Origin of the sequence: Vibrio pectenicida, from assembly GCA_024347015.1 — a bacterium.
In the GTDB taxonomy this organism is placed as follows: domain Bacteria; phylum Pseudomonadota; class Gammaproteobacteria; order Enterobacterales; family Vibrionaceae; genus Vibrio; species Vibrio pectenicida.
In genome coordinates this window covers 2,076,174-2,133,844 of record AP024889.1, presented here as the reverse complement: position 1 = coordinate 2,133,844, position 57,671 = coordinate 2,076,174, and the positions used below count along the sequence as shown (strand labels likewise).

At 41.0% G+C, this 57,671-nt stretch carries 41 protein-coding genes (1 of these 41 only partly in view); 27 read left to right on the top strand and 14 right to left on the bottom strand.

The annotated features are described in order from the left end of the window. A protein-coding gene (locus tag OCV27_RS09810) for an ATP-binding cassette domain-containing protein (RefSeq protein ID WP_125322663.1) crosses the window boundary here: on the bottom strand, positions 1 to 498 show its 5' portion. The gene continues 1,101 nt to the left of window position 1, outside the view; the window shows 498 of its 1,599 coding nt (coding positions 1-498); its start codon is at positions 496 to 498; its stop codon lies beyond the left edge, outside the window. Between the two features lie 361 nt (positions 499 to 859). Between OCV27_RS09810 and OCV27_RS09805 the strand changes: the two genes are divergently transcribed. Next, complete coding sequence (locus OCV27_RS09805) at positions 860 to 3,070, top strand: EAL domain-containing protein (protein ID WP_125322664.1); 2,211 nt, start codon at positions 860 to 862, stop codon at positions 3,068 to 3,070. A gap of 20 nt (positions 3,071 to 3,090) precedes the next feature. After that, entirely contained in the window at positions 3,091 to 5,277 is a 2,187-nt protein-coding gene (locus tag OCV27_RS09800; protein WP_245986815.1) for a sensor histidine kinase, read from the top strand. 68 nt (positions 5,278 to 5,345) lie between these two features. Here the strand turns inward: OCV27_RS09800 and OCV27_RS09795 are convergent, their stop codons facing one another. Then, positions 5,346 to 6,986, bottom strand: a complete 1,641-nt coding sequence (locus tag OCV27_RS09795) for an alanine/glycine:cation symporter family protein (protein WP_125322665.1) — start codon at positions 6,984 to 6,986, stop codon at positions 5,346 to 5,348. Between the two features lie 148 nt (positions 6,987 to 7,134). Between OCV27_RS09795 and pdxR the strand changes: the two genes are divergently transcribed. After that, positions 7,135 to 8,610: a MocR-like pyridoxine biosynthesis transcription factor PdxR gene (pdxR, locus tag OCV27_RS09790; protein ID WP_221740621.1), complete on the top strand. Its 1,476-nt coding sequence runs from the start codon at positions 7,135 to 7,137 to the stop codon at positions 8,608 to 8,610. Here the strand turns inward: pdxR and OCV27_RS09785 are convergent. After that, positions 8,594 to 9,979, bottom strand: a complete 1,386-nt coding sequence (locus OCV27_RS09785) for an aminotransferase family protein (RefSeq protein ID WP_221740622.1) — start codon at positions 9,977 to 9,979, stop codon at positions 8,594 to 8,596. The two genes, pdxR and OCV27_RS09785, sit on opposite strands and share 17 nt — an antisense overlap. Before the next feature lie 259 nt (positions 9,980 to 10,238). Here OCV27_RS09785 and OCV27_RS09780 point away from each other — a divergent pair, with 259 nt between their 5' ends. The 4 genes from OCV27_RS09780 to OCV27_RS09765 all read left to right on the top strand — a co-directional run bounded on the left by OCV27_RS09780 (position 10,239) and on the right by OCV27_RS09765 (position 13,836). Beyond that, the gene (locus tag OCV27_RS09780) at positions 10,239 to 10,994 is read left to right on the top strand and encodes a sulfite exporter TauE/SafE family protein (RefSeq protein WP_125322667.1); all 756 of its coding nucleotides are present in this window, start codon (positions 10,239 to 10,241) and stop codon (positions 10,992 to 10,994) included. Positions 10,995 to 11,010: 16 nt separating this feature from the next. Beyond that, positions 11,011 to 12,381, top strand: coding sequence for a sulfoacetaldehyde dehydrogenase SafD (gene safD / locus OCV27_RS09775; RefSeq protein WP_125322668.1), 1,371 nt, complete (start codon positions 11,011 to 11,013; stop codon positions 12,379 to 12,381). A gap of 201 nt (positions 12,382 to 12,582) precedes the next feature. Beyond that, positions 12,583 to 12,732, top strand: coding sequence for a hypothetical protein (locus OCV27_RS09770; protein ID WP_185759877.1), 150 nt, complete (start codon positions 12,583 to 12,585; stop codon positions 12,730 to 12,732). 444 nt (positions 12,733 to 13,176) lie between these two features. Then, positions 13,177 to 13,836, top strand: a complete 660-nt coding sequence (locus OCV27_RS09765; protein WP_245986892.1) for a hypothetical protein — start codon at positions 13,177 to 13,179, stop codon at positions 13,834 to 13,836. A gap of 60 nt (positions 13,837 to 13,896) precedes the next feature. Here OCV27_RS09765 and OCV27_RS09760 read toward each other — a convergent pair whose 3' ends face one another. Further along, complete coding sequence (locus OCV27_RS09760) at positions 13,897 to 14,559, bottom strand: DUF4360 domain-containing protein (protein ID WP_245986894.1); 663 nt, start codon at positions 14,557 to 14,559, stop codon at positions 13,897 to 13,899. 232 nt (positions 14,560 to 14,791) lie between these two features. Beyond that, positions 14,792 to 16,090 (bottom strand): sphingomyelin phosphodiesterase, encoded by a 1,299-nt coding sequence (locus OCV27_RS09755; protein WP_337969051.1) that lies wholly within the window; start codon positions 16,088 to 16,090, stop codon positions 14,792 to 14,794. Between the two features lie 692 nt (positions 16,091 to 16,782). Here OCV27_RS09755 and OCV27_RS09750 point away from each other — a divergent pair. Beyond that, a complete protein-coding gene (locus tag OCV27_RS09750) occupies positions 16,783 to 18,597 on the top strand; it encodes a ricin-type beta-trefoil lectin domain protein (RefSeq protein WP_125323060.1) in 1,815 nt (604 codons plus the stop codon). A 53-nt stretch (positions 18,598 to 18,650) separates the two neighbouring features. Here OCV27_RS09750 and OCV27_RS09745 read toward each other — a convergent pair whose 3' ends face one another. Beyond that, a complete protein-coding gene (locus OCV27_RS09745) occupies positions 18,651 to 20,681 on the bottom strand; it encodes a M4 family metallopeptidase (RefSeq protein WP_125323059.1) in 2,031 nt (676 codons plus the stop codon). Between the two features lie 360 nt (positions 20,682 to 21,041). On the opposite strand from OCV27_RS09745, the gene OCV27_RS09740 reads away from it, so the two are divergent. From OCV27_RS09740 to OCV27_RS09720, 5 genes are read left to right on the top strand one after another with little or no spacing between them, the layout of a single operon-like run. Beyond that, complete coding sequence (locus OCV27_RS09740) at positions 21,042 to 22,175, top strand: efflux RND transporter periplasmic adaptor subunit (RefSeq protein ID WP_125323058.1); 1,134 nt, start codon at positions 21,042 to 21,044, stop codon at positions 22,173 to 22,175. Next, positions 22,168 to 23,439, top strand: a complete 1,272-nt coding sequence (locus tag OCV27_RS09735; RefSeq protein ID WP_125323057.1) for a TolC family protein — start codon at positions 22,168 to 22,170, stop codon at positions 23,437 to 23,439. The genes OCV27_RS09740 and OCV27_RS09735 overlap by 8 nt, the downstream gene beginning before the upstream one ends. Next, positions 23,436 to 24,650 (top strand): ABC transporter permease, encoded by a 1,215-nt coding sequence (locus OCV27_RS09730; RefSeq protein ID WP_125323056.1) that lies wholly within the window; start codon positions 23,436 to 23,438, stop codon positions 24,648 to 24,650. Before OCV27_RS09735 ends, OCV27_RS09730 begins: the two co-directional genes overlap by 4 nt. 3 nt (positions 24,651 to 24,653) lie before the next feature. Beyond that, entirely contained in the window at positions 24,654 to 25,937 is a 1,284-nt protein-coding gene (locus OCV27_RS09725; protein ID WP_125323055.1) for an ABC transporter permease, read from the top strand. A gap of 19 nt (positions 25,938 to 25,956) precedes the next feature. Then, entirely contained in the window at positions 25,957 to 26,676 is a 720-nt protein-coding gene (locus tag OCV27_RS09720) for an ABC transporter ATP-binding protein (RefSeq protein ID WP_125323061.1), read from the top strand. A gap of 1 nt (position 26,677) precedes the next feature. Here the strand turns inward: OCV27_RS09720 and OCV27_RS09715 are convergent, their stop codons facing one another. Continuing rightward, complete coding sequence (locus OCV27_RS09715; protein WP_125323054.1) at positions 26,678 to 27,718, bottom strand: lytic polysaccharide monooxygenase; 1,041 nt, start codon at positions 27,716 to 27,718, stop codon at positions 26,678 to 26,680. Positions 27,719 to 28,315: 597 nt separating this feature from the next. On the opposite strand from OCV27_RS09715, the gene OCV27_RS09710 reads away from it, so the two are divergent. The 10 genes from OCV27_RS09710 to OCV27_RS09665 all read left to right on the top strand — a co-directional run bounded on the left by OCV27_RS09710 (position 28,316) and on the right by OCV27_RS09665 (position 41,951). Next, the gene (locus OCV27_RS09710; RefSeq protein ID WP_125323271.1) at positions 28,316 to 29,764 is read left to right on the top strand and encodes a serine protease; all 1,449 of its coding nucleotides are present in this window, start codon (positions 28,316 to 28,318) and stop codon (positions 29,762 to 29,764) included. Positions 29,765 to 29,923: 159 nt separating this feature from the next. Then, a complete protein-coding gene (locus OCV27_RS09705) occupies positions 29,924 to 31,438 on the top strand; it encodes a M20/M25/M40 family metallo-hydrolase (protein ID WP_125323270.1) in 1,515 nt (504 codons plus the stop codon). Between the two features lie 304 nt (positions 31,439 to 31,742). Continuing rightward, on the top strand, positions 31,743 to 33,638 hold the full coding sequence (locus tag OCV27_RS09700; RefSeq protein WP_125323269.1) for a methyl-accepting chemotaxis protein: 1,896 nt from the start codon (positions 31,743 to 31,745) through the stop codon (positions 33,636 to 33,638). Between the two features lie 205 nt (positions 33,639 to 33,843). Beyond that, complete coding sequence (locus OCV27_RS09695) at positions 33,844 to 34,779, top strand: ABC transporter substrate-binding protein (RefSeq protein ID WP_125323268.1); 936 nt, start codon at positions 33,844 to 33,846, stop codon at positions 34,777 to 34,779. Positions 34,780 to 35,318: 539 nt separating this feature from the next. Then, on the top strand, positions 35,319 to 36,959 hold the full coding sequence (locus tag OCV27_RS09690) for an ABC transporter substrate-binding protein (RefSeq protein ID WP_125321118.1): 1,641 nt from the start codon (positions 35,319 to 35,321) through the stop codon (positions 36,957 to 36,959). Positions 36,960 to 37,032: 73 nt separating this feature from the next. Continuing rightward, on the top strand, positions 37,033 to 37,953 hold the full coding sequence (gene oppB, locus OCV27_RS09685) for an oligopeptide ABC transporter permease OppB (protein ID WP_125321120.1): 921 nt from the start codon (positions 37,033 to 37,035) through the stop codon (positions 37,951 to 37,953). A gap of 16 nt (positions 37,954 to 37,969) precedes the next feature. After that, the gene (gene oppC / locus OCV27_RS09680) at positions 37,970 to 38,872 is read left to right on the top strand and encodes an oligopeptide ABC transporter permease OppC (RefSeq protein ID WP_125321122.1); all 903 of its coding nucleotides are present in this window, start codon (positions 37,970 to 37,972) and stop codon (positions 38,870 to 38,872) included. Between the two features lie 47 nt (positions 38,873 to 38,919). Further along, positions 38,920 to 39,891 (top strand): ABC transporter ATP-binding protein, encoded by a 972-nt coding sequence (gene oppD, locus OCV27_RS09675; protein ID WP_185759780.1) that lies wholly within the window; start codon positions 38,920 to 38,922, stop codon positions 39,889 to 39,891. Beyond that, a complete protein-coding gene (gene oppF / locus OCV27_RS09670; RefSeq protein ID WP_125321169.1) occupies positions 39,870 to 40,880 on the top strand; it encodes a murein tripeptide/oligopeptide ABC transporter ATP binding protein OppF in 1,011 nt (336 codons plus the stop codon). Before oppD ends, oppF begins: the two co-directional genes overlap by 22 nt. A gap of 126 nt (positions 40,881 to 41,006) precedes the next feature. After that, positions 41,007 to 41,951: a glutathione S-transferase family protein gene (locus tag OCV27_RS09665; protein WP_125321125.1), complete on the top strand. Its 945-nt coding sequence runs from the start codon at positions 41,007 to 41,009 to the stop codon at positions 41,949 to 41,951. Here the strand turns inward: OCV27_RS09665 and OCV27_RS09660 are convergent. The 3 genes from OCV27_RS09660 to OCV27_RS09650 form a co-directional block, all read right to left on the bottom strand. Further along, complete coding sequence (locus OCV27_RS09660) at positions 41,948 to 42,961, bottom strand: GGDEF domain-containing protein (RefSeq protein WP_125321127.1); 1,014 nt, start codon at positions 42,959 to 42,961, stop codon at positions 41,948 to 41,950. The genes OCV27_RS09665 and OCV27_RS09660 overlap by 4 nt on opposite strands. A 90-nt stretch (positions 42,962 to 43,051) precedes the next feature. Then, complete coding sequence (gene pta, locus OCV27_RS09655; RefSeq protein ID WP_125321129.1) at positions 43,052 to 45,196, bottom strand: phosphate acetyltransferase; 2,145 nt, start codon at positions 45,194 to 45,196, stop codon at positions 43,052 to 43,054. Positions 45,197 to 45,313: 117 nt separating this feature from the next. After that, on the bottom strand, positions 45,314 to 46,510 hold the full coding sequence (locus OCV27_RS09650; RefSeq protein ID WP_125321131.1) for an acetate kinase: 1,197 nt from the start codon (positions 46,508 to 46,510) through the stop codon (positions 45,314 to 45,316). 346 nt (positions 46,511 to 46,856) lie between these two features. On the opposite strand from OCV27_RS09650, the gene yfbV reads away from it, so the two are divergent. Then, complete coding sequence (gene yfbV, locus OCV27_RS09645; RefSeq protein WP_125321132.1) at positions 46,857 to 47,309, top strand: terminus macrodomain insulation protein YfbV; 453 nt, start codon at positions 46,857 to 46,859, stop codon at positions 47,307 to 47,309. Positions 47,310 to 47,386: 77 nt separating this feature from the next. Here yfbV and ald read toward each other — a convergent pair whose 3' ends face one another. Beyond that, on the bottom strand, positions 47,387 to 48,511 hold the full coding sequence (gene ald, locus OCV27_RS09640) for an alanine dehydrogenase (RefSeq protein ID WP_125321133.1): 1,125 nt from the start codon (positions 48,509 to 48,511) through the stop codon (positions 47,387 to 47,389). Between the two features lie 174 nt (positions 48,512 to 48,685). On the opposite strand from ald, the gene lrp reads away from it, so the two are divergent. Both lrp and OCV27_RS09630 read left to right on the top strand, forming a co-directional pair. Further along, positions 48,686 to 49,180 (top strand): leucine-responsive transcriptional regulator Lrp, encoded by a 495-nt coding sequence (gene lrp / locus OCV27_RS09635; RefSeq protein ID WP_125321135.1) that lies wholly within the window; start codon positions 48,686 to 48,688, stop codon positions 49,178 to 49,180. A gap of 195 nt (positions 49,181 to 49,375) precedes the next feature. Continuing rightward, the gene (locus OCV27_RS09630; protein WP_125321136.1) at positions 49,376 to 52,201 is read left to right on the top strand and encodes a DNA translocase FtsK; all 2,826 of its coding nucleotides are present in this window, start codon (positions 49,376 to 49,378) and stop codon (positions 52,199 to 52,201) included. Positions 52,202 to 52,285: 84 nt separating this feature from the next. Here OCV27_RS09630 and dsbB read toward each other — a convergent pair whose 3' ends face one another. After that, the gene (gene dsbB, locus OCV27_RS09625) at positions 52,286 to 52,807 is read right to left on the bottom strand and encodes a disulfide bond formation protein DsbB (protein WP_125321137.1); all 522 of its coding nucleotides are present in this window, start codon (positions 52,805 to 52,807) and stop codon (positions 52,286 to 52,288) included. 104 nt (positions 52,808 to 52,911) lie between these two features. Then, entirely contained in the window at positions 52,912 to 54,501 is a 1,590-nt protein-coding gene (nhaB, locus tag OCV27_RS09620; protein ID WP_125321139.1) for a Na(+)/H(+) antiporter NhaB, read from the bottom strand. A 692-nt stretch (positions 54,502 to 55,193) separates the two neighbouring features. Here nhaB and fadR point away from each other — a divergent pair. Continuing rightward, complete coding sequence (fadR, locus tag OCV27_RS09615; protein ID WP_125321141.1) at positions 55,194 to 56,033, top strand: fatty acid metabolism transcriptional regulator FadR; 840 nt, start codon at positions 55,194 to 55,196, stop codon at positions 56,031 to 56,033. A 67-nt stretch (positions 56,034 to 56,100) separates the two neighbouring features. On the opposite strand, the gene OCV27_RS09610 is transcribed toward fadR, so the two are convergent. Then, entirely contained in the window at positions 56,101 to 57,270 is a 1,170-nt protein-coding gene (locus OCV27_RS09610; RefSeq protein ID WP_125321143.1) for a DUF1887 family protein, read from the bottom strand. Positions 57,271 to 57,671: the final 401 nt, after the last annotated feature.

Genomic DNA, 57,671 nt, shown 5'->3' with positions numbered 1-57,671 from the left:
ATCTAATATAAGAAAAGCATTATTTTGTTCAAATAGTTTCCACAGTATTAGGCGGTTGAGTTGCCCTCCACTAAGCTCACTGCAAAGGAGGTTAGGGTCGGGTGGAAGCCCAAGATCAATTAATTGTTGATTAAGCTGTAACTCTAGCTCCCAATTCGGCCCAATTAAATCAAACCATTTTTGCAAGCAACTACCCATTTCAACATGTTTGAGTGCTTCTAAAACGTGCTGTTTATCTAGGTACTGGGCGATGGACATACCATCATTTGGCTTGATTGATGGCTGCTGGTGGTACATCGAACAACTAGAAGGTGCTATTAGGGTACCACTTGATGGTGCCACTGTTTCGGACAGAATAGATGCGAGAATTGATTTCCCTATACCATTACGTCCAACTAGACCAACTCTGAGTTTGTCCATAGTGCATGAAATGTTTTTAAACAGATTGTCGCCATTGGCGAATGTATAACTAATATTATGAGCGTGGAAAATGGCCATAAATTGCCTCCTGTAAAACAGGAAAAGCAAGCATAGCAACTTATGTTGGGTACTCGGAGATGGAAGAATTTCTAGCCATTCTAATGGATGAAAATTGCAACCCAAAACAAGAGAAAAGCAAAAAAAGTATGCATGACAGCTACGCCTACTAATTCCTGTAAATCCAATAATTAAGTGAAATGGATAACAGGTTTAGTTGTTCATTGGCGTGGCTCTCTATTTGAAATGATGGCGCAATTGTACCCATCTATTGGGTATGAGGTCAATAGCTTGGGTCATTCATCGCCAGCTTGGTTACGCAACTATGCTGATCTACGACTAAACTCATATTTCAGATCACTGCGATTTATATGAGGGAGAAATGGGCAAGCAATGCAATGATTCTGATGAGTTACTGCCTATTATCGAAGATGTGTCTGAAGCGGATTCTGAAATAACACAAACTCGATATTGGCGAGTACTGATCGTTGATGATGATGAAGAGGTTCATCATGCGACAGAGCTGGCATTAAAGGATCTCATTGTCGAAGACCGTCCCCTTGAGCTATTCCATGCTTACTCTGCTAAACAAGCGAGATCTATCCTTTGTGATGAGGTTGATATCGGTGTGATTTTACTTGATGTAGTGATGGAAACGGAACATGCAGGACTTGAGCTTGTTGAAATAATCCGTGATCAGCTAGGTATGCATGCTTTGCGAATTATATTGCGCACGGGTCAGCCAGGGTATGCACCCGAAATGGACACGATACAGCGATACGACATCAACGACTATCGAACTAAACCAGAGCTAACTCGTATCCGGCTCTTTACTATTCTAACCAGTGCTATCCGAGCTTATAACCAAATTCGTAGCCAGCAACTCATGCGTCAAGGGTTAGAAAAGGTCGTCAAGGCGAGTACTGAACTTGCTCATTTCTACGGCATGCAAATGTTTGCTGAAGGTGCAGTTAAGCAAATTAGTGCGATTATGCAGATAGAACCCGATGGCCTGATTTGTGCGCAAGAAAATCAGGATGATAAGGTTGTCAGTCCGATAATTATTGCTACATCGGGCCGATACAGTAATTTTGTCCAAACATCGTTGGACACGCTTGAATCCGAGCACATCAGAAATTCAATCATACAGTGCTTAGAGACCAAGACGAGTATTTTAGAACAAGGGCTAACCTTATACTTTTCTACTGAACGTGGTCGTGGGATGGCAGCTTATGTTGACGTTAGCAGACCATTAGAAAACATAGATAAACACTTACTTGAAGTCTTTTGCGCTAATTTATCCATTGGGTTTGATAATGTCATTTTATATAATCGTTTGGAAGAGCAAGCCTTTAAAGATCCACTTCTTGATATCGCTAACTTGAACAGTTTGCGAAGGTATACCTATACCGCGATCTCTGGTAATGATTACGCTAGGCTTGCACTGATTGATATCGATGATTTCTCTTCCTTTAACGATAGTTTTGGTCACTCAGCTGGTGATGGGCTGTTAGTCAAAGTTTCTTTACGTTTACAGAAATATTTTCCTTATTGTTTCTTGGCTCGAGTTGGCAGTGATGTTTTTGCGTTGCTTGGCTCTCAACAGGATATCGTGACTGAACGTATCCGATCTCTATTTGAATCAAGCTTTGTGGTTGATGAACAGCCTTTCAAGATCACTGCAAGTATCGGCTTTGTTGATCTTAAGGATCAGGGTTTTGATTCGTCTGAACATTACAAAGATGCCCAAGTGGCACTAAAACAAGCCAAGTTGTACAGCAGAGGTGGTGCGGTAAGTTTTTCTGCTGATATGGGGCAAGATGCTCGAGATAGAATGCATTTACTGGCCGAGTTAAAACAGGCGCTTAACGACAATGCTTTATTTATGACTTATCAGCCCAAATACAAATTATCTACGCTAGAACTTTCGGGTGTTGAAGCTTTATTACGTTGGCGAAATAAAGATGGGGTACTGGTTCCGCCAGATCAATTTATTCCATTGGCAGAGAAATCAGGTTTGATGGTTAGTATTGGTGCTTTTGTTCTCGAACATTGTTGCATGCAATTTCAGATGCTTAAGCAAGCAGGTCACACACAACTCACCATGGCGATTAATGTTTCCCCAACTCAAATAGAAGGACCGGGATTTGTCCAGCAACTACGACAGACGATGAAACGGTATAATATTGAACCGGAGACGGTTGAGTTAGAAGTGACAGAAACAGTCGTAGCAAAAAATATTTCTGAGCTTTGTAAGGTACTGAATAAAGTTCGTCAGCTGGGATGTAAAATAGCCATTGATGACTTTGGTACGGGCTTTTCTTCGTTGAGTGTCTTACACACTCTTCCGGCGACTCGCTTGAAAATTGATCGTGCTTTTGTGGAGGGAATATTACAGGATGACAGTATTGCCAAAATGATAGTAAATCTTGGTCAAACTTTGGGTATGGAGATCACAGCAGAAGGCATTGAAAATAAACAACAGCTTGAGAGACTAAAAGGCTTTGGATGTGAGGAGGGACAAGGTTGGCTATTTGCTAAAGCAATGATTATGGAAGATTTACTCAATTTTGCTCGCCAAATCGAAAAGTAGAATAACCATTGGATAAAGACATGATGGATCTTGACCAGAATACTGATCAAATGAGTGCGGATGGATTAATTCGCCGGCATAAGTTTATGCTTTATGGAGTTCTGGTATTAATTGTATTTATCACACTAGGTAATGCACTCTATTTAAGCAAAGAGGTTCGCATTCAGGAAATCGATAAATTGGAACATAAAGCGCTTGAAATAATGGTTGCGCTTAATAAGACACTGTCTGTTTCCTTTGACCATGTCGATAAAATGCAAAATGGTATTCAAGGCGCTTATCTATATCCAGCACTTATTCCAAGTCAGTCCGCACTCAGTTTCCTTGAGCAGAGTACTAGAGGGTCAGTAAAAAATGCTCCTTGGGAAAACCTGCCTTTAAAAATGAGAAAAGAACTTGGCCAGCTCTATGTTCGTTCCAATATTCGTGACTACTCCTTTGATTTACGTGCGCTTTTAATGATTGTACCTGAAATCGTTTCGACACACTCTCAACATAACGACTTTCAATGGAGCTATTATTATGATGGTGAACAAGCTCTTACTTATCTATACCCTTGGTTAAGTTATAGAGAGTTAATCGCCGCCACTGAAACCGAAAATATGGACCAAGCGATGGATGTAATCTATCAAGCAGGTGGTACTTTCCCGCTTGATCTGGTCAATCCGGATGAAAACCCAGAGCGAGCGAATGTATGGACGACGCCCTATATGGATGCGGGTGGCAAGGGAATGATGGTGTCATTATTAGCGCCAGTATACGACCAAGAGCGATTTATTGGAGCGGTCGGTACAGACATCACTCTTAAATTATTAGATACCATCTTGACTAAGCAGCCGATTAGTATTGCTCGTTTGGTGGTCATAGACGAACAAGGGTTGGTCATTGCTGATAGTGGCGGTTCATTACTGAGTGCGACGGAAGTAGTGACGCAAGAGGGAGTCTTGAGATTAGTTTCTGAAGGTGAGGCACATCAAGTGAGGCATGGTTACCTCCACAATATAGATAAAGGGTATTGGAGCTCTTACCTTTTGCCTAACACACCGTGGAGACTGGTGCTTGAAATCAGTGAGGATGAATTGAGTGGTCATATCTTTGAGGTTGTAAGTCCGCATTTGATTATGGCTACCATCTTTACGGCGCTATTGCTGTTTGTGGTTTTGTACCAACATTGGCATTTTAGCCAGCCCGCAATGCGTTTAGCACAGTTTGTAGAAGGTCTACCTGATAATCATAATTTATCCATACCTAGGATTCCGGAGCGTTGGCATTACTGGTTTGAACGTGCAGCGACTACGGAGAATGATCGTCGTGAATATTTGGAAAAGACTAAGCAGCAAACAATTGAGCTTGAACATAGAGTTGATGAGCGTACTGAAGAACTCCAGAAAGCCCTTGAAGTTTTGAAAGCGACTCAAGAGGAGCTGGTAAGGTCAGAAAAACTTTCTGGCCTTGGATCTTTGGTGGCTGGTATTGCTCACGAACTTAATACACCCATTGGTAATGCTATTGTAGTAGCGAGTAGTTTAAAAGAGTTCAATCATATATTTATCGAATCAACCAAGGAGGGAATTAGGCGCTCGGCTCTTGATACTTATATTGAACAAAGCGGCCAATCAGCAGACAGCATCGAACGCAACTTGCAACGTGCTGCTGAGCTAATTTCAAGCTTTAAGCAAGTGGCCGTCGATCAATCCAGTTACCAACGTCGCAGATTTGAATTAGACGAAGTCCTGCATGAATTAAGAATTACCATGTCTCCAAATTTATCTCGAAGCCAAATTATATTAAGTGAAGAATGCCCTCAAGCGATTAATATGGATAGCTATCCAGGGCCACTTACGCAAATCTTGATGAACCTATTGTCAAACGCTTTGGTTCACGCATTTACAGACCATGAGCATCGCACTATAGAGATCAAAGGACAACAAATTGAAGATAATGCGATTATTACCGTAACCGACAATGGTCAAGGCATTGCACAAGAGAACCTTGCCAAAGTTTTTGACCCATTCTTTACTACGCGTTTAGGTCAAGGTGGGTCAGGATTAGGCCTTAATATCGTTTACAATTTGGTGACTGACTTATTAGGTGGCAATATACAGGTCACTAGTGAATTTGGCCAAGGATGCTGCTTTATTTTGACTTTACCTTTGGTGACGCCAGAGAAGCAAACTCCTGACACGGTGAATGATAGTTTGGTTTAAACCGAGGGCAGGCTTACTTCTTTTGATATTAAAGATAAAGGCCTATTGTAAATAGGCCTTTATCTTGTTTAAGTCTGTTCTGACCGATATTGCGAACGACTGGTCAGGCGAATCCAAAATCTTTTGTAGCTTGGATAAGCTTCGTGGTTCTCGTTTAGATGTCGGTAGTTAACAATCTCACCGAGTTTAATTCGGTTTAGGTAATCTTCTACTTCACGCTTGACTAGTGGTGCGAATAAATACAGGCCAAGTACGTTTGGAACTGCAATTAAGAATACTAATGCATCAGAGAACTGAAGCACAGCATCAAGATGGATCATACTTCCAAGAGCGACAAAACTACAAAACATTAGCTTAAATAAAAGTTTTGTAGACTTTTTCTCACCAAATAGATAGGTCCAGCCTTTTAGCCCATAGTAAGACCAAGCAATGGTGGTTGAAAAAGCGAACAACAAGGCAGCAATTGCAAGTGGGTAGGGAGCCCAGTGAATATGGTGAGCAAATACTGCTGAGGTAAGCTCAATACCTACCAGTTCACCGTGTATTAATCCTGTCGGATAAGCTGTTGAGATGACAACCAGTGCACTCAATGTACAGATAAAAACGGTATCAATTAGTGGTTCAAATAATGAGACTAATCCTTCAGAGGCGGGTTCATCAGTTTGTACTGCTGAATGGGCAATAGACGATGAACCTATACCAGCTTCATTAGAGAATACAGCCCTTTGGAAACCGACAATGATTGCTCCAACGGCACCGCCAGTGGCACTTTCTAAGGTAAATGCGCTGGAGAATATGAGAGCAATAGCATCAGGTAAATGCTCTGCACTCATGGTGAGAATAACACAGGCTGAAACCACATATAGTAGTGCCATGATAGGGACAAGCTTGGCGGTTACTTTCGCAATTGAGCTGATACCACCGAGGATAACCAAAGCAACTAAAACAGCCATGATAACCCCAAATAACCACCCTTTGTCTGCAAAGAAACTTTGGCTTTCACCAGTGACAACCAGCAATTGTGCATAAGCTTGATTTGATTGGAACATGTTACCAATTCCCAGACATCCAATCACCAATGCAAGGGCATAGAATCCGCCTAAACATTTACCCAAGGTTGGGTAGTTTCGACTTTTGAGGTAATGCTCAAGGTAATACATTGGGCCACCTGAAATACTTCCATCAGGATTTACTTTACGATATTTGACACCTAAGGTGCATTCGACGAGCTTGGTAGACATACTTAGAAAACCAGCCAAAATGAGCCAGAATGTTGCACCTGGTCCGCCGATAGTAATTGCAACGGCGACTCCACCAATATTGCCTATTCCAACAGTACCAGAAATGGCCGTCGCTACGGCTTGAAAGTGTGAAATTTCACCCTCTGCCTTTGGGTTAGTATAGTCTCCTCGTATTAAGCGAAATGCAGTCCCTAAACCTCTTAAATTGACAAAATTTAGGTAGAAGGTAAAAAAGACAGCGGCCAAGCTTAGCCAGAGAACAATGATGGGTACTGAATACCCAAATATACTGATTTTGAAAAAAACAATCGCAGAAAGTTGCTCAGCAATAGGGGAAATAAAGGAATTGACGTGCTGGTCGAAATTAGGAGTTTGGTCGGTACTAGTGGCAAAAGATGGAAAAGAAAAGATAGACAATATTAACCAGAATAGTGCCCGAAGGCCGTGATTGGGTGGATGTACATGCATGGCTTAAAATCCTAGCGTTACTGAACGGCATAAGAGCACATCATAGATAAAAGGTCGGATTACTATTAGAGCCAGAAGTATGTTAAAAATGGTGCCAATGATTTAACAATCTGTTGATAATTATAACAAAATGAAGCATCTATTTTACATGAAATTTGGCAAGGGTGCCAGTCTACAAACCCAGATTAAAAATATGATAACTACCAGTATTCTCGACGGTCATATTACGTCTGGTGAAGCATTGCCTTCGTGTCGAGAGTTGGCGAAAACACTTGCAGTTTCGCGAAATACTGTCGTACTCGCCTATGAAAAACTAATTGAGGAAGGTTACGTAATTGCGATAGAGAGAAGGGGTTTTTTTGTTCACCATACCTATGGTGAAAATACAGTAGCAACCCACTCTGCTTTACCTTCAAGAGCAAGTGATGTCGATTGGTCGAATAAATTTCGCTTAGTGCCTTCTGCCCAGAGCCTTATGTATAAACCTGATGTCTGGAGGCAATGCGAATATCCATTTATCTACGGTCAACCCGATCCACAGTTTTTTCCTGTAAGAGAGTGGCGAGAATGTAACCAGAGAGCGACACAAAGCTTGCAAACAAAAGAGTGGTTGCAAGACCGTGTGGATGAGGACGATCCTTTGCTCATTGACCAGCTAAGGACCCGAATTCTCGCTCGCCGTGGGGTACGCTGTAATAAGAATGAGATTTTACTGACAGTCGGTACACAACATTCACTTTATTTATTGAGCCAACTACTCGGCGGGCAGGGGGTTCGTTTAGGCATAGAAAATCCTGGATATCCTGATGTTCGTCATATATTTGAGCTTAATCAAACGGAACTTCAAGAATTGGATGTAGATAAAGAAGGCTTGGTTGTAGATAAGGCGATTGATAGTTGTGATTATATATTTGTTACTCCTAGTCATCAGTCACCATCAACGGTGACATTGCCATTGGAACGGCGACTTAGTTTGTTACAAAAAGCCGCTGAAAATGATTTGGTGTTAATTGAAGATGATTATGAATGTGAGCTTAACTTCTATTCAACGCCGACGCCTGCACTGAAAAGCCTAGACAATGACGGTAGGGTGATTTACGTAGGCAGCTTGTCAAAAACATTAGCACCAGGCTTGAGAGTTGGTTATCTAGTTGGATCAGAGTCACTTATCCGAGAAGCTCGCGCACTTAGGCGTTTAATGATGCGTCATACACCAGCTAACAACCAGAGAACCTTGGCGCTTTTCCTTGCAGGTGGGTACCATGACACATTGGTTCACAGACTGAGGGTGCGATACTTAGAGCGTTATGAAGTGCTAAAATGTGCTTTACAAGAATTTTTGCCTCAGGTTGATATTGCTCCTTCGGTTGGAGGAAGCGCCATGTGGCTCAAAGGGCCAAAAGGATTAGACTGTATTTGCTTGCAACAAGAAGCGATTAAACTAGGTGTTTATATTGAGACCGGAACACAGCATTTCCATAACCTTTCCGATAGAGACTATGAATCGAATCGTTATTTTCGTTTAGGTTTTTCTTTGATAAAGACGAACCGCATTCGTGATGGGGTCCGTCTTTTAGCTCAAGCAATAGAGAGGGTGTTGATTACGACTACAACGCCGGCATAAATAGCTTTTCTTCGACCTCAGTTAGCGCTTTATCAATGCTCTGTGCGATGAGGTCGATTTCGTATTGTTGAGTGACTAAAGCTGGGCTTAAACACAGTGTGTTATTGAGTGTTTGGAATGAACGGTTAGTTCTACCAATAATCACACCTTGTTTTAAGCAACTTGCTGTAACAGCGACACTTATGCTTTCATCGATGGGTTGCTTAGTCTCTTTATCTTGTACAAGTTCAAGACCAACGAAGAGTCCTTTACCACGCACATCACCGACGATTGGGTGTTTTTTCTTCAACTCCAGCATTTTCTCTTTTAAATATTCACCTTGTATACGTGCATTTTCAACCAAGTTTTCTCTTTCTATAATTTCAAGGTTGGCAAGGGCTGCAACCGGGCCTGCTGTACATCCGCCGAAAGTAGAAATATCACGGAAATAGTCCATGCGGTTAGTGGTATCTTCATCATGGATCATTTGATAGACCTGTTCAGTGGTTACTGTACATGAGATAGCTGCGTAACCTGATGCGACACCCTTGGCCATAGTCACGATATCAGGTTGAATATCATAGTGCTGATAGCCAAACCATTTACCGGTGCGACCCAAACCACATACGACTTCATCGATATGCAGTAGGATATCGTACTTACGACATATTTCTTGAACTCGCTGCCAGTATCCTGCTGGTGGCTCGATAACGCCTCCTCCAGCGGTGATAGGCTCAAGACAAATAGCACCAATAGTATCTGGCCCTTCACGAAGGATCACTTGCTCAATCTCATTGGCTGCCTTAAGGCCATAATCTTCGATATCTCCCCACTGTGAGCGATATTCACAGCAATGAGGTACGCTGACAAATCCAGGTACAAATGGACCATACTGTTCGCGTCTCTCTTCTTGCCCAGTTGCGCTCAGGCAAGCGATAGTTGTGCCATGGTAATCACGCTCTCGATAAAGTATTTTATGTTTTTTGCCACCATATTTTTTAGCGGCAATTTGTCTTACCAACTTAAACGCTTTTTCGTTAGCTTCAGAGCCAGAATTAGAATAGTAAACACGGCTGAGCCCCGGCATTTTCTCAAGAAGCTTTTCAGCAAATAACGTAGCGGGAATATTACCTGCTGTTTGGGCAAAGTAATTCATTTTGACCAATTGATCGCGTACCGCATTGGCTATTTCTTCACGACCGTAACCAACATTAACAGACCAAACGCCACCAGAAACGGCATCTAGATACTGTTTGCCATGAATATCCCAGACATACATGCCTTGACCTTTTTCGATCATCATTGGCGTTGCTTGGTGAGGTTTCATGTGGTGCCAGACGTGCTCAGTATTACTGTTAATCAGTGATTGGATATCTATGTCTTTCATCATCAGCCTCTTAAGGTTATCACTTTCGTTATTGCTTAACTTTGGTACTTGATGAATGCGTTATTGAGGGTTTATTCATCGCAGCGAAAGTTGTACATTGTGATCAAGTTTACTGACTGATGGTGCGTGATGGATAGAGCCAGATATAGGCATATTTTAAGTCCAGCTCTGGTACCAAAAAAAACATTCACTGGCTCTACGTTCGTTCGCCTATGTCACATAGAGTAACCTTTCTGTTATTGGTTAGGCAGCTAAAGAAGTTATGGATATCATTTCTTTATCAACCACTACGCTAATTCTTGCAACCTTGGTGGTAGTTATTGCTTCGGTATTATCCAGTTTGACTGGCAGTGCTGGTGGGATCTTGATGTTCTCAGGCATGAGTGTATTTATCCCAGTTAGACCTCTGATTGCTATCCACGCTTCGATTCAAATTGTTGGTAATGGGATAAGAGCTTGGCTACTTCGGGGTGAAATCTCCGCCAAAATGTGTGTACCATTTTGTTTTGGGGCTCTGTTTGGAGCAGCGCTTACTACGCGACTTCTTGTGGAATTAGTTAGTGATTTATTCGCTCTGTACCTTTTGCTAGCACTCATTGCCTACACTTTGTTTAAACCTCAAAAATTGCCGATGTTAAAAATCAAGGACCAGCATTTTTTTTGGGTTGGGTTGGCTGCTGGTAGCTTAGGAATTATAGCGGGTGCGGTTGATCCTTTACTCACAGCGTTTTTTATGCGTGATGACTTGTCCAAAGAGAGTATTGTTGCCAACAAGTCTTTGATGCAACTATTTGTACATTTAACAAAAATACCCGCATTTCTCTACCTAGGCTTTTCATTTTCTGATAATGCAGGACTTATTGTAATTTTTGCTTTGGCTGCTTTTTTGGCGACAAAGCTGGGTGTGTTTTTACTAAAAAAAGTAAATACCGCCTTATTTTTGAGATTGATGTGGTGGGCGTTGCTTGTATCTGGTGGGCAGCTCACTTACCAAATCATCTCCATACACCTTAACTAGAACATAGGAAAGACTTATGACATTGGCTTATCAGGTAAAAAATCCATACACACAAGAAAGCATTGGTCAATTTCACTTTAGTACAAAAGATGATATTGAAAACTGTCTGACCATCCTCCGTAAAGGACGTAAAACACAGTCGAATCTAAGAGCTTTTCAACGTTCGGATATACTACGTAAACTGGCTGGATTATTAGAGAGTCATGCCGAATCTTTAGCAAAAATGATCACGCACGAAACAGGAAAAACTATTGCAGATAGCCGAGTAGAGCTGACACGTGCTATCAATACAGCTATAGCCTGTAGTGAAGAAGCAAGGCAAATTCAGGGTGAAGTGTTAGATTCCGACGCGTATGCACCTGCAAGAGGTAGAACCGGTGTTGTTCGTTATACCCCAATTGGAACTGTACTGTGTATCACACCTTTTAATTTTCCTATTAACATAGCAATGCATAAAATTGGTCCAGCTTTTGCTGCTGGTAATCGTATTATTTTAAAACCGGCACCAATTAACCAAGGTTCGGCAGCTAAGTTAGTAGAGCTATGCTACGAAGCAGGTATACCTAAAGAGGTATTACAGCTTGTTGTGCCAGATATTGATGAAATGGCTGGACTAGTTAGTCACCCAGAGGTCAATGCGATTAACTTTACTGGAGGCCACCCTGCAGCTGAAGCTATTGCAGCTCATGCGGGTTATAAAAAAATGCTATTTGAATTAGGGGGCAGTGACCCTTTAATCGTTATGCCAGACGCTGATCTTAATGGTGCAGTGAATGCAGCCATTCAGCAGCGCTTTGCTACAGCAGGCCAACGTTGCACTGCGGCTAAGCGTTTGTTTGTCCATAAAGACGTTTATGACGAGTTTCGCGATTTGCTTGTAAAAGCAAGTAGTGAACTGGTAGTAGGGGATCCTAGCAAAGAAGAGACGTTTGTTGGTCCACTGGTTAATGAGCAGTCTGCTATTCAAATTCAGGCAGTGATTGATCAGAGTATAGAAATGGGTGCAAAAGTGGCCCTGGGTGGCCATAGAGAAGGCAATATTGTTTATCCAACTATATTGGAAACTGTGCCTGATGATAGCCCTGTAATGAATGAAGAGGTTTTTGGCCCCGTTATTCCACTACGATCGTTTGATTGCATAGATGAGATTATTCCGGTAATTAATAGCAGTGAATATGGACTCCAGGCTGGTGTTTTTACTCACGATATGAGAACGATACATCGACTATTTGATGAACTGGATGTTGGAACCCTGGCAACCAATGATGGGCCAGGTTTTAGAGCTGAGCACTTTCCATTCGGAGGTGTGAAGAATAGTGGCATCGGTCGAGAAGGTATAAAATACGCAATAAGAGAAATGTCCGTTACCAAAACCTTAGTTCTTTAAAGTCCCTTCTCCCCCAATGGCGCGGCAAAAATGTTTACAGCCGCGCCATTTTACAGCATTACTCCTAATGCTTGATAGCCTTCCTCCTCTTCTATTATATATTTTTAATATCATTAAATTATTATTTTTTAAAACAATAATTTAGATATAATTTTTGTTTATTAAAGATCTTTAAATAGAGTATAAAAATTAGGAGAAGCTATGATTACAGTCAAGCCATTTGATACTATAGGGCATGATGAGCGAGGAGAAACAAAATCTTTTAAAGTAAAAGATTATGGAGAATTTATTTATATTACAAGGAAAAAAGGTTCATTATGTGGTAATACTTACCATAAGGGGGCTGAATGAGGGCACTCGCCTAAAAACTTTCGTGTTGTTACAAGGAGTAGTTACGATTAATTATCGCCATGTTGATTCTAATTAGCCAGAAAGTATTAAAGTTACAGTCCCTTCCATCATTGAAATTGAGCCATTTACTGTACATAACATGTGTGTGGAAAGTGATATGGTTATTCTTGAAAATAACTTCATTAATGATATTAAAAAAGACGTCATTAGGGAAACGGTTTAGTATTTATTGTCATTTATTGATATAGTTAAAATTAGTATTTGATAAAATATAGATAGTATTCCTATCAATTTAATTATGTAATAAATATAAATTCCATATATTGTATTTATTGATTTAATTAAATAATGTATTTTCGTTTTGCATCACAAAAACCAATGTGACCTCTATTGCGTATGAATATTGTGGGGTAATTTATTCGCGATTTATAAGAGGAAATAATAATGATGAAAACAAGAATAGCAACCGTTTGCTTTTTTACTTGCTTAGCTGCCAATGTACAAGCGGAAACCCCACAAGTCATCACAGATACTTCTCCGGAAGGTGTTTTCAGCAAATTCGAATTGGAGCATCAGATTCGTGAAAGTATGGAGCAAAATGGATATACTCAACATCGTTGTGGTGTTGAGTCCATTCGACAAAGTGCGCCTGTTCAGCAACAAATAGACATACCGCATAGCCAATTCCAATGCTTTTATTCAAAACCAGGGTTATTACCGACGGATGAATCAGAGCTTGCCTATTGGCACTTAAATGTTCTTTATAGTCATGACACTGGTTTATACAAGTCAGGCAATGAGTACACTGACTACTATCAAGTAAATGTTTACACTCACAAGCCAGCATATCTACTCGATGCAGGTCCACATTACTATAAACAGAGAGCACGTATACAATCACAGGGAATGACTATTGGTGAATGTAACTTGCAGCAAATATACTATTTTATGAAACCACAAGAAGCGACATATCTGTCTCATGTTGCGACATGCCCAGTATACGGTTCTGAAGGTGAAGTCTCAGGAAATATTCAGATAGATATAAACTACACTTCGGCAAATATGGGGTATAGTGAAAGGCAAGTAACTTTTAACTCCCTTTAATAAATGCCTGATATATCAAAAGTGGGGGCTTAATGCCCCCAAGTTTATTTGTAAATTAGACTAGATTCTTTCACCTGAAGGGCTAACGTCACCACATTTTTTAAACATTAGGCCGTAGCTGTGAGTGAGCTTACCATCTATTGTATCTAATGTGATTAAGCCACTATTTTGACGTGCATTACGATTGTCGACTTTCACTTCTGACTTTATAACAACAGGTTCAGTTGCATTACACGAAGACCAAACCAAGCTTTGTAGGCCAATACGGTCACTGATCTGGTAGTTGTCTGAAATAGGTCCAGAAAACGCTGAACTTAACCTTGCTTCCTGACGTTCACCGGCAAAGAAGTAGGTAGAAGTTTGTTGCGCCATAACGTGTTCATCAAGATCGGCATAACCTCTATAGTTTACATCCGCTAGAGTGAATGCATAACCATTGGGAATACCTAGTACTGCAGTAATTTGGCAGTTTTTGCGATTTTCACGTCTTGAAATATCTGGTCCTGCTTCGGCAATGTATTCGTCAAAACCAAGAACAAAGGACTTACCATCAGGTGCAATGGTTGAAGATACGGTGCCAAAAGGGCAACCACTACCTGAACTCTGTAAGCTTTGAATAGTAACTTGGGAGGGATCTAATTGAGCAAGTTCAACTTGAGCAAAAACATTGGTGGCCAACAGTGTGCTGGATGCTGCTAGTAACGTAGAAATAGACAACTTCATTTTCAATTTAAACTCCATTTTATTGATAGTATTACTGCTATAAATCATTTTAATTCAATAACTTATAATAGAGATGGTAGATTAGTTGAAATTGATATAAAAATCTTATGTTTGTAGCTAAAAACATTTTGTTTTTTTATTAAATGAGGCTGAAAACTCAGTTTACAGCTAAGTAAATAATGCAAGTTATTGATTACAAAAAAGAAAGGTATTCATTCAAAGAAATAGAAATTCAATTACCTACGGTAAATTGAGCACTAACAGCAAAGTGATCGGATAAATCCCATACTCCCCACATATCTTCTTGGAAACTACGTGGTAAGGTAATCTTGCTGGAACTATTAACAATAGAGCCATTGTCTACAAATAGTATATAGTCAAGGCGCTCTCTATCAGATTCATCGCTGTAACTGATATGTTCGTTGAGGTATGGATCAAAGCTGTAACGTAGGGTGCCTTCTAACGGGGGCTCATTAACATTGAGAACTCTTTGCATTTGTTCAAAATCGAGTGGGAATTTATGCTTGGCTATATTGAAGTCTCCACCAATAATAATGGGCTCATCGTTAGGCAGGTCAAGTTGATTAATAAAAGTAAATATTTCACCAATTTGGAGCATTCTAATGTTTCTATATGCTTGGGAGTTCCAAGCTCCTAAGTGAACGTTAAAAAGGTGGTAGGGATATCTGCCTTTCATAATTTTTGTATACAATATTCCCTTGTCTGCTGAGCAATCTGTGCCTTTACAATTCTCAAAAACGTGTTGAGCTTGCTCCACTATTGGGTATTTACTAAAAGTGAGAACGCCACCGTCATAGGTATTGCTGCCGCCACCATCAAGTTTGTTGCTTGTGTAAGGGAAATAATTTTGCATAGTCCATCGGATATTTTGTACATTTTCATATCGGAATAGTTCCTGCATAAATACGACATCATGATTATTAACTATTCTAGAATTTGCTATTAAAGTGTCTCTTACCCCCATATACTTACCAACATAACTAAGCATCCAAGTATTATAGGTGAGTATACTCAGGCTATTATTCTCCGATCGTCTGGATGTTTCTTCTATTATTTTATCAATAACCAGTGTGATTTTATCATACCCACCAGTATAGCTTGCCTTATAGTAGTATTGATAATCATTCTTGAAACTGGCATAGATATTTCTATCAGTATTAAGATCACCTAGCTCTATAGTTTCTGGATCTGCTAATGTATAAGATATATTGGAACCCCAAAAAGTGCCTTCTAATCTTATAACCAATGACAGCATTGTTTCACCAAGAAATGTGTAGATGTCATATTTTTTTCCTGATTTAACACCTGAATTACGGCTTAGCTCTGCAACATAGGTTAATTTATATGGCTGTAGAGGACCTATGTTTTTCTTCTGCCAAAGACTAGGTTGTCCTACGATAGTTAAGTCAATCTCATCTGGAGTATTATTAAGAATATAAATACTTGTATCTGCCTGAGATGTAAAAGTTAACATTAATAGTATTGTGTAAAGTAGTAGTGTATTTTTCATTGCTGACAAATTATGATTATTATTTTATTTGAAGTATTTTCCTATTGAATTATAAAAACACTTACCTTCTCGATTGATTTTTGTTACATATAGCAAACTTCTATAGAAAAAATTGAACAATGCTCTCAATAATTAAATATAACCTCATCAAAATATCTAATTTTTTGGTGTTGACATATTATATTTTGAACCCATATTAGTTACTCGATAAAACGAATTCTCTTCTCTCATAACCTCTAAATAAATACGTATCACATTCTGTTTAATATTGACATGTCATAAATTAAAATCGCATATATATTCAATTAAGTATAAGTTTTATTTACTGATAAATATGGAAAGCACATAGATACGGTAACGTTTTCGTGAATTAATTTCAGATTTTATTTTGACCTTAGTCATACCTAGGGAGCTTTTTATTTACTGATATAAACTTAAAAAGTTGTATCAACTCTAGATTAATATTCTGTTATTATATTTTGACTTTATTTAAATACATACTTTGTAAGTCAATGTTTTATATATAAATTAGGAATTAGTGAGAGGATTTTTTGCTAGTTTTATTCACGGTTTAAGTAATTCATGCTAGTTATGTATTGATTTGCACAATAAATATCATCAATCTACGCTTCGTTAAAGTTGGAATGTCTACGCAACTTTTTATACAAAATCTAACGGAGTAGAGTTTGAAAATGAAAAAAATCATCGCTTTGTTATCTGTTTCGGTGCCTTTGGTCGCTGTAGCAGATGATGTAAAAATTGAACAATTTATGAATGCGTTTCACGATAACCCACAAGAAGTAATGGATAGGCTGCCTGAGAAAGAAGGAGCCGATTATGAGACTATGAGCGCTGAAGATATCGAGCGGATCAGAAATGAGATGCGTGATACAGTAATGGAAAGAGCCGAGCCGATGCTTACGCCTCGTTTTGCTCCAAACCTAGGCAACGATAATCCTGCGCGTTTAGTCGATGTGGGGAATGCTCTTATTCGTAATCTAGTTGAATTGGACAATGCAGCACCAGATTCAAAAAAACTGTCAGTTCAGCCTTGGTCTGATACATATTGGCCCCTATATTCCGGAGCGGCAGGATGGCGATATGCAGACAGAGAGCTTTATGCTTCAGATTGGCAAGAGTATTATGACTTTTCGTACTCAATCAAACCAGTGGATAGCTACTCAAGTGAGCAACGTCATTTACTTTCTCCTGCAGAAAAATACGACTTATTGGTTGGAGATAAAAACTTTACTCTAACTAAGCGTTCATGGGATTCAGGTAAAGGGTACTATGATTCTCAAGGCCGAGTTGAACGCTGGATGGGGCTTTGCCATGGTTGGGCAGCCGCTGCCTATATGCTACCACGTCCTGAAAAATCAATTAATGTGCTAGATGCCAATGGTGATGCGCTGAAGTTTTACCCTTCTGATATTAAAGCTCTAGGGACTTTGTTGTGGGCTGAGGCACCATTTAACACTCGATTTATCGGCGGTCGTTGTAACATTAAAGATCCAGCAAAAGACGAAAATGGTCGAGTAATCGAACCCGATTGTGTTGATAACAACCCAGCGAGCTGGCACTTATCGGTCCTTAACCAGATTGGTATCACTGGTCGTAGTATGATCATGGATGCGACTTATGATTATCAGGTATGGAACCAGCCAATTTTGGGTTACAAGGTGAAGTACTTTAACCCGCAAACCAACCGTACGTCGAATGATCCGGCAAGCGTTACAATCGCGATGGGGGATTATGAAAAAGATAAGTTTACTAAATACCGCTCGTCACGTGCCGTATCTGTAGTCGGTGTGGAAATGGTTGTTGACTATATGGTTGAAACCAACCCTACACATAAAGACTATGATAAACCAAGGTTGGATGGTGTTTCGCGTGTAAGATATTATTACGACTTAGAGTTGGATGCATCGGGTAACGTAATTGGTGGTGAATGGTATCAGAATCGCCACCCAGACTTTTTGTGGACGCCAACGCCTCAAGCTGTTGCAAAATCTTATTACGATGGTAGAGGCGATTGGGATGTAACTCAATCTGTTCCTTCTAGCTGGCAGACGCAGGCTCCTAGTGCATCGCGCCATACCCAACCTATGACATCAATTGTTTCTGCTCTTTTTGAAGCCTCTTCAAGCAATGACAAACCTGTTGATGAATGGAAGCAACTTTCGACACAAGGAAGTCAGTGCTTGGATGTTGAAAATGGCTATGGTACTCCAGGTGCGAAAGTTTATGGTTGGAGCTGTCATATCGGCGATAATCAGCAGTGGCAACTAACATCTGCTGGTAAATTGATTAGTAAAACAGCACCAGGCATGTGTGTCGATCAGATAGGCAGCAACATTACTATGGAAGAGTGTGTTGAACGTCCTAACCAAAAGTGGCGCTTTGATAATGGTCAACTTAAGAATGCATTAGATAATGCTTTAAAGTGGAACGATAACACTTGGCTTGTTCAAGCTGATGTGAATGGTAGTCAGTGGGTTTGGAAGTAAACTCTAGCTGAAATCTAATAAAAATGGAGCTCTATAGAGAGCTCCATTTTTGTTTATTGATAACAGCTTCCCTCAAATAACCAATACCAATAATAATTGTATGGATCTGCACCCCAGCTATCTTGAATGGAGGTGAAACGATTACCCTGATATTGAACCTGCATACCTTGTGGATAGTAATCATTCGATGACCATTCACTTAAAGCTGAACAAGTATCTTGTGGTTGTGGTTGTGGTTGTGGATCTTGTTCATCAAGATAGGCACTGACACCGACATAAGCATCCGACGATCCTATAGCTCCTTTGACCATAATATAGATATCCGCCTGTCCGACTCCGCTGAAGCCACAATATTCACCATTATCTGCATTTGTTGATGAACAGTCATTGTTACTTAATGAAGCTGGTCGATTAATTGCCACATACATATCTACGTTTCCATAACCGTTGTAGGTCTGAACCCAAATATCTTTATTAGGAGCCTTCTTTAAAATAAAGTGCTGCTCATCTGTACCATTTGGATCGATAGGTGTGGGTATGTTGATTGCTAAATTGGTAATATTTGGTGTTGGTGTTGGTGTTGGTGTTGGTGTTGGTGTTGGGTTAGGGTTTTGCGTACAGTTTGTTACTTGAATGCCCACTTGTGCAAAAGCACTGTGAACAGCTGAGCTTTGATAGCCAAGTTTCTCTGCTGCTTTACAGACACCCTCCGCACCCTGTTGGAAGTTTGAGTTTGCTCGCCAATATAGCTGGTTAGCTGTTGCATAGGCAATAAACGCTTTTTGGATATCCCAATTTGGGCTAGTGGCTAGATGATAAAAAGCTTTATTGAAAATCCCGGAGCTGTGGTGAACATCAATGCCATTATAGTACTGGTCGATATGATCAATAGAAGTTCCGTCTTTGCTAGGTTGGATAAAATATCTCATCGCATCGGAATACTTCATTACATGCTCACCCATTTTCCAATTAAAATTTCCGTTTACATATTGGCTAAGAGCTGCTGCTGCAACATCAGAGAAGGATTCGTTCATCCCTCCAGACATGCCGCGGTATTCAAGTCCTGAATTTTGTTCTGTAAAACCATGGCTGACTTCATGGGCAATGACATCCCAAGTTGCAAGTGGGTACATTGACTGATTACCATCACCAAATGTCATTTGGCGCCCGTCCCAGAAGGCATTGCCGTAGCTTGTCCCATAATGTACGCGCATTGTTAGCTTTTGCTGTATCGGTTTAGTATTTAACCAATCCATATACATATCGAAGACTTGTTGACCAAAGTATTGTGCATCATTCATTGGTGCGTAAGCACCATTGACAGCTCGACTGCTGTTGGTGTTACAGTTGAATTGATGAACTTGCCCTCCATTTTGTTGGTTATTCATATCAATGGTTTTGACGTTTGTGCTGTCCATTTGACAGTATTGATTAACCTCAAAGCCACCATAATGGGTCGTTGGGCTGAAATAATATCGGCCACTTTTTTGGTTTCCTCCAGGTCCTTCTGCCTCGATAAATGCGATGCCTTCCCATTTATCGAGAATCTCACCAGTTTTTGCATCGACTAATGTAATAGGTCTAGAGGGTGTCATTCCTTGTGTTTGTACAATATCAACTTTGTAGACTAAGTGAGCGACTTGCTGTGAGTCTTGCCAAATCATCAAGCTGGCTCTTGGCTCATCCATAGGTTGAGAGGTAAAACCATTATTGGTTTTTTTTACTAGCTCTATAGCTTGATCGGCATTAAACATAGGCAGAGTAGAGCCAATGTCTGTGCTAATGCCAGTGAGAACTTGTCCATCAATAGGGGTAATGTCACCTTGGCTTGAGAGCTGAGCAACAATAGACTGGCCATACACTGGTACGCCAAAGTGTAGTTGCTGCTTGCGCAGTAGAGTATTGGACCCTATTTGTACATGATTGTTCTCTGAATATGCTAACGGTTGGCTAGATGGTGAATAATTCTTAGACGTTGACTGATTGAATATATGAGAGAGCTCGACTTGCGAGTAATCAACAATGTTTGCTGCTTGCGAACCAAATGCTATGGGTAGCAATAGAAGTAAATTAACATTACGCATACTTCACCTTTGTAATTATTTCAGTTTGTTGGGGTATAAAGTGCGTATCCAGAGTAGTGATCATTTTGAGTAAAAATAAATGCAATTAATTTTATATGAGCACTCCGTTCAAAATGCTTTAAGTATTTTTCAGTTGAATGAGATGTTGGTTCTAAGATAGGTATTTATTATTTATTACAGTTTAGCATTTTCTTGTTAAGTTACTGTTATTTAAGGTTTAGTGTGGAAGGAGGTAATTGTGATAAGCATGTAAAAAATACGCATTCTTATTTATATTTGACTTGTTGATAGGTAATATATGGGAACTAATAAATGACCAAGTAGTCACATGGCTACACAAATAAGAATTGGAAGTAAAGCATGGCTAAATCTTGGCTAATAACGATTGCGAGTGTTGTATTTTTGGGTGGTGGTATTTTTGTCTACTTACAATCTTCGGTGAAGCCAGAAACATTGCCTACTTTGATAGTGGGAAAGGGGACTATCGAAAAACAGGCAATGGCTGTGGGTAAAATTGTACCTTCGCATGCTATTTCAATTAAATCTCCAATCGAAGGTATCGTTGGAGAAATATATGTCCAAGTAGGGCAAGTTGTTAAGCAAGGACAGCTACTAGTAAAAGTAAGCCCTAATCCGACTCCCCAAGATTTGACAGATGCTTCCACCAATTTGATGCGTAGTGAGGCAGAGCTTGAATCGGCTAAACAAAAGTTGGCAAACTTAGCCAAGTTATTAAAGCAAGGGGTTATTCCAAGTAATTATGATGAGTATGTCAGTGCTCGTTCCGAAGTGAAGTCTGCTAAAGCTGGTGTATTACAAAAGCGCCAAAACTTAGAGTTAATTCAAAGTGGAGAGGCGTTAATTGGTGATAAGCACTTAACTTCAACCATATTAGCACCTATAGATGGTACGGTTCTCAATCGCAAAGTGGAAGTAGGTGAGCCGATTATATCGACTGGATCAAGTCAAGATGCTACTGAAATTATGTCTCTTGCTGATATGAACAGTTTGATATTTAAGGGGAGTGTCAGTGAACATGATGCAGCGCAGATTACTGTAGGTATGCCGGTAACTCTGTCTATTGCACCTTATCCAGATATGGAGATTAAAGGCGTTCTGGCTAAGCTTGCCATTCAGTCCGAAAAGCTTAATTCACCAGATGACACGAATACGTCTAAGAGCTTTGATAATGGATTTGAAATAGAAGTGGGTGAACTAAAGATACCTGAAGATGTAATTTTGCGCTCAGGTTTTTCATCAACAGCGAAAATTACCCTTCAAAAATCTCAGGATGTATTAACTCTACCAGAAAGGGCGTTGAAATTTGATGGTGATACCCCCCATGTCTTAATTTCAGACAGTTCAGAACAAGGTTTTCATCAGCAGAAGGTCGTGTTGGGTTTGTCTGATGGAATTAATGTTGAAGTGCTCCAAGGGGTTAGCTTAGGTGAAGAGGTAATCGATAACAGTATGATGGGAAGCAATCATGATTAGTCGATATTTTTTAAGCCGAGTTAGCGTGCTATTGGCTCTCACTCTTAGTTACCCTTGTTTTTCTCTCACAATTGACGAGTCTTGGCAGTTAGCAAAAAAAAATGATCCTGATTATGAAATGGCGCAAATTGATGTACAGATTGGAGAAACGGGTATTTCACTTGGTCGAAGTGCTTTACTACCATCTCTTGATGCCAGCGCTTCAGCGAATTGGAATCAAGACCGCGATAACACTAATTCATACAGCTTAGGTTTATCTCAAACTATCTGGGATAGCAGTTTGTGGTCAAACCTAGATGGAGCACAGGCAAGCTATCTAAAAACTAAGCTCGAATTGGCTAAATCGCGCGACTTTTTGGCACAGCAAGTATTGTCGACCTACTTACAGGTTGCCAGTGCTCAAAGTGAATTACGACTTGCAGAAAATAAGTTTACTGAAGGCAATAAGCTATTACAAATTATTGAGAAGCGTTACCGAGCAGGTAAAGTCACCTCTGTAGATGTTGAAGAGATAAGAGCAAACCAGCTTTCTGAGCAAGCAAGTATCCTTGAATCTAAAGGCACTTTACAAAGTGTAATATCTGAGTTGGCAGCACTTATTAATCAAATCCCCGATCAGGTAGAACAAATAACAATGGATTCTCTTATTGAGCCTCCAATGTTGGTTAAATCGGAACATAAGTGGTTAAAGTTAGCCAAGGATCACAGCCCAGAATTGTTGGCAGCAGCGCAAAGTGTCAAAGCCAGTGAGTTTGCTCGTCAATCCGCCCAAGGGGGTTATTACCCCACTGTTAAGGGTACGTTGGGGTACAGTGACGATGACAGATACTCAGATGGTGAGTTTAATGCAGGTTTAACTTTGAACCTTCCGATTGACTTGAATGGTGCAACACGAGCGAAAGTAGAAGAGGCATCACTCAACGTACTCAAAGCCAAGCAAGATAAGCGCAAGGTTGAAATTGATATTGGGAAACGAATTAGGCAACAATATACTCAAGTCAATATCACTTGGGATCGTGTATTGATGGCAAATAGCCTCGTTGAGTCGAACTCTAATATATTGACTAGCAAGGAAAAACTATATGATGCGGGTAAGTTAGAAGCGTCAGATGTCATTAATGCTCATAATAGTCTTTATGAGGCAAAAGTCAGCCTTCAGACAAACTTATATAGCTACTGGATTAAGAGAATAGATCTCTTACACACCGCAGGCCAACTTGATGATGATACTATCTCGATCATCTCACAGGTTTTTCGTTTATGAATACTCTGTTGCTGCAAACATGGCAGACAATAGTTGCCCATCGTACTAAAAGCATCTTGGCCATTTTCGCCATTTCTTGGGGCGTTATTTCAGTAGTGACCTTAATGGCTCTGGGGGAGGGTTTTTACAGACAACAAAGTCAGTCCTTTGCATTTATGATCAATGATACTCAAATAGCTTTCCCCTCAAGGACTAGCAAATCATGGCAAGGAATGCCAGCACGGCGAGAAATTAGCTTGTCACAAGACAATGTGGATCAGCTTAAACAGATTAATTTTGTTGCGGATGCATCTGCAGTTTATGCAAAATGGGATGCCAATGTGTCTAATATGTTGGGACAAGAGATCACATCCAATGTTGCTGGAATCGATTCAGGCTACTTTCCTTTGATGCAACGCAGTCTTCAATTGGGCTCTAGAAATATTTCTCCAAGTGACATTAAAAATCATACCAGAGTAGCGATTATTGGCGATCAACTTGCTCAAATGAGTGCGCTTAGTGTGGGTGAGGAATTGAAAGTCAATGGGATTCCTTTTCGGGTGATTGGTATTTTGGATGATGAAAGCAGCGGTATTTCATTTGGTGACAGTCGCAGAGTATTCATTCCTCAAACCACTTATCGCGAACTTTGGAATGATAAAATTTGGATGCTATTAACCAAGCCTGCTTATGATGTGGAAACCACTTTTTTTAGGCAAAATATTGTCGCATTTTATGCTCAACAGCTCCATTTTGATCCAATGGACCAAGACGCGCTGTCTTTTATTGATATGAGCGATAGTTCTGATGTCATCATCAGTATCTTGAGAGGAATTCAGATTTTTCTCGCAGTTAGTGGAGCCATGACTATGGCAGTAGGTGCTCTCGGCGTAGCAAATATTCTGTTTTTATCGGTAACTGAAAGAACAAGAGAAATTGGTGTTCGACTTGCAGTAGGGGCAACTCCAAGCGTAATACTTACTCAGTTTATTTTTGAAGGGTTAATCCTCGTCGCCATAGGAACCTTTCTGGGCCTAATGCTTTCTTTGGGCTTAGTTGTAGTCTTATCAATGATGAACTTACCAGATTGGATAGGTGAGCCTGTTGTCACTCCACAGTCAATTTTAATGGCGTTGTTTGTGACTTTTTGTCTTGCTTTTATTGCATCTTATTTCCCCGCAAGACGAGCATCGCGATTGACTCCTGTTCTTGCATTGAGTGCAAAGGCGTAAATTATGTGGTTACCAATACGACAAATATTTCAAGAAATGGCGTCTGAAAAGATCAGATTAGCTTTAACCATTCTTGCTGTTGCATGGGCAACTTTGTGTATTGCGGGCATGCTGGCTGTTGGTGAAGGCATTCGCCTTGGTGTAATGAAAACCGCTCAAAATGGTAATGGTAACCTTATTTATCTTACAGGTGGGATTGCGACTAAGGACTTTGGCCGTTTTTATAATGGTAAGTCACTGAAGCTAAAAATAGACGATGCTGAAGTTATCCGTGCTCTTCCTGAAGTAAAGGCTGTAGCCCCAACGGCAGAATGGGAAGAGGATATTACTGTCGGCGATAAGAGGACATGGCGTCAGCCACTAGCGGTAGTGAATGAATTTAAGTCGATGACTAATCTACGGCCTCTTGCAGGAAGCCGCTGGTTTAATCCTATTGATCAGCAAGAGCAGCGCAAGGTTGTAGTGCTGGGCTATTCACTCGCAGCCCAGTTTTTCAATCCAGATGAACGTGAAAGCTGGTTTGATACTGTGACGCTCAAGGTAAATCCAGTGGGTGAAAAAGTCAAAATCGGCGATGAGGAATTCACTGTAATAGGCATTTTGAAAAAAAATAGTGCCAATATAGAACAAGGCGATCCTATCGATTATTCGAGTTTTGTCCCTCTTTCTACATGGAGGCGCTATCATCCTGACGGTGACATTTTGGGGATTAACGTTGAACCTTATCAGTGGGCTGTTCGTACTAAGCTTGCTGACACTATACGTCAGGTTTTGTCTCGCAAGCATGGGGCAAGTGTTGAAGATGCACAGGTTGTTCAAGTAGAAGATATGTTTCTTGACCAAAAAAGTATGCGAAAGTTTCTTGTGGGTTTACAGAGCTTTTTGGGCATTATTGGGTTTGTAACTCTAGCGGTAGCGGGGGTAGGAATCGCCAATGTTATGTATGCGATGGTAAAGCGTTCGACGCGAGATATTGGGGTCCGCATGGCTGTAGGGGCAACACCTACTGCGATTCGCTTGCACTATTTGGTTCAGTCATTGATGACGATGTCGATTGGAGGAGCTCTTGGATTGGTAGTAACTTATCTGATTGTATGGGCTATTGCCGCGATTGATCTCGAAGGTAACATGTTTTACGAACATCTTGGGAGTCCAGTACCAGAGCTATCTTGGTTGGTGGTGGCAATTGTGATTGTAACTTTGATTATTACGGGTGTTGTTTCCGCGTGGTTACCAGCTAATCGCGCCGCCAAAGTGACCCCGATGGAGGCTTTGCAGAGTGAATAACCTAGAGATTAATGCAGATATGGCTGAGAACGTATTAGTTAAACTCACTAATATATGTAAATTCTATTCGAGTGGTGAAACTGAAGTCAGAGCGTTAGATGGAGTTGAACTCAATATTACCCAAGGTGAGTATTTATCCATACTAGGACCGTCTGGTTCTGGCAAGTCGACATTAATGAACATGATAGGCTGTTTAGATAAACCCACACAAGGACGTTATCAACTCGATGGGCAAAATGTGGCTTCTTTAACGAGCAACCAACTGGCTGCTATTCGTAACCAGAAAATTGGCTTTGTATTCCAAAGTTTTAACCTATTAGATTATGCTACAGCGATCGATAACGTGGCCCTTCCTCTGGTCTATTCTGGTATTCCAGCGAAAGAGCGTAACCGACGTGCTGCTGAGTTACTTAAGCAGGTAGGGCTTGGCGATCGAATGGATCATAAGCCTAATCAATTGTCTGGGGGACAGAAGCAAAGAGTAGCGATTGCTAGGGCATTAGTTAATGACCCACAAATTATTTTGGCTGATGAACCCACAGGTGCTCTTGATTCAAAATCTGGGGCAGAAATAGAGACATTATTTAACGACCTTCACGCACAAGGTCGAACATTGATTATTGTTACTCATGATAATGCTTTGGCTGAGCGGACTAAGCGAGTGATTACTATTAAAGATGGTAAAGTCATCGCTGACAGAAAATCAGTCGCTGAAGTAGCGCAGCCAATCATCTGTTGAGCTAATTATTTAGGTATTGGCTTTTTATCAAAGATAACTGATAGTTAAAATTAGGCGATGGGCCATGAATCTGATTTACGTATGGATTTTTGGAATCAAACATGTAGTGGTTCATCTCGTTATGCCAAATACCTATATACCACATATTGGAACTAGTGCTGTTGAATTTGGCAGCAAGCTCAGTTGGCCATATGTTATGTCCTATGTTGTTGTCTGTAATTACGAGCGCAAGATCGTGTTGCTCGAGGCCGTCTTGGTTAAATATACGTAAGCGTATTGTATCTCCGCTTTCTACAGGGCCAAAACCTTGTGGAATAAAATAGTTGAGCACGGATAGGTTTTCGATTGGCATATTGGCGGTAAACGAGTTTACTTTTGGCTGAACTTTATCAGTAGTGAAAGATATATCGCTGCAGTTATAAAACCCTTCTCCTGCAGGGTCTTCACGTTGCCATCGGGTAAATAAAATAGCTCCTCCACTTCGGTTAGAGGGTAAACTAATAGTTATCTCGTAGTTGCTACTTGAGTTGACAGTTAGGTTCCCAGCCGTGTCGACTAATTCTAAATCTGCCCATGTTAGCGGTTGAGTACCATCATAATCACTTTTACTTAGGTAGAACTCCCAATATGATGGGTTGTGAGGTGCTGTAGCATGAAATATAAGTTCTAGCTGGTGATTTGAGTCGAGTGATATAGGAGTCTTTTGCCAGTGGGGAGAGGCTATATTTAGTCCGGATTTAGCATGGTCGCCTGCACCGCATAAACTACCATCTTTTACCGCTGCTTTGACTTGGTCCATATCCCAATACTGACTGACGTTAATCGCTATTTCGTTACGTTGGACAAATTGATAAGCGCCTGATTGATCATATGCTGCCTGACATGCAGCGTTTGGAATGCGATTATCCCAAAAGCCACCATCGAGGTAACAAATATTTTGTCGAGCGTTTGGATATTCCACCCAACCATGTGCATAGACACCAAATGAGCTGAGCATAAAAAGACTTGTAATGGCAATGTCGAACGTCATACAGGATTTCATAATATCTCCTTGCAAGTATTATTTATGGCCTGAAGGCACAATAAATGTGCGTTTAACGATCTCAAGCTAGCAGTTATGGAAATATTAGTTGAGTAAAGACTCCAATAGCGTACTTTTATGATGTGAATTTGTCGTCTTGTTCCCATGGTTTTGGCAATGCTTGTAGATAAGCGCAGTCACTTTCGAGTCACTTCAAATATTTCTTTTAGTTCGCCAATAGCTTCAACATATTTTTAAGGTATTGCTTTCGATGCTGGTTTGTTATCACTCAATAAAATCAAGTAACGAAATTCATCACATTTATTAAATAAGTTGATGACTAATTAGTTATCAGTGTTCGGAGAAGCTTTGCGGAGGTGGGCTCTGTTAAAGCTCTTTCGGGTGATTTGATAACAAAAGTATCAACTTTTAAGCTCTGATTTTTAATATTTTTTAATCTATAAAGGCACTCATAGAGTGCCTTTTTATTCATCTTTATAAATTAAGGTGTAAAAATTTATTTACCAAACAGCTAATATGAAATTAATTGCTTATTGGTTTTGAGTGCATAAGGTTGATTTTGGGACTACACAAATAAACCTAGAAAGGGACTTACCAATGAACACACATTTATGTAGCGTTGGGCTGGCTTTAGTTTGTATCAGTTCACCAGTAGTGGTGGCTGATACTGCAATCCCTGTAATTGCAGATGAAGTTAAATACACTTTGTCACATGCTGAGCTAACAGGGATATCTGGTAATAAGTTGACTCAAACTGTTAAGCATAAAGGCGCTTCCTTTATCAAACTGCACTTTAAACAACTCTCATTACCTCAAGGTGCTCTTCTGAGAGTGAAATCCCCTACAACAGGAGAGAAGGTGGAGTATAACGCAAGCCAGATAGATTGGTTTGCTCAGTCGATATCAGGGGATTCTCTGGTTATTGAATTAGTCGCCAATTCCAAAGGTCATTATGGACAATTTGAGCTTGATTACTATATGGCCGGTAGGGATACAGCTGAGCAAGAGGTTGCGAAGCTTTCAACCTGTGGAGTTAATGAGCGCCGAGATGTAGCTTGCTGGGAGGATACACATCCAGACAAAGTCGCTTGGAGCTCCCCTGTAGCTCGTCTTTTAATCAATGGTAGAAGTTTATGTACAGCTTGGCGAGTTGGTCCTAATAACCATATGTTTACCAATAATCACTGTGTTGAAAGTGCATCAGAACTGAAAAATACCGAGGTATGGTTTAATTATCAGCGTACAAGTTGTAATGGTTCCAACGCTATACCTGTCAAAGTTATGGGAAATGAGATACTTAGTACTGATTACACCTTGGATTACACTCTTTTTACTGTTGATGATTTTTCCAAGATTTCATCATTTGGTTATCTTGGCCTAGATGCCTCTGAACCTGTTTTTGGTGATGGTATCTATATTCCTCAGCACGGAGCGGGTAACCCTAAAGAGTTGTCGATTGAAAGTGATAAAAATGGTTCAGGTATGTGTCAGATTGACTTAGCTTCTGCCAATGGCCGTGGCTCTAATACAGACACTGGGTATTTCTGTGACACAATTGGTGGTTCTTCTGGGTCACCTGTATTAACAACCTCCAATAACAAAGCAATAGCTTTACACCACTTTGGTGGTTGTGAAAACCAAGGGGTTAAAATCAGTAAAATTTGGCCGAAGGTTTCGAGCTTCTTTGGCAATGTCTTACCTGATGGTTCGGTAGGGCAGCAGCCTCCAGGTAATGATATTACAGAGCTAAGTTTGGATACTCCATTATTAGATCTTTCGATGGCTAAAGGTGAAGAAAGAATGTTTGTTCTTCCAGCCGCGAGCAGGACTTCAGATGTAACAGTATCTATTGCTTCAGGTACAGGAGATGCTGACTTATACGTGCGATCTGGGCAGCAGCCAACCACAGGTGTCTACGATTGTAGACCGTATCGTTCGGGGAGCACTGAATCTTGTGATGCTGTGAATGTTAACGAAGATCTATACATTATGCTTCGTGCTTATAGCAGCTTCTCTGGCGTGACACTTTCAGCTAGCAAAAAGTAAAAACATAGTCAAGGGTGTTCAGGCACCCTTTTTTAATACCCCCCTAATGATACAAATATGACAACTATTAGCAACACACTGGTGTAAATGGAATAATTCTCAAAATGTAAATAATTATCCTAAATTTTGAGTGTTTTATAAAACTCCATGGAGGAGATAATGAAATACACTAACGCGTTTTTGGCTATAGCACTTTCTGTAACTGCGACAAGTGTTAACGCAGAGGATAAAGTATGGATATCGATAGGATCCGACGCCTCAGAGACAATTGCAAAGTCTGGTGCTATACCTGTTTTACCAGCATCCTTGGCAACTAGTGGTAGCGTGTGGGTAGGTCAGGTCGATGAAACTCAATTGGCTGGATTATCCCATGATATGCATGAAGAGCATCACCGCTGTGGTGGTTACATGGTCCACCCCTCTATACAAAGTGCGATGGCCGCAAGTGCCATGCCTGATACATTAAATACCTTTACTATTCCGAAGCTATCTCAACAAACTTTGGTTTCGCCTTGGCTTTCACAAGTTAATTCAGCAGAAATTACACAGACTATTCGATCATTGATGAGCTTCAACAATAGGTTCTATACCACTACGTCTGGCTCACAAGCATCAGATTGGATTGCAAATGAATGGAGAACGTTAACTACTGGGCTTGCGAATGCATATGTTACGCAGTTTTCTCATTCTGGATATAATCAAAAATCAGTAATTTTGACTATTGAGGGAACGGAAAGTCCTGATGAATGGATTGTGTTGGGAGGTCATTTAGATTCAACTATTGGCCCCAGAACTAACGAGAACTCAATTGCACCAGGCGCAGATGATGATGCATCTGGCATAGCTAGTGTTACTGAGATTATCCGTGTATTGTCGGAAAACAACTTTGCTCCCAAGCGCTCGATGGCATTTATGGCTTATGCCGCAGAAGAAGTAGGCTTACGAGGTTCACAGGATATCGCTAATACTTATCGGTCGCAGGGGAAAAATATTGTATCTGTATTACAGTTAGATATGACCAACCACCAAGGCTCTGCTCAAGATATTGTTTTTATATCTGATTACACAGATAGCAGTTTGACTCAGTTTTTGACAAATTTGCTTGATGAGTATTTACCGCCCCTAACTTATGGTTATGATCGTTGCGGGTATGCCTGCTCTGATCATGCATCCTGGCATAATGCAGGCTACTCAGCCGCAATGCCGTTTGAGTCTAAGTTCAGTGACTCCAACCGAAAAATCCATACCTCTAGAGACACGCTTGAAAATTCCGATCCAAGCGGTGCTCATGCGGCGAAGTTTACAAAATTAGGTTTAGCCTATGCGGTTGAAATGGGTAATGTTAGTGGCGGAAATCCACCGACAGACAAAGTATTGAAAGATGGTATACCAGTAACTGGATTGTCTGGTGCCACTGGTAGTGAAGTTCATTATAGTTTTGAGTTAACTACGCAAAAAACAGTCGACATCAAAATGTCGGGCGGTACTGGTGATGTTGATATGTATGTTAGTAGTGGTTCAAAGGCGAGTAAGCAAAATTGGGATTGTCGTCCTTATCGGTATGGTAATAGTGAAACCTGCACATTCACTAATGTTTTACCCGGAACATTTTATGTCATGCTAAACGGTTACTCTTCCTTTACGGGAGTGACGTTGGAAGCCTCAACTCGTTAATGGCATCCATGGATGGTTTTAAGTAGTACCATCCATCATATCGAAAATTATATGCTAAATAGACTCCCTCAAATCCTAATTCTCACGGCCAAATAGCATTAGATAGAAATCATCAAAATATAATATTTGTTGCACATTTTTGTCATGTGCATATAAGGTAGTGCTGGCTGGATGTATTGATGGTTTGAATGTGATTAAAGTCTCAAAATGCACCTAATTTGGCGACTCAACAACAATTAAAATAACAGACCTGATTGCATCCTTACATTGGTTTATGTGCTCGTATATGTAATGAGGAAGCGCAATGAATATAGGTTTTAAAACTCGTATCTATCTTGGGGTTGGATTACTAGTAACGATTTCTCTCATCGTTCTTGGCACCTTAAACATACTTTCCATGAAAGAAAAAATGATAGCAGGCTTGGTCGGTGAGACTCAGAATAAGCTTAATTTTCATGTGCTTGAGCTTGAGCAAATGATGCAGTTTCGTACTAACGCCATTACGTTAGGCGCTAAGCAGTTTGGTACTCATCTCACGAGTGCTGAAAATCAGAAACTGGTTACTCTGCTGGCACAAACTACTGGCTTTGATAATGTTATTGTCACCTATGAAGATGGTCGTAATTATATGTCGATAGAGGGCAGCACAACCTTCGACTTTCGAGATAGGGAGTGGTATCAAGCTGCGAAAATAGCATCTTCTGTATCTTTAACTGATATCTATCAAGATAAAGTAACAGGTGAGAAAGTTGTTAGTGTGACCATGCCAATTCAGCAAGGTGGTAACGTGGTTGGTGTTTTACTTGGTGATATTCAGCTTGGAGAGATTATTAGTACCGTCAGTACTATGCGCTTCGCTGGGGGCGCAGCAACACTAACGGATAGAAATGCCGTATTTGTCGCAAGTGATAATGCAAATAATATTGGTAAAACGCCGTCACAAGTGAGCAGCGATTATACCGAAATGGAGCAGTTGTTTTCTAATCAACACAATGGCCATTTATCTTTCCCTTATCTCGGAATTCAGTTTGATGGATATTTCCAAAGAGTTAACCTGACTAGTGATATGTATTGGACTTTAATGGTTTTTGTAGATCAAGCAACAGCGTTGGTTGAAGTAGAAAGAGAGGTGCGAGAAGCAATTCTTATTGGATCAATACTGTTCATAGTCAGCTTTGGAGCCATTTTTGTCATTGTTCATTTTGCTTATAAGCCTTTGCTTATTCTCAAGGCTGCGGTATCGGACCTTTCTCAGGGCAATGGTGATCTAACTCAGCGTCTTGAGGTGACAAGCCAGGATGATCTAGGACAAATTAGTCAAGGCTTTAATGATTTTGTCCAAAGTCTACAAAAGATGATGCTGAATATTTCTCAAGCAAGTAAGAATATATCAACTAACTTAGTTGAGCTTAAAGATACAGCAAAGGACAATGAGTCCAAACTGCTTACCCATTCCAGTGAGACGGAACAAGTGGTAACCGCGATTACTCAAATGAGCCAAAGCGCTCGTGCTGTGGCTGAGAATGTACATCAGTCAAATCAAATTACTGACGCGGCGAGTATTGAAGCGCAGTCATCATTAAAGATCGTCAATAATGCTGTCTCAACCGTTAGTACGCTGGTTACAGAAGTTGATGATATGGCTGGGCGAATTGGCAGTATGAGAAGGGATGCTAACCGTATTAGTGAAGTGCTTACTGTTATTGGCGAGATATCGGAGCAGACAAATTTACTCGCTTTGAATGCAGCGATTGAGGCAGCTAGAGCTGGAGAACAAGGGCGTGGATTTGCTGTTGTTGCGGATGAAGTTAGAGCCTTAGCTGCAAGGACACGGAACAGTACTTCTGAAGTTTCAGAAATGTTGAGCCAGTTGCTTGATGGCACAGAGCGAGTTGTTAGTGCTATGAAAGTAACTAAAGCTCAGTGCCAGTCAACCGCTGAAAAAACCTCAGAAGTGTCAGAAACTCTGGAGCTGATGACGGTTTCTGTGCAAGAGATTGACGACGTGAGTACCCAGATAGCAGCGGCAACAGAACAGCAGAGTACGGTCGCGGAAGAGCTTACTAAAAATATGCTGTCTATCAGAGAGATCGTTGACTCATTGGTGATTAGTGGCCAGCAGACAGTGGTATCAACCGGGTCCTTAAGCGAATCAAATTATGAGCTTGAAAGGCTAGTAGCTAACTTCAAATTGAGATAAAAACCTAAGCTGCATGAGGAAGTTTTGAGGTAAACCCTCGAAGTAGAGTTTGTAGGCTGCTTTTTGGTTATGTCGATTTGAGCAGCTTAAATGCATTCATCTACCTTAATCATTGCACTGATCTATATTGATAAAATTGCGTGTCTACATACTAAAAGCGCGGTCTGGCCTATTCTATAAATAGGGAACGAATCGGAGAGTCGATATGGTCAAATATATGCGTCAATGTACGACGATACTGATTTTCTTTTTCTCATCTTTCGCGATTTCTGAAACGGTTAAGTTATTAGAACTAGATTGGTCTAGCCAGCGTGTATTGACTCATGTACTGGCCGATATTTTAGAGTCAAAAAACGTCAAGACAGAAATTATTGCTATTCCCTCCACACCACAGTGGATGTACCTAAGTACAGGAAAAGCGGACATACAGGTTGAGGTATGGGAGGGATCCATGGGGCTTCAATTTCAGTCTTTGCTTCATAAAGAACTAATTGAAGAAGGTGGGACCCATAAAGCGAAGACAAGAGAAGAATGGTGGTATCCGGATTACGTAGAGTCACTATGTCCCGGTCTACCTGACTGGCGTGCTTTAGAAAAATGTCATGCAATTTTTTCTGAGCCAGGAGAACAATTCGGTACTTTCTATACTGGACCATGGGAAAAACCAGATAACGCTAGGATACGCGCATTACATCTTAATTTTAAAGTAGTAGTACTACCTGATGGTGATGCTATCAATGAGAAAATACATCAGTACATTTCTCTTAAAAAGCCACTGCTTATTTTTAACTGGACCCCGAATTGGGTTGAGTCAACATACCCAGGAAGTTTTGTTGAGTTTCCGCCTTATCATAAGGCATGTGAAGACGATCCAAAATGGGGGATGAATGATAAATACCCTTGGGATTGCGGAAACCCAAAAGGAGGGTGGTTGAAAATAGCGATATCTACGGGTCTTAAAGATCGTTCACAATGTGCATTTAGTACAGTAGAGAAGTTCCAATTGACTAATAGTGATGTCGCTTTGGCTGCTGCTTTGGTGGATATAAATAATTTGGATATCCCTAGTGCCGCCAAAGAGTGGCTTGCTCGAAAAAGTAATTATGTTCAAAAAATCAAGCAATCGATTGATTGCCGCTAAATCTATTTCTTCTTTACATCTTGATTAAGAATGTGCGCTAAAAAGTGGTATCACTTTAGATGCATAAAATGTGTTTTAATCAGTAATAGTGATGTTCAATCTTTTGATAAGCGCATATTGGCGCTGTTCATTTAGCTGAAAGTGTTAATTTTATAGCTATATGAATTCTATTTGTTGTCTTATTTTTTTTATTGTTAATTATTATATTAAAAAACGAATCGGTAAGATGATTAGTAGACACTTTACAATACACGTTGATGCTGTGATATCGATCTAAATAATTACAATCTTTAATGAGCGGGAATCTATATCCTGAGTAATATTTTTTTCAAAATGTTGCATGGATCGGAGAATTAAGCGGATTTTTGCTACATTTTTATGGCAAATCGGGTGGAGGATTGATAATGTGTGCTGCAATCTTCGTAAGGTTTTGGTGTTTTATGCTTAATTATTACACTAAATAATTCTAAATCACTATTTAATATGAGTAGGCTTACGAAGACGTCATGGATGCAAATTGAAAAAATCGGAGTTTACACATGTACAAGAATCAGATCACTCAGGCTCTTCTTCTTGGGGCAAGTTTTGCAGTTGCTGCTACTTCTGGCTACACTTTCGCCGCAGATGTTCCATCTGGTACTAAATTAGAAAAAAAACAAGAATTGGTGCGCGGTAATGGCGCAGAAGTTGCGTCACTTGATCCCCACAAAACCGAAGGTGTGCCTGAATCAAATGTGTTGCGCGATTTGATGGAAGGCTTGGTTATTCAAGATGCTACGGGTAAAACTATTCCTGGCGCTGCTGAATCTTGGACAACCGAAGATAACAAAACCTTTACCTTCAAAATTCGTAAAGATGCCAAGTGGTCAAATGGCGATCCTGTCACTGCATATGATTTCGAATATAGTTTTAAGCGTGCTGCTGATCCTGCAACCGCTTCACCTTATGCTTGGTATATTGAATATACCAAAATGAAAAATGCCAAGGATGTCATTTCAGGTAAAAAAGACAAAAATGAGCTGGGCGTTAAAGCTATAGATGCTCAAACTTTAGTCCTAGAAACTGAAGTCCCGTTGCCTCACCTAGTGAAAATGCTTGCGCATACTACTATGTACCCTGTACATAAAGCGACGATTGAAAAATACGGTGATAGCTGGACCAAGCCTGAGCATTATGTTTCCAATGGCGCCTACGCCCTTAAAGACTGGGTTGTAAATGAAAAGATAGTCTTAGAACGCAATAAAAACTACTGGGATAATAGTGGTACTGTTATCGAGCAAGTAACCTATCTCCCTATTGAAAGCCAGAATGCAGAGATGAATCGCTTTCTCTCTGGTGAAATACATATGACAGACGAATTGCCAAATGAGCAGTTTCGTCGACTTGTTAAAGAATATCCGCAAAATGTCGCGGTTTCTCCTTACCTTTGTACCTATTACTACGGCTTTAATAATAAACGCCCACCATTTGACGACGCACGTGTACGCAAAGCATTATCTTATTCCATCGACAGGGATATTGTGACTAAAGCTATCTTAGGCCAAGGTCAATTACCGGCCTATGGCTTAACTCACAGTGGAATTACTGGGTTCTCTCCTGACGCACCAGAATACGCAAAAATGACGCAAAAAGAGCGTGTAGCTAAAGCAAAAGAATTGTTAACCGCAGCTGGTTTTAATAGTGGTCATCCGCTTGATTTTACTTTGCTCTACAATACGGATGATAATCATAAGAAAATCGCAGTTGCTGTGCAGTCGATGTGGAAAAAGTCGCTTGGAAGTTTTGTGAGTGTCAAACTGGAAAACCAAGAGTGGAAAACGTATTTAGAAAGTTCTAAACAGGGAGATTTTGATGTTCGCCGCGCGGGTTGGTGCGCCGACTATAACGAAGCGTCAACTTTCTTAACAGTAGCCATGACAGACAATGGCTCGAACGATCAGAAATATTCAAGTGCTGTGTATGATAAGGCCATGAATGATGCAGCAAATTTGGCAAAAACAGAGCAAGAGCGGAATAATTTCTATGCTATCGCTGAAGCGCAATTGGCTCAAGATATGCCTATTGCACCTATTTATGAATATGTGAAATCACGTCTAGTCAGTGCTCAGATTGGAGGATATCCCGAGAAAAACCCTCAGGATAATGTCTACTCAAAAGACTTGTACATTATTAAAAAATAATAGCTGATTACCAAAACCCAGTGTGCTGATAGTTTGTGTTATTGGCACACTGTTTTTAGATGTGAGTTGTATTATGTTAAAGTTAATTTTCTCTCGAATTCTTGAAGCAATTCCGACCTTATTGGTGTTGATTACCGTTTCATTCTTTTTAATGCGTTTTGCACCTGGCAACCCTTTCTCTTCTGAAAAAACGCTTCCTCCAGAAGTGATGCAAAATATTAACGAGAAATATGGTTTAGATAAGCCTGTATTTGAACAGTACACCACCTATTTAGGTAATATCCTACAAGGTGACTTTGGACCATCTTTTAAATACAAAGATTATAGCGTGAATGAGCTTGTGTCAGATGCTCTACCAGTGTCAGCTAAGGTTGGGACCTTCGCGTTTATCTTTACTGTAATAGTAGGAGTATTCATTGGCACAATAGCGGCGCTTAAGCAGAATACTTGGCTTGACTATACTATCATGTCGACCTCTATGATTGGTATTGTGCTACCTTCTTTTGTCTTTTCTCCCGTTCTTATTTATATCTTTTCTATTTGGCTAGGGTGGTTTCCTGCTGGAGGTTGGAATGGCGGCGCAGTGCAATACATGGTGCTTCCTGTTCTTGGTATGTCATTTCTTTACATTGCAACCTTCGCTCGTATTACGCGTGGTTCGATGATTGAAACCCTCAACAGTAACTTTATTCGTACTGCACGAGCAAAAGGGTTAAGTTACCGCTACATTGTCATCAAACATGCACTCAAACCAGCACTTCTCCCTGTTGTATCCTACATGGGGCCTGCTTTTGTCGGCATCATTACAGGGTCAGTCGTCATCGAGACCATATTTGGTTTACCGGGTATAGGTAAGCTATTTGTCAATGCTGCTTTCAACCGAGACTACTCGCTGGTAATGGGGATCACTATTTTGATTGGTTTCCTGTTTATTTTATTTAATGCGGTGGTAGATGTTTTGCTGGCGATGATCGACCCGAAAATTCGCTACTAACAAGGAAGTTGGATGTATGTTAACCAAAAAAGAAAACCTAGAAGCGATAGAAAAATTCTCTGAAGAATTAGAAATTCAAGGTCGTAGTCTATGGCAAGACGCTCGCATTCGATTTATGCGTAATAGAGCAGCGATGATCAGTTTGCTCATCTTATTCATTATGATGTTAGCGGTGATTTTCTTACCAATGATTGCCCCTTACACCTATGATGACACTGATTGGTATGCCATGCATGTGGGACCTAGTGCCGAGCATTGGTTTGGTACTGATAGTTTGGGAAGAGACCTTTATGTAAGAACCTTAGTTGGTGGTCGAATTTCACTCATGGTTGGTGTGATGGGGGCATTTGTCGCCGTGCTGATCGGTACTTTGTATGGCGCCGCTTCTGGATTTATTGGTGGTCGAACCGATAGAGTAATGATGCGCATACTTGAAATTCTTTATGCCGTGCCATTTATGTTTTTGGTAATTGTCTTGGTCACTTTCTTTGGTCGCAATATCATTCTTATCTTCGTGGCGATTGGTGCGATTGCTTGGCTAGATATGGCGCGCATTGTACGTGGTCAGACTCTGAGCCTGCGCAGTAAAGAGTTTATTGAGGCAGCTCACGTGTGTGGGGTGAGTAAATGGAGGATTATCACACGCCATATCGTACCCAATGTACTGGGTATTGTAGCGGTTTACTCAACGTTGCTGATCCCTAGCATGATTTTAACTGAATCTTTCCTTTCATTCCTTGGTCTTGGCGTTCAGGAACCGATGACAAGTTGGGGCGCCCTTTTGCAGGAAGGGTCGCAAACAATGGAAATCGCAATCTGGCAGCTGTCATTTCCTGCGGCATTTATGGTCGTGACTTTGTTCTGTTTTAACTATGTGGGTGATGGTCTGCGCGATGCGCTCGATCCTAAAGACAGATAATGAAAAGCACCAAATTATAAGATCTATAAAAGATTAAGGAAGCAATGATGAGCTTGTTAGATGTCAAAGATCTGCGCGTCGAATTCACCACGCAAGATGGTATCGTCACCGCAGTTAATGATTTAAATTTTTCCCTCAATCAAGGGGAAACTCTGGGTATTGTGGGTGAATCCGGATCAGGAAAATCCCAAACCGTGTTCGCTATTATGGGGTTATTGGCAAAAAACGGAATTATCACAGGTAGTGCTAAGTTTGAAGGTAACGAAATTCTTAACTTGCCAGAAAATGCGTTAAATAAAGTGCGCGCTGAGCAGATCGCAATGATATTTCAAGATCCAATGACGTCACTTAACCCTTATATGAAGGTAAGTGACCAGTTGATGGAAGTATTAATGCTGCATAAAGGAATGGGCAAAGCGGAGGCATTTGAAGAGTCTGTTCGCATGCTAGAAGCGGTCAAAATTCCAGAAGCTCGCAAACGTATTACGATGTACCCGCATGAATTTTCAGGGGGCATGCGGCAACGAGTGATGATCGCCATAGCTCTGTTATGTCGGCCTAAACTGTTGATCGCAGATGAGCCAACAACTGCTTTGGATGTAACAGTTCAAGCACAGATAATGGATCTGCTCAATGAGCTGAAAGATGAATTCAATACTGCCATCATCATGATTACTCACGACCTAGGCGTCGTTGCGGGTTCGTGTGACAAGGTTTTGGTTATGTATGCGGGTCGGACGATGGAATATGGTACGGTTGATGAAATATTCTACAACCCAAGTCACCCCTACGCGGAGGGGCTGTTAAAAGCAATCCCTCGATTAGATGCAGAAGGTGAAATATTACCGACTATTCCAGGTAACCCGCCGAACTTACTTCGTCTACCTCAAGGCTGCCCTTATCAAGAGCGTTGTCACCGAGTAATGGATCGTTGTAAGCAAGATGCACCTATTTTGACGCCATTTGGTGATGGCCGTCAGCGTGCGTGTTTTTCCAAATGGGAGGCTTGGGCAGAATGAGCGAAAATAAACCGATATTATTGGATGTAAAAGATCTTAAAGTTCATTTTAGCATTGCGTCAAAATCCGTTTGGCCTTGGAGTAAGCCGTCTAATTTGAAAGCGGTTGATGGCGTCAATGTTCGCCTTTATGAAGGTGAAACACTGGGCGTCGTTGGCGAGTCAGGTTGTGGTAAATCGACGTTTGCACGCGCTATTATTGGGCTGGTAGAAGCGAGCGATGGCGATGTTATGTGGCTTGGACAAGACCTGACCAAAATGCAAGAGGTTCAGCGCCGAGAAACACGTAAAGATATTCAGATGATCTTTCAAGACCCGCTCGCGTCGCTTAATCCGCGCATGACAGTGGGGGATATTATTGCTGAACCATTGGAGACATTTTACCCACAACTGGATGCAGAAGAAATTAAGGACCGCGTCAAAGCCATGATGGCGAAAGTAGGGTTGCTCCCAAATGTCATCAATCGTTACCCTCATGAATTCTCAGGGGGACAATGCCAGCGTATTGGGATTGCGAGAGCACTGATCCTAAAACCTAAAATGATCATCTGTGACGAACCAGTATCGGCTCTGGATGTATCGATTCAGGCTCAGGTTGTTAATCTTTTAAAAGAACTGCAAAAAGAACTCAAACTTTCTTTGGTGTTCATTGCACACGATTTGTCGGTGGTGAAACATATCTCTGATCGTGTGTTGGTCATGTATTTAGGGAATGCGGTTGAGTTGGCGGAGTCCAAAGCGTTGTTTTCCGACCCTAAACATCCCTATACACGTGCATTGATGTCTGCTGTCCCAATCCCAGACCCCAAGCTTGAACGCAGTAAAAAAATTGTCATGTTGGAAGGTGATTTACCTTCTCCAATGAACCCTCCTTCAGGTTGTGTTTTCCGTACTCGGTGCCCGCAAGCCAATGAGGCATGTGCGAGTACCAAACCGACTATCCAAGGTAATGATGTTCATGCGGTTTCCTGTTTACATGTCAGTATGTAACGCCTCTTAGCGCCATAGAGCAAAGCGAAACTTCAAATAATTCGAACAACAAAGCCAACTTCTTCCTCTTCAGATTAAGTTGGCTTTTTTTATACTCGAAACAACTATCGTTTTTAAGGTGAAATTATGGGTAAGTTGGTTGAAGGTATATGGCAAGACATTTGGTATGATACCAAGTCAAGCAATGGGAAGTTTGTCCGAGAAGATGCGGGGTTTCGCCACTGGATCAAAAATCATCCTGAATCTAGCTTTATTCCAGAATCAGGACGTTATCACTTATATGTGTCACTTGCTTGCCCATGGGCACACCGAACTTTGATCTTTCGTAAACTTAAACAACTCGAAAAACACATCGAGGTTACTGTGGTCAGTCCTGACATGATGGATCAAGGTTGGACAATGGCGATACCTGAGCCTTTGTTTGGTCACACCCGATTACATCAAATGTATACCCAGGCTCAAAATAACTATACAGGGAGAGTTACAGTTCCTGTATTGTGGGACAAAACTCATCAAACGATTGTGAGTAATGAGTCAGCCGACATCATTCGGATATTCAATACTGAGTTTAACAACATTACGCACAATCGTGATGATTACTATCCTAAAGAGCATCAGTTAGCTATCGAGGAGTGGAATACTTATATATATTCCAGTATTAATAATGGGGTTTACCGTTGTGGTTTTGCCACAACTCAGGAGGCCTATGAAGAAGCTTTTGATAACCTATTCAATGCACTTGACCGCCTTGATAGCCACTTAGCGACCAAGCGTTATCTTATTGGTGATGTTTTGACGGAAGCTGATTGGCGGCTTTTCACTACCTTGATCCGATTTGATGCTGTCTATGTAGGTCACTTTAAATGCAATAAAAAAAGAATCGCTGATTACGCCAATCTTCATGGATATATGAAAGAACTTTATCAAATAAAAGGTATTGCTGATACGGTCGACTTCTATCATATCAAGCGTCACTACTATTATAGTCATACTGGCATTAATCCAGTGCAAACTGTACCCAAGGGGCCAGATCTTAGTTTAGATTCTGCTCACGGCAGGGAAGGTATTTAATCAGAAACGGCAACGATTTGATTACGACCTTGATTTTTCGCTTGATACAAAGCGATGTCAGTTTCTTTCATTGTGTCATCGATAGCAACCCTGCCATCTTTGACAATCAGTTTGCTCAAACCGCCGCTAAGAGTTACGTATAAGCTATTTTCTGAAATTGGGATAGCCGTTTTACTCAACCCAGATCTGACTTCATTAGCCATTTCGAGCGCTTGCTCTATGTTGTCTGATGAGAAAATTACACAAAATTCTTCACCACCGACTCTGTAGAGAGATTCTTTGCCTAGAAAATGAGTAATACTGTGAGAGACAGCTTTAAGAACTTCATCTCCAGCTGCGTGTCCATGAGTGTCGTTGACCTGTTTAAAGTGATCTAGATCGAAGTGAATTAAAAAATGATCTCGAATAAATTCATGGTTATTGGCGGTATCATTTTCTAACGCTAATCGATTTTTGGCACCGGTTAATGGATCTAATAACGCAGCATTACTTAGTTCGGTTCTTATCTTTGTTTGAACATCTTCATGTACAAAAGAGATTGCCCAAATGAGAAAGTAGGGAATGGTAAAGTTAAACAGAGTATAGGCAGTCGAGTTAACAAGGGGAGGGTATGAAGCGAGAATGAAGACGGCAGTAATATAGAAAACCAAGGTTGCCAGAGAAGCGGCAAAGCGGTTAAAGAATATATGGTAAAGCGCTGGAAAGCATAAGGCCCAGAACACGAGAACAGAGTAGCCACCTGCAAAGGCGAGACTGTATGTGAGAATAGCAGTGAGACCTGCTATTAAAAGAACGGAGTGCCAAGGCCTATGTCGGCCATACTGAATGGATAAAAAAATATAGATGCAAGCCAGTGAATAGATGGAATCTATAAGGCCAAATTTTGGCAAATCCCACAAAAAGAAGTTGGTAATGGTAAATCCAGTTCCTATCGCTGCTAAGAAGAAGCTGGTGATCTTAAGGACATTCTGTTCAAGAGAAGCTTGTGAACTGAGTAAGTTAGATCGCATTTTAAACCCCAAACAGTTGTTTTGGGTAAAGTGTAGCAATAAAAAAAAAGCAGTTGCGATAGCAACTGCTTTTTCATAGAAATAACCAGCTTAGTTGTGCTCTTGATCTGCTTGTATTGCAGTCAGCGCTATAGTGTAGACAATGTCATCGACGAGTGCACCGCGTGACAGGTCGTTAACTGGCTTACGCATGCCTTGTAGCATTGGCCCAATAGAAACAAGGTCTGCGCTACGTTGAACGGCTTTGTAAGTTGTGTTGCCGGTATTTAGGTCTGGGAATACAAATACCGTCGCTTTGCCTGCAACAGGTGAATTAGGTGCTTTAGATGCTGCTACGTTTTCCATAATTGCAGCGTCATATTGCAAAGGACCGTCGATGATCAGATCTGGGCGTTTCTTTTTTGCTAACTTGGTAGCTTCACGCACTTTATCTACATCCGCTCCTTTACCTGATTCACCAGTAGAGTATGAAATCATAGCTACACGTGGCTCTATTCCAAAAGCAGTGGCAGAGTCAGCTGATTGAATAGCGATTTCTGCTAGTTGTTCCGCGGTCGGATCTGGATTAATTGCACAGTCACCATACACTAGCACCTGATCTGGTAGAAGCATAAAGAACACTGACGATACAATGGATGCGTTTGGTGCAGTTTTGATGATTTGGAATGGTGGAACGATAGTATTGGCTGTCGTGTGAACTGCACCAGAGACTAATCCATCAACTTCTTCATTTTCAAGCATCATAGTGCCTAAAAATACAGAATCTTGTAGCTTTTCTCGGGCTACTACTTCTGTCATGCCTTTTGTGCCTCGCAACTCAACCAAACGGGCGACATAGTTTTCTCGGATGGCTTCTGCATCTATAATCTGCACACCAGTACTGAGCTCAACACCTTGCTGTTCTGCAACCCGTTTGATTTCTTTTGGATTACCCAGAAGTACACATTCTGCAATTCCACGCTCAGCACAAATAGCGGCTGCTTTAACTGTTCGTGGTTCATCGCCTTCAGGAAGCACAATACGTTTAGCGGCTTTACGAGCAAACTCAGTTAATTGATAACGGAAAGCTGGAGGGCTCAATCGGCGGGACTTTTTCGTCCCTTCTGTCATAGATTCGATCCAGTTACCATCAATATGACCAGCAACGTGCTCATTGATAAACTCGATACGCTCTTTATCGTCGGCTGGAACTTCGATACTAAAGCTCTGCAGGTTTAGCGAGGTTTGCCAAGTATTACCCTGTGCTTTAAAAATTGGTAGACCCGAGTCAAACGCAGGTTTGCAAAGACCAGTAATTGAGTCAGGGATATCATAGCCGCCAGTTAGTAATACCGCACCAATATCGACCCCATTCATTGCGGCAAGTGCAGCCGCAACAATAACGTCTGGGCGATCTGCAGAGGTAACCAATAAAGAGCCAGGTTTAAAGTGCTCAATCATATTAGGCAAAGAGCGAGCGCAGAAGGTGATGCTTTTGATTCGACGGGTGTTGATATCACCCTGGTTGATGATGTCAGCTTTCATGTGTTTTGCCATATCAATTGCACGGGTAGCAATCAGGTCAATACTCCATGGAACACAGCCAAGTACACGAATAGGTGAAGTGTTAAAAATTTCCATCACCTTCATTTCATTTTGCTGCGCGCTGTCTGCATCATCGAAAATTTCAGAAAGGTCTGGACGTGTGCGTCCAGCATCATCCACAGGAGCATTAAGCTTATTAATAATAACGCCTGAGATGTTCTTGTTCTTAGTACCACCAAAGTTTGAGCACGCAACTTCAATGCGTTCTTTTAGCTGTGCAGGGTTATCTGTACCTGGCGTTGCAACGAGAACAATTTCTGCACCAAGTGTAGCAGCAATCTCTGCATTGACTTGGTTAGCAAATGGATGTTTTCGTGTTGGGACTAACCCTTCAATTAAAGTAACATCTGCATCTTTATTGATTTGATTGTAGCGCTCGACAATAGTTTCGAGTAGCTCATCCATGTTGTCGTTGCCAATCATATGCTCTGTAACTGACATGGCCAATGACTGTCCAATTTTCATGTCGCTATTGTGAGCAACTATGGTGGAAGTCAGATCGGGTTGGTCGCCACCTGAACGAGGTTGACAAATGGGTTTATAAAAAGAAACTTTAACGCCCTTACGTTCCATAGCACGTAGAACACCCATGCTGACGCTGGTAAGGCCGACTCCTGCGCTAGCAGGGATAAGCATAATAGTACGAGACATTCGTAGAATACCTTTTGCTATTTATATCAAAGCTTAACTCTTATTCCTCTTGATTGAATAGGAGTTAAGCCCCTAAAAAGAACATCGGCTGACTTAAAAGTCAGCCGATGAAGTTATTTAAAGACTCGCTAAGCGTGCTGTATCTTCAGCGATTACTAGCTCCTCGTTGGTGGAAATAACCATCGCTGGGATTCTACTGCTGTTAGTAGTGATAGTTCCTTCGCCACCGAAACGAGCTTTAAGGTTAGCTTGTGAGTCTACTTCGATACCAAATACGCCTAGTCGGTTCAAAACCATTTCACGGATCGGGCCAGAGTTCTCGCCAATGCCACCTGTGAATATGATTGCATCTAATCGGCCTTCAAGTGTAGCCGTATAACCTGCTACATATTTTGCTAAGCGGTGACAAAATACATCCATAGCACGTGTCGCTTCTTCTTTGGTGCCATAGTTGTCTTCAACAAAACGACAATCTGATGTTACTTCGGTCAGTCCAGCTAGCCCAGACTCTTTGGTTAACATGGTGTTGATTTTATCTACTGAGTAACCAAGTGTATCATGTAGATGGAAAATGATTGCTGGATCGATATCACCACAACGTGTTCCCATGACTAAGCCTTCAAGAGGAGTTAGGCCCATAGAAGTATCGACTGATTTTCCATTCTTTATTGCACACACTGAAGCACCATTGCCAAGGTGACAGTTAATTATGTTTAGTTCAGTTTCTGGTTTGTCTAAACGACTCGCGGCTTCACGAGCAATGAAAAGATGAGAGGTACCATGCATGCCGTAACGGCGAATACCGTGTGTTTTGTATAAGTCATATGGAAGAGCATATAAATAAGCCTCTTCAGGCATTGATTGATGGTAAGCGGTATCAAAAACAGCAGCCATTGGTAGATTAGGGAAAGCTTTTTGAGCAGCTTTAATACCTATTATAGCTGCTGGATTATGAAGTGGTGCAAGTGTTGCACAGTCTTCAATTCCCTGTAAAACATCATTGTTAATCAGTGCAGATTGGGTGAATTTTTCTCCACCATGTACAACTCGATGACCAATAGCTTTGAGCTGCTGGGCAAGTTCTGGCTTGGAAGTAAGGATAGTTTCAACGATGAATGAAAGAGCTTCATCGTGCGCTGCGCCTTCACCTAGTTGAGCTTCATGCTTACCATCAAGTTTCCATTTTATACGAGCTTCTGGAAGATGAAGACATTCAGCGAGACCTGTTAAGTGCTCGTTACCGTTTTTGGCATCGACAATAGCAAACTTAAGGGAAGAACTACCGCAGTTTAAAACTAAAACCAGCTTAGACATGAGTGGCTACCTGTAATAATCAGTTAGAATAAAAATCAATCAAAAGAATAGACGACGCTCGATAAGCTGCGTACTAATCTTGAGTAAAAAGTCAATTTCCATATTTAATGACAGTAGTGAAATCGTTCACTGCTCGCGCATCCACTGCAGAAGGGTCTCGATAGTTGCTTAAATGGTAAATAACAGCAACAATGAGAGAGTAGGCCTGTAAAGGATAACGATAATGGCCAATAATAACAAAAAAATTTGAAATAATATTAATTTTTGTCAATTTATTGCGGATTAATTTTAATTATTAAAATTTTTTTTGGCTATTGTGGGTAGGTTAGTGTAGTGAGAGAGCCCTATGAGTAACAAAGTCAGTTTAGTGCATAACCTCCGGGATGGACAAAAGTATATGGATGCTTGGCCTATACGCAAGGAACTCAATTTTATGTTCCCTGAACAGCGCATTATTAAAGCCACCAAATATGGGGTAAAAGTCATGCCCGCTATCGCGGCGATAAGTGTGTTGACGCAGATGGCGTTCAATAACTATCAATCTATGCCTCAGGCTGTCATTATCGCCTTGTTTGCGATAAGCCTTCCAATTCAGGGAATGTGGTGGCTTGGTAGTCGTGCGAATACGCAACTTCCACCAGCATTGGCTGGCTGGTATAGAGAAATACACCAAAAGATCGCTGAAAGTGGTTTTGCTTTGGAGCCAATGAAAAACAGGCCAAGATACAAAGAATTAGCACAAATCCTCAACCGTGCATTTCGCCAGCTTGACAAAAGCTCGTTAGAGCGATGGTTTTAGGCTTCAGAATTGGACATTTCGCCGATTAAAAAAGCGCGCACCGAAGTGAGCGCTTTTTTGTTATGTGTTGCCTAAGACTAGTTGAACATCTCAATGGCACTGGCAGGCTCAATGTACTCAAGTTTAAAGCTTTCAGCGACTTCTTTACAAGTTACTTTACCATGAATAACGTTCAGTCCTTCTAAGAACCCCTTATCTTCAAGAAGAGCCTCACGATAGCCCTTGTTCGCGAGCTTAACAATATAAGGCAGGGTGGCATTGTTTAGCGCGAATGTTGAAGTACGTGCAACAGCTCCAGGCATATTGGCAACACAGTAGTGGACTACGTCATCAATAATATAAGTTGGATCTGCATGCGTTGTCGCGTGAGAAGTTTCAAAACAGCCGCCTTGGTCGATCGCTACGTCAACCACAGCCGCTCCAGGTTTCATTTTAGCAATGTGTTCTTTAGTTACTAATTTAGGTGCTGCAGCACCTGGAATAAGTACTGCGCCGATAACAAGGTCTGCATCTAATACGTGTTTTTCGATTGCATCTTCAGTTGAGTAAACTACTTTTGCTCGGCCTTGGAACTCTTCATCTAAGCGACGTAGTGTATCAAGATTACGATCTAAAATAGTCACATCAGCACGAAGACCTACAGCCATACGAGCAGCATTAGCACCGACTACACCTCCGCCGACAACCACGATTTTTGCAGGCTCAACGCCAGGAACGCCACCAAGAAGAAGACCACGGCCCCCGTGAGACTTTTCTAAAGTTTGTGCGCCAGCTTGGATAGACATGCGACCTGCCACCTCAGACATTGGTGCAAGTAGTGGTAAGCGACCCATATTATCTGTTACAGTCTCATAGGCTATACAGACAGCTTTGCTCTTGATTAACTCTTCGGTTTGTGGAAAATCTGGTGCTAGGTGCAAATAGGTGAATAATATTTGCCCTTCACGGAGCATTGCGCGCTCAACAGCTTGAGGTTCTTTAACTTTTACGATCATATCTGCTTGCGAAAAAACGTCAGCAGCGGTAGGAAGAATGGATGCGCCTACAGAGATGTAATCATCGTCGGAAAAACCGATACCTGAACCGGCATTGGTTTCGACAAAAACCTGGTGACCTTGAGATATTAGTTCGCGAACGCTAGCTGGGATCATTCCAACTCGGTACTCATGGTTTTTGATTTCCTTAGGTACGCCAATGATCATCCTGACTCCTCATTTTATATTGGTTGTATTAACTATAATGGTTGTATTCACTATGTGTAGGGTAATTCTATCGAATTAATATCTAGTATAGATACGATTGAATAAAATTTGATACTGAATATTAAAAAGTTGTAGTATATTTTTTTGCAAGGAAGTAATAAGGTGGAATAAAAAATGGCAGACAACAATAAGAAGCCGTCTAAGGATCTTGACCGCATCGATCGCAACATTCTAAATGAATTGCAAAAGGATGGTCGTATTTCAAACGTTGAACTGTCTAAACGAGTTGGCCTTTCGCCAACGCCATGTTTAGAACGTGTTCGCCGTTTGGAGCGTCAAGGGTACATAACGGGCTACACAGCCTTGCTCAATCCGCAGTTTCTCGATGCGTCACTATTGGTTTTTGTTGAAATTACGTTAAATCGTGGTGCACCAGATGTGTTTGAACAGTTTAATGTAGCAGTGCAGAAGCTTGACGATATTCAGGAATGTCATTTAGTTTCAGGTGATTTTGACTACCTGCTAAAGACTCGAGTTTCGGATATGAGTGCATACCGAAAACTTCTTGGTGATACGCTTTTAAGACTTCCTGGAGTTAATGACACGCGCACTTATGTCGTTATGGAAGAGGTGAAGCAAACAAATCAATTAGTGATTAAAACCCGCTAAGCTATATGTATTAGCGAAGGCCTTTCGGTATTCTGACTTAAGGCAATTGGGTTTTTAGTCCTAATATGATTAAATCAATAGTCCGAGGGGCGTGGCTTCTCGGACTATTTTTTTTCTTACTGTACTGGCTAGTGATAGTTTGCCACAAATGAGTGGCGTACCAAGAGTTAGTACCAAGCATTTGATAAGTGAGTTATGTTCAAAGACAACAAAAACAAAGTTGAAACCATAATTAAAACTGGAGATGAGTTACAGCCGTCACGTCTTGATGCTCCTCAGCGCCTCAAAGAGTGCAGCTTTATTGTTAGTGTATTGACTTCTATTTTGTTGTCGGTGGCATTACTTACTTTTAATCCAGCAGACCCATCTTGGTCACAGACAGCGTGGGGAGATGATATCCATAATGCAGGTGGTATTGTGGGAGCATGGTTAGCAGATACTCTGTTTTTTACCTTTGGTTCTTTGGCCTACCCAATACCTATTATTGCTGCGGTTACGGCTTGGATTGTTTTCAGAAAGCGTGAAGAAGGTGAGTCTATTGATTTACTTTTATGGGGTAGTCGATTACTCGGATTAACTGTGTTGATTATGACCAGTTGCGGGCTTGCGGATATCAATTTTGATGATATCTGGTATTTTTCATCTGGGGGTGTGATAGGCGATGTGTTAACAAGCCTTGCTCTTCCAACATTAAATACTCTTGGAACTACTTTGGTTTTCCTCTTTCTCTGGGGCGCTGGCTTTACACTACTTACAGGAATATCTTGGCTGACAATCGTTGACCAACTTGGTGAGTATACGATTAGCTTGTTAACCGCGGTTACCAACAAACTTCGCGGAGAAAATGATGAGCTAATTGAACCTCAGTTGGTAGATTCGACTGAGCAGTCTAACCTGATTAACGAAGATCCTGAGTTGCTTGAAAGCATAGTACCGGAAAGTAAGGAATTAACGCCGCGTCGATTTAATATCCATATGCCTGAAACTCACAACGAGCCTGTTACGCCAGTGCCAGAAGTGGCTAACTCCTCAATACCTGAGTCTTTAGAGCCAGCATTTTCTGAACATAGTGATCAAGAGCGTACTAAGCAGCTTGACGCCACTATTGAAGAGTTAGAAGCTGCAGCGCAATATGATGATGATTTTGCAGCTCAAGAAAGTATCAATGATCTTGCAACTGCAAAAGATGCCGATGAGGTTACTCAAACCACTAGGATACAGAATCAAACAACCTCTATTGATAGTGAACATGAGGTCGGCATTAAGTCTGAATATCCCCATATTGAGCCCGTTAAATTTGAACAAATAGTTTCTAATACCGAGCTAGAAGTCCAAGAGCCGATTATTTCAACGTTTGATGTGGCTGAAGAAGAGGCATGTATAGTAGATACTGCTCCGCAAGTTAACGCAAGCGATGAAGATTCGATGGCATTTCAAACTATTGTTGCACAAGCACAATCAAAGGTTGTAGCGCAGCAAAACCCTTTTCTCGTTCAGAAAGAAATCAATTTGCCTAAGCCTTTAGAACCAATGCCGACTCTTGAGCTTCTTTATCACCCTGAAAAACGTGAAAACTTTATTGATCGTCAAGCGCTTGAAGATATTGCAAGGCTTGTTGAGTCCAAACTTGCAGATTACAAGATTAAAGCGGAAGTGGTGGGCATATTCCCAGGGCCTGTGATTACACGATTTGAACTTGATTTAGCACCTGGGGTAAAGGTAAGCCGTATTTCTGGATTATCTATGGATTTAGCACGTTCGCTTTCTGCTCTGGCTGTCAGAGTGGTGGAGGTTATTCCAGGTAAACCCTATGTTGGGCTTGAATTACCGAACATGAGTCGCCAGACCGTTTATTTTTCCGATGTTGTTGCCAGTTCCCAGTTTATTGATGCTAAGTCTCCAACTACGGTAGTACTTGGGGAAGATATTGCCGGAGAAGCCGTTGTTGCTGATTTGTCAAAAATGCCTCATGTATTGGTGGCTGGAACCACAGGTTCTGGTAAATCAGTTGGTGTGAATGTAATGATTCTTAGCATGCTTTATAAAGCTTCCCCCGAAGATGTTCGCTTCATTATGATTGACCCCAAAATGCTTGAACTTTCGGTCTATGAGGGGATTCCTCACCTACTATCTGAAGTTGTGACAGATATGAAAGATGCTTCTAACGCCTTACGTTGGTGTGTAGGTGAAATGGAGCGTCGCTACAAATTGATGTCGGCGCTTGGGGTTAGAAATATTAAAGGGTTCAATGATAAATTGAAATTGGCGGCTGAAGCTGGCCATCCAATTCATGATCCCCTTTGGCAAGCAGGTGATAGCATGGACGAGCTCCCACCTTTACTTGAAAAGCTACCATACATTGTTGTTATCGTTGATGAGTTTGCTGATTTGATGATGGTGGTAGGTAAGAAAGTTGAAGAACTCATAGCCCGGCTAGCTCAAAAAGCTCGGGCTGCTGGTATTCATTTGATCTTGGCTACGCAACGGCCTTCGGTTGATGTGATTACTGGTTTGATAAAAGCAAATATTCCAACTCGTGTTGCCTTTACTGTGTCTACGAAAGTTGATTCTAGGACCATTTTGGATCAAGGCGGAGCCGAGTCCTTATTAGGGATGGGTGATATGCTCTATCTCCCTCCTGGTTCTAGTCATACAGTGCGTGTTCATGGTGCATTTGCATCAGATGATGATGTACATGCCGTGGTTAATAACTGGAAGGCTCGTGGTAAACCTAACTACATAGATGAAATTACCCATGGTGACCAAGGGCCAGAAGCTCTATTACCAGGTGAAAAATCAGAAGGCGAAGAGGAAATGGATCCTCTGTTTGACCAAGTTGTTGAGCATGTTGTTCAATCTCGTAGAGGTTCAGTGTCTGGTGTTCAGAGACGTTTTAAAATAGGTTACAATCGTGCTGCAAGAATTGTTGAACAATTAGAGGCTCAAGGCATAGTGAGTGCTCCTGGGCATAATGGTAATCGTGAAGTACTGGCACCAGCCCCAGGGCGAGAAGTGAACTAGGAAATTAAACAGAATTTACCCAGTAAAAAGCAAGAGCAGTTCAGCTCTTGCTTTTTTTTGTTCTGGTATTTATCAGTGGAGGCGCTATTTTTTACCGCTGGTAAACTGAGCAAGCACAATAAAGGCTAATGCTATCAAATTTCCAGCAAAGATCACTACTAACCACTGTGGCATTGATAAACCCAAAAACTGCCACACAATTTCACTGCAGTCGCCATAGGCTTCAAATAGCCATGGAGCCCATTGGTTGATAGGGGCCCAGGCTGGGAAGGTGACAAACAGATCGCAAGTTGCAAAAGGAGAGGGGTTAAATTGGTAGTCAACGTGCTCTAATGCCAAAATAAGCCCTTTATAAGCACCAGCTCCCCATGCGGTGAGACCTAGCCATCGGAATAAAGAGTGTTGAGGTGCTATTAAACCAATGATTGCAGCACCACCAACAGCAAACATGGCGACTCGCTCATAAATACACATAACACAAGGTGATAGCTGCATTATATGCTGGAAGAATAGGGCGCTTGCTTCAAAAAAAATGACCGAAAGTAGTAATAACAGCCAAGAAAGCCGAGTTTTAGAAAAGATGTTTAGAGTGCAAAGAATGTTCACAGATTTATCCTGTTGTAAAAGTTTCGCGTTCAACCAAAACTTTTATTTGTAGTGATCAAAGGTCATTTATCTTTGAGTAGTAGTATGTTGCTGAACCGTAAAAATTAGTGGCCATCCGATATTGCTCGGACTGGTACACCAGTATGTTGGACAATCCAGCCTAAATCATAGAACCAAGCTGTCATTGGTTCGACTAAAAAGATGATACCAGCAAGGCCTACTAGTGTTAGCACTATGGTGTAGGGTAACGCCATGATTACCATGCGACTATATGATAGGCGAATTAATGGTGCCAGTGCCGATGTTAGCAAAAACAGAAATGCGGCTTGTCCGTTTGGTGTAGCAACGGAAGGTAAATTTGTCCCCGTATTAATAGCAACAGCGAGTAAATCAAACTGATCACGTGTAATGATGCCCTCCAGTAAAGCTGTCTTGACTTCATTGATATATACTGTACCGACAAAAACATTGTCTGACACCATAGATAACAGCCCATTGGCGATATAGAATAATGCCAACTGAGTGTTTTTATCTTCTACATGAAGCACAGTATCTATCACTGGTTTGAAAAGTTGCTGATCAATAATAACGGCTACGATTGAAAAGAAAACGGCAAGAAGGGCAGTAAAGGGAAGCGCCTCTTCAAATGCTTTGCCAAGAGAGTGTTCCTCAATAACACCTGTGAAAGCTGTAGCAAGAATAATGACAGATAAACCTATCAAGCCTACTGCAGCAAGATGGAAGGCTAAACCTAGGATTAACCAGATTGCAATAACACCCTGAATCCACAGTTTAGCGACATCTTGTTTGGTGCGATTCTTCCGCTCTTGATTGTCAAAATCAACCAAAATCTTACGAACGTTATCAGGTAAGCGGCTGCCATAGCCACATATTTTTAGTTTCTCTACTAAAGCGCTGGTAAGAAGGCCAAACACAAATACGGGAGCAGTAATTGGTAACATACGAATAATGAATTCGCCAAATTGCCAGCTTGCTTGATCGGCAATAATAAGGTTTTGGGGCTCTCCGACCATAGTCATAACACCACCAAGAGCTGTACCTACACCAGCATGCATCAAAAGTGAGCGCAGAAAAGACCGGTAATTTTCCAAATCATCACGAGTTAGCTCACATAAGTGATCGTCTTTGGTATGGTCATGGGAAGCACTAGAACGTATCCCCGATGCGACCTTATGATAAATAGCGTAAAAACCGACTGCCACACTGATAACCACAGCAATCACTGTTAGAGCATCTAGGAATGCAGATAGAAAAGCAGAAGCAAAGCAAAAAGCCACTGATAGTAAACTCTTTGAACGAATACCAAGTAGGATCTTTGTGAATATGAATAGCAGTAATTGCTTCATAAAATAGATGCCAGCGACCATAAAAACTAGCAAAAGTAACACTTCAATATTCGCAACAAGCTCATGTTTTACTTGTTCTGGGCTTGTCATACCGATAGCGATCGCTTCTATGGCAAGTAACCCTCCTGGTTGCAATGGGTAACATTTTAATGCCATGGCGAGGGTAAAGATAAACTCCGCAACGAGCAGCCACCCTGCGACAAAAGGGTCAATAAAGAAAAAAACAAGTGGGTTGATTAGCAGGAATAAAATGATGGTAACTTTATACCAATCTGGTGCTTTGCCTAAGAAATTTTTTATGAAAGCATTCCCGAGTGACATCGGCATGATATTTTTACTCTTAAACGTTGTAATGAATAGACACTTTGGGTGCTTAAAACTGAGCGTCTGGACAACATTTGCTTAGGTTGCTTCTATGTAAAAGATGGATAGATGGCAACAGAAAAATGTTTAAACAGACTTTGTTCAACAGTGACTTAGCGAAAAAGGATGGTTTACCTTGTACTTTTGCTAAATCTTCTCCCTGAGAAAAACAAGCACTCCTTACTTGGGGCGCAACTCTACTCCTCAAGTTAATTTAGTCAATAATAAACACTCTAATGATAAAAACCATAGTGAACTTTTGTTCAAAAACGCGATCCCAGTTGCGTTAAAATGGGGTAAGAGTTGTGAAAAAAAACAATTCATAGTGCCTATAAACTCAGACGCTTAAATACAGTAGCTTATATCACTTAATCTAATCAAATTGTGCCTACTAAGTTGTAAATATGAAAGGATGACCTTAGCCACTAACGCACTATAAAACATAGGATAATGTACTATCCCTTTAGTAAAACTAACTATTAAATGACTTTTGCAATCTATGAACAAACCTATAATTGCATAATTAACATTAGATTCTTTGCTCTATATGAATTTTTACACTTTGTTTGCGATTGTCCGGTTTCCGATACACGAAAACTAGTGGTATGATGAGTAATATTAGACCCTATAAATCAGAATATTGGATAGCTAAATAAATGGTCATTAAGGCAAAGAGCCCAGCAGGCTTTGCAGAAAAATACATCATTGAAAGTATTTGGAAAGGGCGTTTCCCACCAGGTTCTATTCTTCCCGCTGAACGCGAACTTTCTGAACTGATTGGGGTGACTCGTACAACACTTCGTGAAGTACTACAGCGCTTAGCTCGTGACGGTTGGTTAACGATACAGCACGGAAAACCGACTAAAGTTAATCAATTTATGGAAACGTCAGGGCTACATATTCTTGATACCTTGATGACTTTGGATGCAGAAAATGCGACTTCTATTGTAGAAGACTTACTCGCAGCTCGTACAAATATCAGTCCTATATTCATGCGTTATGCTTTTAAAGCGAACAAAGAAAACTCTGAACGTACTATCAGTGGTGTGATTGAATCTTGTGAAAGTCTTCTCGCCTCAGAATCATGGGAAGACTTTATGTCTTCGTCACCATATGCAGAAAAGATTCGGCAGTTTGTCAAAGACGATGGAGAACGTGACGAAGAAAAACGCCATGCTACGTTACTGGCTAAGACTTTCAATTTTTATGACTACATGCTTTTCCAGCGTTTAGCTTTTCATTCAGGGAACCAGATCTATGGTTTGATATTTAATGGACTTAAAAAGCTGTATGATCGCGTTGGTAGTTACTATTTTTCAAATCCTATAGCGAGAGAGTTAGCGCTACAGTTCTACCGTGACTTATTGGAAGTTTGTGAGACGGGGAATCGTGATCGTATTATCGTTATTATCCGGCATTATGGAATCGAAAGTGCTCAGATTTGGAATGAGATGAAGAACTCGCTGCCAACTAATTTTACAGAAGATGATAGCTAATACATGTCTTGACTCATAATAAAAACAGGCCTGCTAGTAGGCCTGTTTTTATTATAAAGCTAGCTGTTTAACCTATATCAGAATCATCATATCCACCAGCCTCTTTATACCAATTCGTCAGATGTGTTTTTAAATCTTTAAGTTCTTCAGGGCCAATTAAGGCTAGTCCTAAATCTTCTGCTCGAGTGATATCGTTATAACGTAGAGGCCTAAAACTGACCAACATAGCCCGGGCTTGTAATCCGCCGAGCAAGTCACGCAAGGATTCTAGTTTGTATAATGTGTCATCACCATCGTCACGCATGCCTTTGGTTTTACATTCAATGATATGTAGTTTGTTATTTGCTACCGAGGCAATATCTAATTCATTGCGAACTTCACGATCTCCAAGTTGGCGGTACACCTGAACATTGAGTGAGTGGTCTTGTATCGTTGGTATGTCTTTCTGTATATCACGCACTGTACTATGTACAAGAGTTTCTAACCACTCACCATTTGAGAATCGGCGAGCGTCTTCATTGGCGAAAGTTAGTATTCCATCTTCATAGTTTGCAATGTCCGCCGCAACTAGGTCGCTTAGAAGCATATTGAGTTCTCGATAGCCTTGTTGTTTTTCTGACAGTTCAACATTAAGCTTTTGCTCTTTTCGGCACGTTGTTGCCAGATAGTTGAGTGTTGCAAGTCCAGGCCCTAACTCAAGAGCATTACTTGCCCATCGTTCACCTAGTTCATAGAGTTTTTGGTCTAGCGGCGCAGGTAATTCTTGGTGGTTAAATTCACCTCGAGCACCAAATACGGTTAGGTAATCATCAATGGTGATTCGATCTTCAAGTTGAGTGTCTTCTTTACCATCAGGGTATAGCCAACATAGTCTATCTGTGTTGGGCTCCACCACAAAAATTGGCCAATGGTATGTACGGAAAATCTCGTACACAGATAGTAGTTGGTGACGAAGGCCACAGCTGGCGTTTAATTTGACTTCTTCGCCACGCACCCTGAGATCATCCGCTAAGATTCCGACCGCACATTTAATTCTTGATGTATTAGCAACGTTCGGGATTTCAAAAAATTCGGCTGTAATGTTTCTTTTGGCCAGAACACTTTGCAACCTTTGATACATGGGTATCTGGTTCTTAACGCCAATGAAAACGATATGATTACTGATAGTGCGGTTATCCAATAAAGGAGTTACCAAACGAATGGGGTCTTGATCAATTATGCCAACATGGACTGCCATATAGTTTCCTCATGATTGGCTTGCAAAATGGTGAGATAGATTTAAGCAAGCCTAACTACCCATATAAAGACAGCGTGCTAAAAAAACAAGAGCGCAGGACGAAATTGACCGATATGTATAGATAATTTGCCTAGCCCTGACAAATCAAGAATTTTAAGTATATGCAAGCTGTTCATCGGTATCAGATATGAATAGAGCCACAAGTCGCAGAGAAAATGAACTTAAAAGTATCGCTTGGCCAAATATGAGACAGACTTTATAGATGATTTGTTGCATAATTTGCTCTTTATGGGTTGCTCATGAGTATGTGGAAAGTGAACACTGTTTTTATTGTGATTTTATTGCGCTTAGCGCATACTCCTTGGCAGTAATCAATGCTAATAATAAGTGATGGAGTGCTT

Excerpts from the sequence above, each read along its gene's own strand:
- OCV27_RS09705 (WP_125323270.1), top strand. The coding sequence starts at position 29,924 with ATGAAATACACTAACGCGTTTTTGGCTATAGCACTTTCTGTAACTGCG.
- OCV27_RS09725 (WP_125323055.1), top strand. The coding sequence starts at position 24,654 with ATGTGGTTACCAATACGACAAATATTTCAAGAAATGGCGTCTGAAAAG.
- OCV27_RS09660 (WP_125321127.1), bottom strand. The coding sequence starts at position 42,961 with ATGCGATCTAACTTACTCAGTTCACAAGCTTCTCTTGAACAGAATGTC.
- OCV27_RS09795 (WP_125322665.1), bottom strand. The coding sequence starts at position 6,986 with ATGCATGTACATCCACCCAATCACGGCCTTCGGGCACTATTCTGGTTA.
- OCV27_RS09740 (WP_125323058.1), top strand. The coding sequence starts at position 21,042 with ATGGCTAAATCTTGGCTAATAACGATTGCGAGTGTTGTATTTTTGGGT.
- OCV27_RS09730 (WP_125323056.1), top strand. The coding sequence starts at position 23,436 with ATGAATACTCTGTTGCTGCAAACATGGCAGACAATAGTTGCCCATCGT.
- oppF (WP_125321169.1), top strand. The coding sequence starts at position 39,870 with ATGGGAGGCTTGGGCAGAATGAGCGAAAATAAACCGATATTATTGGAT.
- fadR (WP_125321141.1), top strand. The coding sequence starts at position 55,194 with ATGGTCATTAAGGCAAAGAGCCCAGCAGGCTTTGCAGAAAAATACATC.
- pdxR (WP_221740621.1), top strand. The coding sequence starts at position 7,135 with ATGAAATTTGGCAAGGGTGCCAGTCTACAAACCCAGATTAAAAATATG.
- lrp (WP_125321135.1), top strand. The coding sequence starts at position 48,686 with ATGGCAGACAACAATAAGAAGCCGTCTAAGGATCTTGACCGCATCGAT.
- OCV27_RS09760 (WP_245986894.1), bottom strand. The coding sequence starts at position 14,559 with ATGAAGTTGTCTATTTCTACGTTACTAGCAGCATCCAGCACACTGTTG.
- OCV27_RS09735 (WP_125323057.1), top strand. The coding sequence starts at position 22,168 with ATGATTAGTCGATATTTTTTAAGCCGAGTTAGCGTGCTATTGGCTCTC.
- OCV27_RS09665 (WP_125321125.1), top strand. The coding sequence starts at position 41,007 with ATGGGTAAGTTGGTTGAAGGTATATGGCAAGACATTTGGTATGATACC.
- OCV27_RS09800 (WP_245986815.1), top strand. The coding sequence starts at position 3,091 with ATGATGGATCTTGACCAGAATACTGATCAAATGAGTGCGGATGGATTA.
- nhaB (WP_125321139.1), bottom strand. The coding sequence starts at position 54,501 with ATGCCGATGTCACTCGGGAATGCTTTCATAAAAAATTTCTTAGGCAAA.
- OCV27_RS09695 (WP_125323268.1), top strand. The coding sequence starts at position 33,844 with ATGGTCAAATATATGCGTCAATGTACGACGATACTGATTTTCTTTTTC.
- OCV27_RS09715 (WP_125323054.1), bottom strand. The coding sequence starts at position 27,718 with ATGAAATCCTGTATGACGTTCGACATTGCCATTACAAGTCTTTTTATG.
- OCV27_RS09785 (WP_221740622.1), bottom strand. The coding sequence starts at position 9,979 with ATGATGAAAGACATAGATATCCAATCACTGATTAACAGTAATACTGAG.
- safD (WP_125322668.1), top strand. The coding sequence starts at position 11,011 with ATGACATTGGCTTATCAGGTAAAAAATCCATACACACAAGAAAGCATT.
- OCV27_RS09610 (WP_125321143.1), bottom strand. The coding sequence starts at position 57,270 with ATGGCAGTCCATGTTGGCATAATTGATCAAGACCCCATTCGTTTGGTA.
- OCV27_RS09765 (WP_245986892.1), top strand. The coding sequence starts at position 13,177 with ATGATGAAAACAAGAATAGCAACCGTTTGCTTTTTTACTTGCTTAGCT.
- OCV27_RS09755 (WP_337969051.1), bottom strand. The coding sequence starts at position 16,090 with ATGAAAAATACACTACTACTTTACACAATACTATTAATGTTAACTTTT.
- OCV27_RS09710 (WP_125323271.1), top strand. The coding sequence starts at position 28,316 with ATGAACACACATTTATGTAGCGTTGGGCTGGCTTTAGTTTGTATCAGT.
- OCV27_RS09700 (WP_125323269.1), top strand. The coding sequence starts at position 31,743 with ATGAATATAGGTTTTAAAACTCGTATCTATCTTGGGGTTGGATTACTA.
- yfbV (WP_125321132.1), top strand. The coding sequence starts at position 46,857 with ATGAGTAACAAAGTCAGTTTAGTGCATAACCTCCGGGATGGACAAAAG.
- OCV27_RS09630 (WP_125321136.1), top strand. The coding sequence starts at position 49,376 with ATGTTCAAAGACAACAAAAACAAAGTTGAAACCATAATTAAAACTGGA.
- pta (WP_125321129.1), bottom strand. The coding sequence starts at position 45,196 with ATGTCTCGTACTATTATGCTTATCCCTGCTAGCGCAGGAGTCGGCCTT.
- oppC (WP_125321122.1), top strand. The coding sequence starts at position 37,970 with ATGTTAACCAAAAAAGAAAACCTAGAAGCGATAGAAAAATTCTCTGAA.
- OCV27_RS09750 (WP_125323060.1), top strand. The coding sequence starts at position 16,783 with ATGAAAAAAATCATCGCTTTGTTATCTGTTTCGGTGCCTTTGGTCGCT.
- OCV27_RS09745 (WP_125323059.1), bottom strand. The coding sequence starts at position 20,681 with ATGCGTAATGTTAATTTACTTCTATTGCTACCCATAGCATTTGGTTCG.
- ald (WP_125321133.1), bottom strand. The coding sequence starts at position 48,511 with ATGATCATTGGCGTACCTAAGGAAATCAAAAACCATGAGTACCGAGTT.
- OCV27_RS09690 (WP_125321118.1), top strand. The coding sequence starts at position 35,319 with ATGTACAAGAATCAGATCACTCAGGCTCTTCTTCTTGGGGCAAGTTTT.
- oppD (WP_185759780.1), top strand. The coding sequence starts at position 38,920 with ATGAGCTTGTTAGATGTCAAAGATCTGCGCGTCGAATTCACCACGCAA.
- OCV27_RS09720 (WP_125323061.1), top strand. The coding sequence starts at position 25,957 with ATGGCTGAGAACGTATTAGTTAAACTCACTAATATATGTAAATTCTAT.
- OCV27_RS09650 (WP_125321131.1), bottom strand. The coding sequence starts at position 46,510 with ATGTCTAAGCTGGTTTTAGTTTTAAACTGCGGTAGTTCTTCCCTTAAG.
- OCV27_RS09805 (WP_125322664.1), top strand. The coding sequence starts at position 860 with ATGGGCAAGCAATGCAATGATTCTGATGAGTTACTGCCTATTATCGAA.
- oppB (WP_125321120.1), top strand. The coding sequence starts at position 37,033 with ATGTTAAAGTTAATTTTCTCTCGAATTCTTGAAGCAATTCCGACCTTA.
- OCV27_RS09770 (WP_185759877.1), top strand. The coding sequence starts at position 12,583 with ATGATTACAGTCAAGCCATTTGATACTATAGGGCATGATGAGCGAGGA.
- OCV27_RS09780 (WP_125322667.1), top strand. The coding sequence starts at position 10,239 with ATGGATATCATTTCTTTATCAACCACTACGCTAATTCTTGCAACCTTG.